36 protein-coding genes and 1 other RNA gene (1 of these 37 running past the window's edge) are annotated in these 52,933 nt (G+C 60.4%); 17 read left to right on the forward strand and 20 right to left on the reverse strand.

The genetic code is table 11. From position 1 onward, the window contains the following. On the forward strand, positions 1-427 hold the 3' portion of the coding sequence (locus tag AC0IXA_RS24965) for a sulfite exporter TauE/SafE family protein (protein ID WP_041479091.1). Its footprint begins 257 nt before the window's first position; the window shows 427 of its 684 coding nt (coding positions 258-684); its start codon lies off the left edge, out of view; it ends in the stop codon at positions 425-427. 197 nt (positions 428-624) lie between these two features. Beyond that, the gene (hemN, locus tag AC0IXA_RS24970; protein ID WP_341637978.1) at positions 625-2,007 is read left to right on the forward strand and encodes an oxygen-independent coproporphyrinogen III oxidase; all 1,383 of its coding nucleotides are present in this window, start codon (positions 625-627) and stop codon (positions 2,005-2,007) included. Here hemN and AC0IXA_RS24975 read toward each other — a convergent pair. Continuing rightward, complete coding sequence (locus AC0IXA_RS24975) at positions 2,004-2,486, reverse strand: hypothetical protein (RefSeq protein WP_016773866.1); 483 nt, start codon at positions 2,484-2,486, stop codon at positions 2,004-2,006. The genes hemN and AC0IXA_RS24975 overlap by 4 nt on opposite strands. Before the next feature lie 154 nt (positions 2,487-2,640). Here AC0IXA_RS24975 and fnr point away from each other — a divergent pair, with 154 nt between their 5' ends. Then, positions 2,641-3,375 (forward strand): fumarate/nitrate reduction transcriptional regulator Fnr, encoded by a 735-nt coding sequence (gene fnr, locus AC0IXA_RS24980; RefSeq protein WP_016773865.1) that lies wholly within the window; start codon positions 2,641-2,643, stop codon positions 3,373-3,375. 75 nt (positions 3,376-3,450) lie between these two features. Then, positions 3,451-3,999 (forward strand): adenine phosphoribosyltransferase, encoded by a 549-nt coding sequence (locus AC0IXA_RS24985; RefSeq protein ID WP_341637980.1) that lies wholly within the window; start codon positions 3,451-3,453, stop codon positions 3,997-3,999. 213 nt (positions 4,000-4,212) lie between these two features. On the opposite strand, the gene AC0IXA_RS24990 is transcribed toward AC0IXA_RS24985, so the two are convergent. The 6 genes from AC0IXA_RS24990 to dnaX form a co-directional block, all read right to left on the reverse strand. Beyond that, positions 4,213-10,263, reverse strand: a complete 6,051-nt coding sequence (locus AC0IXA_RS24990) for an SET domain-containing protein-lysine N-methyltransferase (protein ID WP_341637981.1) — start codon at positions 10,261-10,263, stop codon at positions 4,213-4,215. 20 nt (positions 10,264-10,283) lie between these two features. After that, positions 10,284-11,432 (reverse strand): acyl-CoA dehydrogenase family protein, encoded by a 1,149-nt coding sequence (locus AC0IXA_RS24995; protein ID WP_341637982.1) that lies wholly within the window; start codon positions 11,430-11,432, stop codon positions 10,284-10,286. 150 nt (positions 11,433-11,582) lie between these two features. Further along, complete coding sequence (recR, locus tag AC0IXA_RS25000; protein WP_016773861.1) at positions 11,583-12,185, reverse strand: recombination mediator RecR; 603 nt, start codon at positions 12,183-12,185, stop codon at positions 11,583-11,585. A 66-nt stretch (positions 12,186-12,251) separates the two neighbouring features. Beyond that, positions 12,252-13,286: an NADP-dependent oxidoreductase gene (locus tag AC0IXA_RS25005; protein ID WP_024012324.1), complete on the reverse strand. Its 1,035-nt coding sequence runs from the start codon at positions 13,284-13,286 to the stop codon at positions 12,252-12,254. A 262-nt stretch (positions 13,287-13,548) separates the two neighbouring features. Next, the gene (locus AC0IXA_RS25010; RefSeq protein WP_003223337.1) at positions 13,549-13,887 is read right to left on the reverse strand and encodes a YbaB/EbfC family nucleoid-associated protein; all 339 of its coding nucleotides are present in this window, start codon (positions 13,885-13,887) and stop codon (positions 13,549-13,551) included. Positions 13,888-13,953: 66 nt separating this feature from the next. Continuing rightward, a complete protein-coding gene (dnaX, locus tag AC0IXA_RS25015) occupies positions 13,954-16,038 on the reverse strand; it encodes a DNA polymerase III subunit gamma/tau (RefSeq protein WP_471814696.1) in 2,085 nt (694 codons plus the stop codon). A 145-nt stretch (positions 16,039-16,183) separates the two neighbouring features. On the opposite strand from dnaX, the gene AC0IXA_RS25020 reads away from it, so the two are divergent. Then, positions 16,184-16,933: a substrate-binding periplasmic protein gene (locus AC0IXA_RS25020; RefSeq protein ID WP_471814697.1), complete on the forward strand. Its 750-nt coding sequence runs from the start codon at positions 16,184-16,186 to the stop codon at positions 16,931-16,933. Positions 16,934-17,040: 107 nt separating this feature from the next. On the opposite strand, the gene AC0IXA_RS25025 is transcribed toward AC0IXA_RS25020, so the two are convergent. The 3 genes from AC0IXA_RS25025 to ffs form a co-directional block, all read right to left on the reverse strand. After that, positions 17,041-19,008 carry a hypothetical protein gene (locus tag AC0IXA_RS25025; protein ID WP_471814698.1) on the reverse strand — a complete coding sequence of 656 codons (1,968 nt, stop codon included), beginning with the start codon at positions 19,006-19,008 and terminating at the stop codon, positions 17,041-17,043. A 36-nt stretch (positions 19,009-19,044) separates the two neighbouring features. Further along, on the reverse strand, positions 19,045-19,533 hold the full coding sequence (locus tag AC0IXA_RS25030; protein WP_471814699.1) for a hypothetical protein: 489 nt from the start codon (positions 19,531-19,533) through the stop codon (positions 19,045-19,047). 205 nt (positions 19,534-19,738) lie between these two features. Beyond that, positions 19,739-19,835: signal recognition particle sRNA small type (gene ffs, locus AC0IXA_RS25035), an RNA gene on the reverse strand. A gap of 398 nt (positions 19,836-20,233) precedes the next feature. Between ffs and AC0IXA_RS25040 the strand changes: the two genes are divergently transcribed. After that, on the forward strand, positions 20,234-21,067 hold the full coding sequence (locus tag AC0IXA_RS25040; protein WP_471814700.1) for a hypothetical protein: 834 nt from the start codon (positions 20,234-20,236) through the stop codon (positions 21,065-21,067). A 201-nt stretch (positions 21,068-21,268) separates the two neighbouring features. Here the strand turns inward: AC0IXA_RS25040 and AC0IXA_RS25045 are convergent, their stop codons facing one another. From AC0IXA_RS25045 to AC0IXA_RS25065, 5 genes are all read right to left on the reverse strand, one after another. Further along, positions 21,269-22,432: a zinc-binding metallopeptidase family protein gene (locus AC0IXA_RS25045; RefSeq protein WP_341637988.1), complete on the reverse strand. Its 1,164-nt coding sequence runs from the start codon at positions 22,430-22,432 to the stop codon at positions 21,269-21,271. Positions 22,433-22,707: 275 nt separating this feature from the next. Then, positions 22,708-25,065, reverse strand: a complete 2,358-nt coding sequence (gene ligA, locus AC0IXA_RS25050) for an NAD-dependent DNA ligase LigA (protein ID WP_471814701.1) — start codon at positions 25,063-25,065, stop codon at positions 22,708-22,710. A 162-nt stretch (positions 25,066-25,227) separates the two neighbouring features. After that, positions 25,228-26,091: a cell division protein ZipA gene (zipA, locus tag AC0IXA_RS25055; protein WP_016773851.1), complete on the reverse strand. Its 864-nt coding sequence runs from the start codon at positions 26,089-26,091 to the stop codon at positions 25,228-25,230. Positions 26,092-26,316: 225 nt separating this feature from the next. After that, the gene (smc, locus tag AC0IXA_RS25060) at positions 26,317-29,805 is read right to left on the reverse strand and encodes a chromosome segregation protein SMC (protein ID WP_471814702.1); all 3,489 of its coding nucleotides are present in this window, start codon (positions 29,803-29,805) and stop codon (positions 26,317-26,319) included. 2 nt (positions 29,806-29,807) lie between these two features. After that, positions 29,808-30,467: a GntR family transcriptional regulator gene (locus AC0IXA_RS25065; protein WP_341637991.1), complete on the reverse strand. Its 660-nt coding sequence runs from the start codon at positions 30,465-30,467 to the stop codon at positions 29,808-29,810. Positions 30,468-30,735: 268 nt separating this feature from the next. Between AC0IXA_RS25065 and xdhA the strand changes: the two genes are divergently transcribed. The 4 genes from xdhA to guaD all read left to right on the forward strand — a co-directional run bounded on the left by xdhA (position 30,736) and on the right by guaD (position 36,876). Next, complete coding sequence (xdhA, locus tag AC0IXA_RS25070) at positions 30,736-32,190, forward strand: xanthine dehydrogenase small subunit (protein WP_341637992.1); 1,455 nt, start codon at positions 30,736-30,738, stop codon at positions 32,188-32,190. Further along, positions 32,183-34,582: a xanthine dehydrogenase molybdopterin binding subunit gene (gene xdhB, locus AC0IXA_RS25075; RefSeq protein ID WP_122692165.1), complete on the forward strand. Its 2,400-nt coding sequence runs from the start codon at positions 32,183-32,185 to the stop codon at positions 34,580-34,582. Before xdhA ends, xdhB begins: the two co-directional genes overlap by 8 nt. 118 nt (positions 34,583-34,700) lie before the next feature. Then, positions 34,701-35,558, forward strand: coding sequence for a xanthine dehydrogenase accessory protein XdhC (gene xdhC / locus AC0IXA_RS25080; RefSeq protein ID WP_073473987.1), 858 nt, complete (start codon positions 34,701-34,703; stop codon positions 35,556-35,558). 13 nt (positions 35,559-35,571) lie between these two features. After that, positions 35,572-36,876, forward strand: a complete 1,305-nt coding sequence (gene guaD / locus AC0IXA_RS25085; protein ID WP_016773846.1) for a guanine deaminase — start codon at positions 35,572-35,574, stop codon at positions 36,874-36,876. Between the two features lie 247 nt (positions 36,877-37,123). Here guaD and AC0IXA_RS25090 read toward each other — a convergent pair whose 3' ends face one another. After that, positions 37,124-37,888 carry a GntR family transcriptional regulator gene (locus AC0IXA_RS25090; RefSeq protein WP_007918375.1) on the reverse strand — a complete coding sequence of 255 codons (765 nt, stop codon included), beginning with the start codon at positions 37,886-37,888 and terminating at the stop codon, positions 37,124-37,126. Between the two features lie 359 nt (positions 37,889-38,247). Here AC0IXA_RS25090 and AC0IXA_RS25095 point away from each other — a divergent pair, with 359 nt between their 5' ends. After that, positions 38,248-39,438, forward strand: coding sequence for a benzoate/H(+) symporter BenE family transporter (locus tag AC0IXA_RS25095; RefSeq protein ID WP_471814703.1), 1,191 nt, complete (start codon positions 38,248-38,250; stop codon positions 39,436-39,438). Positions 39,439-39,601: 163 nt separating this feature from the next. Here AC0IXA_RS25095 and AC0IXA_RS25100 read toward each other — a convergent pair whose 3' ends face one another. Then, positions 39,602-39,946 (reverse strand): YggL family protein, encoded by a 345-nt coding sequence (locus AC0IXA_RS25100; protein ID WP_016773843.1) that lies wholly within the window; start codon positions 39,944-39,946, stop codon positions 39,602-39,604. Positions 39,947-40,180: 234 nt separating this feature from the next. On the opposite strand from AC0IXA_RS25100, the gene dacB reads away from it, so the two are divergent. After that, positions 40,181-41,641, forward strand: coding sequence for a D-alanyl-D-alanine carboxypeptidase/D-alanyl-D-alanine endopeptidase (gene dacB, locus AC0IXA_RS25105; RefSeq protein ID WP_341637996.1), 1,461 nt, complete (start codon positions 40,181-40,183; stop codon positions 41,639-41,641). 159 nt (positions 41,642-41,800) lie between these two features. On the opposite strand, the gene AC0IXA_RS25110 is transcribed toward dacB, so the two are convergent. Continuing rightward, positions 41,801-44,185: a sensor domain-containing diguanylate cyclase gene (locus AC0IXA_RS25110; RefSeq protein WP_471814704.1), complete on the reverse strand. Its 2,385-nt coding sequence runs from the start codon at positions 44,183-44,185 to the stop codon at positions 41,801-41,803. A gap of 144 nt (positions 44,186-44,329) precedes the next feature. After that, complete coding sequence (gene rlmKL / locus AC0IXA_RS25115) at positions 44,330-46,600, reverse strand: bifunctional 23S rRNA (guanine(2069)-N(7))-methyltransferase RlmK/23S rRNA (guanine(2445)-N(2))-methyltransferase RlmL (RefSeq protein WP_471814705.1); 2,271 nt, start codon at positions 46,598-46,600, stop codon at positions 44,330-44,332. Positions 46,601-47,130: 530 nt separating this feature from the next. Between rlmKL and rmf the strand changes: the two genes are divergently transcribed. Then, entirely contained in the window at positions 47,131-47,346 is a 216-nt protein-coding gene (gene rmf / locus AC0IXA_RS25120) for a ribosome modulation factor (RefSeq protein ID WP_003223300.1), read from the forward strand. Between the two features lie 299 nt (positions 47,347-47,645). On the opposite strand, the gene AC0IXA_RS25125 is transcribed toward rmf, so the two are convergent. Then, positions 47,646-48,665, reverse strand: a complete 1,020-nt coding sequence (locus AC0IXA_RS25125; RefSeq protein WP_471814706.1) for a quinone-dependent dihydroorotate dehydrogenase — start codon at positions 48,663-48,665, stop codon at positions 47,646-47,648. 218 nt (positions 48,666-48,883) lie between these two features. Here AC0IXA_RS25125 and AC0IXA_RS25130 point away from each other — a divergent pair, with 218 nt between their 5' ends. The 4 genes from AC0IXA_RS25130 to AC0IXA_RS25145 all read left to right on the forward strand — a co-directional run. Further along, complete coding sequence (locus tag AC0IXA_RS25130) at positions 48,884-50,095, forward strand: CmpA/NrtA family ABC transporter substrate-binding protein (RefSeq protein ID WP_471814707.1); 1,212 nt, start codon at positions 48,884-48,886, stop codon at positions 50,093-50,095. A 15-nt stretch (positions 50,096-50,110) separates the two neighbouring features. Next, the gene (locus tag AC0IXA_RS25135) at positions 50,111-50,686 is read left to right on the forward strand and encodes an ANTAR domain-containing response regulator (protein WP_460154261.1); all 576 of its coding nucleotides are present in this window, start codon (positions 50,111-50,113) and stop codon (positions 50,684-50,686) included. Between the two features lie 431 nt (positions 50,687-51,117). Beyond that, the gene (locus AC0IXA_RS25140) at positions 51,118-52,329 is read left to right on the forward strand and encodes a nitrate/nitrite transporter (RefSeq protein ID WP_016773839.1); all 1,212 of its coding nucleotides are present in this window, start codon (positions 51,118-51,120) and stop codon (positions 52,327-52,329) included. A gap of 7 nt (positions 52,330-52,336) precedes the next feature. Further along, positions 52,337-52,933, forward strand: a 597-nt coding sequence (locus tag AC0IXA_RS25145) for a PP2C family protein-serine/threonine phosphatase (protein ID WP_471814708.1), incomplete at its 3' end; no start/stop codon positions are given.

Here is a 52,933-nt window from a genome sequence, read left to right on the forward strand (position 1 = left end):
GGCCGGGTTGCTGCTGATTGCCATGGGCTTGTACCTGGCCGGTTGGTGGAGCGGGTTGACGCGTATCGAAGCGCTCGGGCGTGGTTTGTGGCGCTTTATTCAACCGGTGGCGAATCGCTTGCTGCCGGTTTCCAGCCTGCCACGTGCCTTGCTGCTCGGTGCGCTGTGGGGATGGCTGCCGTGCGGGCTGGTTTACAGCACCTTGCTGTGGAGCGCGAGTCAGGGCAATGCGCTGGACAGTGCGTTGCTGATGCTCGCTTTCGGCCTCGGCACCTGGCCGGTGCTGCTCGCCACCGGGCTGGCGGCTGAACGGGTGACCGCGATCTTGCGCAAACGCAGCGTGCGCATGGCGGGCGGGTTGTTGGTGATTCTGTTCGGCTTATGGACCCTTCCCGGCCCGCATCAGCATTGGCTTATGGGCCATTAAGTGTGTGGCGCGGCCTTCGCGAGCAGGCTCGCTCCCACAGGTCTTGAGTACGCTGCAAATCCAATGTGGGAGCGAGCCTGCTCGCGAAGACGCCCGCACGAACAACACAAATCCTCGCCGTTGATGCAAATCAAGATGCCCTGTAACGCCCTCCCCTAGACTCGCCACACTGCCAGCCTATCCGGGGGAATGCCCGCATGCTCGACGCCATTCGTTGGGACTCTGATCTGATCCGCCGCTACGATCTGGCGGGGCCACGCTACACCTCGTACCCGACCGCCGTGCAATTTCACGGTCAGGTCGGCACTTTCGACCTGTTCCACGCCCTGCGCGACAGCCGCAAGGCGCAGCGGCCGCTGTCGCTGTACGTGCATGTGCCGTTCTGCGCGAACATTTGCTACTACTGCGCCTGCAACAAGGTCATCACCAAGGATCGCGGCCGTGCGCAGCCGTATCTGCAACGGCTCGAGCAGGAAATCCAGTTGATTGCCTGTCACCTCGACTCGGCGCAAACCGTCGAGCAACTGCATTTCGGTGGCGGCACACCGACCTTTCTCAGCCACGACGAGTTGCGTCAGTTGATGGCGCACCTGCGCAAGCATTTCAATCTGCTCAACGATGACTCGGGCGATTACGGCATTGAAATCGACCCGCGCGAAGCCGACTGGTCGACCATGGGCCTGCTGCGCGAACTGGGTTTCAACCGGGTCAGCATTGGCCTGCAGGATCTTGACCCGGCGGTGCAGCGTGCGGTCAATCGCCTGCAAAGTCTGGAAGAAACCCGCGCGGTGATCGATGCGGCGCGAACCCTGCAATTTCGCTCGATCAACATTGATCTGATCTACGGCCTGCCAAAGCAGACACCGGACAATTTCGCCCGCACCGTCGAGGAAGTGATCAGTCTGCAACCGGATCGCCTCTCGGTATTCAACTACGCGCACCTGCCGGAACGCTTCATGCCGCAACGGCGGATCAACAGCAGCGACTTGCCGAGCCCGGCGCACAAGCTGGAAATGCTCCAGCGCACCATTGAGCAACTGACCGCTGCCGGCTACCGCTACATCGGCATGGACCACTTCGCCTTGCCTGATGACGAACTGGCCATCGCTCAGGAAGAGCAGACCCTGCAACGCAATTTCCAGGGTTACACCACCCACGGCCATTGCGACCTGATTGGTCTGGGCGTGTCGGCGATCAGCCAGATTGGTGATTTGTACTGCCAGAACAGCAGCGACCTCAACGCGTATCAGAACAGCCTGGCCAGCGCGCAGCTGGCGACCAGTCGCGGCCTGGTGTGCAACGCCGACGACCGCTTGCGCCGTGCAGTCATTCAGCAGCTGATCTGCAATTTCAAACTTGAGTTCGCCGAGATCGAGCAGCAGTTCAACATCGATTTTCAAGGCTACTTCGGCGCGCTGTGGCCGCAGTTGCAAGGTATGGCCGAGGATGGCCTGATCAGGCTCGAGCGCGAGCGCATCGAGGTGCTGCCGGCTGGCCGATTGCTGGTGCGCTCGGTGTGCATGGTTTTCGATGCGTACCTGGAGCAGCAGAACCGCCAGCGTTTCTCGCGAGTGATTTAAGGCTTGGTCAGCAACGAGCCGACCTTGAGGTTCTGATCAGGGTTGAGCGCCGACTGGTTCATGACTTTCGACAAGGAAAGGTTGGCGGTGATCAGGCCGCTGTTGAGGGCGGCGATGGCGCCACGTAATGCGGCGAGCTTGTTGATCTTTTCCTCGTTGGAGAGGGTTCTGTCTGACATGACCGCCGCCATGCGGGCTTTTTTCTCGATGATTTCTTTTTGGATCTTGCGAATCATCTTCAGCAACTGCTGGATGTTCTCCGGCAAGCCACTGTTGTCGATGTCACTGTTTTCGCCGCCGACAGCGGCGGATTTGGCGATGGCCGCGCCGGACAGCGACACTTTGACGCCCTCGACCAAAGTCGGGGTTGCCGTATTCGACAAGGCGTCGTCGCGGTCGATTGCAGCGTCGGGACCGGTTACCTCCGGCGAAGCAGCAATACCGCTGCTACCGGGGCTTAGCGTGCCAATGGCGGTCATCTGGGCCTTCCTTGGATGAGTACTGATAGTGGGTTATCGGCCGCAGCTGCTGCGGCTTTATGTCTGTAGGACAACGCCGCCGCGTGCTGGCCTGAATGTCCTTCCGTGGGTTACCCTTACGGCTTATGTGTGTTTTCCCACAAGGATTGAAGAAATGTCCGAGCCAGTCAAACTGCGCGCTCACAACCAGGCCCACTGCAAGGATTGCAGCCTGGCCCCGCTCTGCCTGCCACTTTCTCTGAATCTGGAAGACATGGATGCGCTCGACGAAATCGTTAAACGCGGCCGCCCGCTGAAGAAGGGCGAGTTCCTGTTCCGCCAGGGCGACACCTTTGATTCCGTTTATGCAGTCCGCTCCGGCGCGCTGAAAACCTTCAGCCTGAGCGATGCCGGCGAAGAACAGCTGACCGGCTTCCACCTGCCGAGCGAACTGGTTGGCCTGTCGGGCATGGACACCGAAAAACACCCGGTCTCGGCCCAGGCGCTGGAAACCACTTCGGTCTGCGAAATTCCCTTCGAACGCCTCGACGAACTCGCGCTGCAATTACCACAACTGCGCCGCCAGTTGATGCGGGTGATGAGCCGCGAGATTCGCGACGATCAGCAAATGATGCTGCTGCTGTCGAAGAAGACCGCCGACGAGCGCATCGCTACTTTTCTGGTCAACCTGTCAGCCCGCTTCCGCGCTCGCGGCTTCTCGGCCAACCAGTTCCGCCTGAGCATGTCGCGCAATGAAATCGGCAATTACCTGGGCCTGGCGGTGGAAACCGTGTCGCGGGTGTTCACCCGTTTCCAGCAGAACGAGCTGATTGCCGCCGAGGGCAAAGAGATTCACATCCTCGACCCGATCCAGCTGTGTGCGCTGGCCGGCGGCTCGATCGAAGGCTGATCACGACCCGCGGTTGAGCGAATCGTTTCAGCCGCGGGTATACTGCGCCGTTTGCAGCCCTGCCAGGACACCCCGATGGTCTTCGACTCCTTCGACATCAAATCCCTGATCCGCCCCGTGATCGACTTTCCGAAACCGGGCGTGATCTTTCGCGACATCACCCCATTGTTCCAGTCGCCGACGGCCCTGCGCCTGGTGATGGACAGCTTCGTCCACCGCTACGTCGAAGCCGACTTCACCCACATTGGCGCCATGGATGCCCGTGGCTTCCTGATCGGTTCGGTACTGGCCTATCAGTTGAACAAGCCGCTAGTGCTGTTCCGCAAGCAAGGCAAACTGCCGGCGGACGTGCTCGCCGAAGGTTATGCGACCGAGTACGGCGAAGCGTTTCTGGAAGTGCACGCCGACAGCCTGTGTGAAGGCGATTCGGTGGTGATGTTCGATGACCTGATCGCTACCGGCGGCACGCTGATCGCAGCAGCCAACCTGATTCGCCGCATGGGCGCGCGGGTGCATGAAGCGGCGGCGATCATTGACCTGCCAGAGCTGCAAGGTTCGCAGCGCTTGCAGGACATGGGCATCCCGACGTTTTGCCTGACGCAGTTTGCTTTGACCGATAAATAAGCAGCGTCTGACAGGCCGCTTTCGCGAGCAGGCTCGCTCCCACAGGGGAATGCATTTCAACTGTGGGAGCGAGCCTGCTCGCGAAGAGGCCTTCAACTCCACTGCAAAATCGAAAGCCCTATCTGCGTTCTGATGATCTCGTCCACCACTTCCCTGTCCCGCCGCGTCTTCTTTGATTGCCGGTGCTGACGATCAAACCTGCGAAACTTCAACTCAGCGACCCGGATCCGGCTTGATCGCGATATCAGGCACCGGCTGATAGAACGGCCCATAGTCCAACAACAATTCATCTCCCTTCTTGATATCCGAAAGCGCCACATAGAACGTCAGGTTTTTCCCGACCGAGATGGAGGTGACATTGTTCGACTTCCACACAGGTCCGTTTTTCAGTTGCGAAGTGTTGATCAGGCTCAAGGTATTGCCAGTGTGCAGCCCGCTCACCGTACGCCTCCCCGAACGTGTGCCGAAAATATACGTCAGCACGGCCTCTGAACCTTGCTTGCGTTGCTCTTGAAACAATGACGCCTCTGATGGATGGTATTTGCCCGCATAAGGTCCGAGCACTTCAAATTGGGGAATATCGCGCCGCGCGCAAACGCAAGCGCCGCGGGCCGGCCCATCATCATCCATTGCAGCGACCACTTTCAGGCATTCATCAAATCGGGACTGGTGTTGCCCCTCGGTACGCAGCCAGTCTTTGATCGACGCCTTGATCTGGGTCGACACCCGCTCTTTCGTTGCACTATCGAGGCCGTCAAGCAGACCATTCCAGTAGGCGATACGGATCTCATCAATGGGCCCTTCAAGTGACCGGGTCAAGCTGAGTCTCGGGTTCGCCGGATCCTGCAGAATCGGCAGCGTATTGTCGATCTGGTGGCGACGTAACGGTCGAGAACCTCCGGGCACGATTTCGACCACGTCGGGCTCGACTGCCGAGGACGGGCCGGGGATTTCTGCGTCCTGTGGCGGATCTTCGAATCTGCTCCGCCTGGCAGATTTCAGCGGAGGGTCGAGAGGGTCGGACGCCGGTCGTTTTCGTGTCGTATCCGCCTGCTCAGCGGCAGCGTGCTGTGCACGATCGAGGCGGCTCACAGCCGCCTCTTTCAGGGAACCGTCACCGTCGACAAACCGCCCCCAACTGACCGGATTGAACTGGTGTTGACGCATGAACTGCGCGGAAGTTACCGAGTTATCGGCCTTCCCGAGCTGCGTGCGCCATTGGCGTAAATGGTCATCGGTGATCAAGTTATAGGTGCGACCAGCCAGCCGGTTCAGCAGCGCCTCGCCGTCGGGTCCCAAGCTGCCATTTCGCCGCACATACGATCGGAATGTTCCGGGATTGAGATGGTGAAGACCGGCGTAACCTTGCAGGGTCATTGCATCACGAGCCTGCTGCGTCATGCCTTGCCAGCGACGAATGTTGACTTCGCTCACCTCATTGAAAGGCAAAGCAGCGAGACGATCACGCACAATCACGCCAGCAGCGCTCAACTGACCTTCGGGCTGCACGTAATACTCAAAGGTTTTGGGCGCGAGATTATGCCTGTGGGCAAATCCCTTGCGGGTAATTTCCAACTGTTCCTCGGGCGGTAACGCCTCCCAGGCCCGCAGGTGCTCAGCCGTGATGGTCTGTTTTTTCGCTCCCGCATCCGTTTCTGTTCCAACTGAAGGTGACGTGGTGTTTGCACCTGCCCGATCCAGACGTCGCCGCGTTTTATCTTTTAATGAACCATTGGCCTTGACGTAATTTGTCCAGTTTAGCGGGTTGAGTCTGTTGCGACTGACGAACTGCTCTGCTGTAACGGAGTTGTCCGCACTGGCAAACAGCGTGCTCCATTGACGTAGATGCTCATCAGTAATCGGGTTGTAGGTGCCTCCTCCTGCCTTGAACAGCAGAGCTTCACCCATTGATGTCACGCGCCCATCCGTCTGCAGGTAATTTTTAAGTGTGCTCGGATGGAGATGGTACTGACCGGCGAATCCCTCCAGGGTCGTTACGTCTCGCATTTGCGCCGTCATGCCTCGCCAGGTCTGGATGTGCATGGCGGTGACCTTATTGAAAGGCGTGCTCGCTGGGCGGTCACGCACAAGAACACCAGTGGTGCTTAGCTGGCCGTCAGGTTGTACGTAGTAGTCAAAGGTTTTCAGGCTGAGGTGGTGCTGTTGGGCAAAGCCCTGCGGGCCGAGTTTGCGCTGTTCCTCGGGCGCCAAGGCCTCCCAGGCGCGCAAATGCTCGCCAGTGATCACGTTCCTGCGTACACCGGGCGCCTGAACGGGAGGCAGCTGGTGGGAGGGCTGCGCACGTTGCAGACGTTGCGCGGTCGCCTCCCTCAAGGAACCATCGGGTTTGACCTGAAATTTCCACAGATTGGGATTCAGCCCGTGCTGACGCAGGAACGCCTCTTGAGTGACCGAGCCATCCGCTTGCGCCAGGAGCCTGCTCCACTGGCGTATATGCTCATCGGTAATCGTGTTGTAGGAACCTCCAGCGAATCTGAATAATAGGGATTCGCCGCTGGGCGTCAAAACACCGTTGGGCCGTATGTAAGTTCTGAACGTATTGAGATTGACATGGTGATGCGCGGCAAATCCGTCTGTGGTCATTGCATCCCGCGCCTGCTGAGTCATGTTTTGCCAGCTGCGGATGTGCACTTCGTTGATCTCATTGAAGGGGGCGTCAGCCGGACGATCACGCACCAGCACACCTGTAGCGCTCAACTGGCCGTCAGGCTGCACACAGTGCTCGAAGGTTTTTACGGACAAATGATGCTCCCGGGCAAATCCCTTTCGGGTCAGCCGCAGCTGTTCCTCGGATGACAAGGCCTGCCAGGTTTGCAGATCGGCAGCGGAAATTCTCTGTATGTTGCCTTGTCCCGTGCGGGCAGCTGCCGGGCTGGCCCGTGCGAGACGTCGCACGGCCGCCTCCTTCAACGAGCCATTGTGGTTGACGTATTTTGCCCAATGTCGTGGATCGAGCCTGTGCTGCATCTGGAACTGATTTGCCGTGAGTGAGTTGGCCGGTTGCTCGAGCATCACTTTCCACTGAACCAGATGAGCATCGGTAATTTTGTCATACGTGCCACCACCCGCCCGGAACATCAGCGATTCGCCCATAGGCCCGAGGCTGCCATCCAAACGGACATAACTTCTGAACGAACGCGGATTAAGGTGGTGATAAGCGGCAAACCCGTCCATGGTCATGGCATCACGCGCCAGCTGTGTCATGTTCTGCCAACTCTGGATCCGCGTTGCAGTGATCTCATTGAAAGGTGTTCCGGCGGCGCGGTCACGCAGGAGCACGCCGGTTTCACTCAGTTGGCCATCAGCGTTCACGTAATGTTCAAAGGTTTTTACGGAGAGGCGATTCTGCCGTGCGAAGCCCTGCCGGGTAAGTCTCGACTGCTCCTCGACTGGTAATGCCTCCCAGGTGCGCAAATGTTCGGCGGTTATTTCCCCCCCACCGGGCACACCCAGGCGTTGCCATTGGTCGCCCTGAAGATGCTGCACGAGCAGCTCGGTTTGCCGGTTTTCGTGATAGACCCGCGCCTGAAGAAAACCGTCTTCCGTACGCGCGATCTGCCGCACCTCGTAAACAGCGGCTCTCCCGCGGTGATCTGTATGACGAATGTGGGACAGGTGCCCGTCGGCTGCAACATACACACCTTGAGTGTTACGCGTGAGTCCGGCGATGCGTGACTCGGGAACGGCGAAACGACCGTAGCGCTTATGGCTCAGCGCCTGCGCCTGGCCGATGTGCGCAGTCGACACATGACCTGCAACAGCCTGAGTCGCGACGTTGAATTGGTCCAGCGCACTGCCGAAAGGCCTCATGGAATCGGCGTCAAAGGCATACCAATGTCCGCCCCTTAGGACCGCAGCGACCTCCAACTTCTGTCCCGCTACATTCAACCCCCCGATCGCCGCAGCGTCGTACTGTTTGCTCACCGCTTTCAAGACATCGTAACTGGCGGCCGCCCCCCTGAGTCTGTTGATCGCTCTGGCGCCTTTGGACACTACGTACAAGCCGCCAACGCCGACAAGTCTGGCCAAATCTCCCAATCCACTGACGGGATTGAGCATTTCTATGGCCGACACACCGATGACGTTGACCGACCTCAGTACCCTGGCTCCGGCAGAAACGGCAGTACGTCCGATCTTGAGAAGTTTTCCGGCAGTTGCAGCGCCAGCAGTGAGAAATCCGAATACGTCCACCAGCAGATCAAATGCTGCCTCGCCATAACTGCCGGCCTTAAGATTGACTATCGCAGAACGGAAAGGAATCAGGTTCAGCAGAAAATCGTTCAAGGGCCTGGGAGCGAAATACGCATCTAACGGGGTTTGCCCGCGTGCCAATTGTTTTATTGCAGGATCATCGAGATCAAGGTGCTGGAGAAATACATCGGCAATGCAACGGGCCCGAGCGCTGTGGAAGCTGTTCAACAGCGAGTCGTTCGAAGATCGCTCGTGATCGAGATCATTTCCGGTGTCTCTTGGTTTAAGCTCTTTGGTCGCAAAGTATTTGTTGGCATCTCTTGATTGCCTGCTCTTCGCTCTGTACAGGTTCGCCTGTGCAATCGTACCTTTCTCGAAATTGATCTCGTACGCTTGAAAGTTTCCGCGCAACTCGGTTCTGAGGAGCAGCCAAGGCTCTTTTTGTTCCGGACTATTATTGAAAAAACCGTCGGATGTATACGAAGTTTCCTGGAAGAAGGTGAGTTTTGCGAATTGCAGAGTCTTCCTGTCTGCCAATGGAAGCTGCGCGATCATGTGCCTGATCGTTGTAGCGACGGCAGATTTTTTTTCTCTGATTGCAGTGGCGAACTGCTCTTCGAAAACCGCCAGTACGCCAAATGTCGGATTATCGTTTACAGCGTCTAGCGGGAGGCGAGCGTCGCTTGACGTGAGGGGCCGCAGATTGGGCAGGTCCATCATCGCGTAATCTAGAAGCGAATGAGTCCCGGCGAATCCTCTTTGGCCGCTCTCCCCTCGATAGATATCTGTACTGAGCGCCTTCACTTCAAACAGCGCGCCTAGATCACCGAATCGGTTCTTCAGGATTGTCAGTGCGATTTCTCTGCGCGTTGGTAGCTCCCGGGTCAGTATGCTGGAGGCAGTAAGCCGCTCATCAAGTTGTGCGTTGAATGCGTTTCTCGCCGCTTCAAGCGTCGCGACCGTGTACGTATCATCGTTGGTTTTTTTTATCACTCCGTTGGCTATTGCCCAATCCAGTACCGAAACTGTCTGGGTGCGTTGAGTGGCGGCGGTATCGATCTCGCGAAATTGATCAGCATCACTCATGACCTGAGCGAACGTCATGTCGAGAACCTTGCCCGGGTGCAAAGCCTCTATCGTCATTGCCGCGATCGTCACGTTGGCCCAGGCCTGACTGCCGATGGTTACATTAGGAGGAATCTTCTGAATCAACAGAGACGGGGCAATTCTGGCAATCAGGATGCGGGCACCGACTTGTGCCATTGCGGCGCTGGTGCGACCTGTCGATCTCAAGTGCTCAGCAAGACCATCCACGACCGCGCGAGGAGCCTCTCCCCAATACTGTTCACTGGCCAGATCAAAACCAGCGATTTTATTGCGATCGGGGGCGAAGATTGATTCAGGATCCATCTGCAGAGCAATTCCGGCCAGCAGGTAATCCGTGACGCTGCTATCGCTTTCCATGCCCTGCATTTTATGTTGCAGCGCTTTGCCCATCAGCTGCCCTTGTGGAGAACCGACCAACGCTTCCAGCATCTTCGCCGGCTCATGCTGCGCCATTATGGGGATGGGGTCGAAATAGTTCAGGAACTCCAGTACACCGCCTTTGGTTTGCATGACCAGCGGCTGATCGCCCAAATGGTGTTGATGGCTCATTGTGACAAGACGCAAGCGGCGCTGCTCGTCCGTGCTCAAGGGAATCGACCATGACAACGCTCCTCCGAGATTGCCCAAGGGGCGCAACTCGGCGCTGGCGGTTTTGGCGAGGTCGGGAGGTAACGCAATATCCCCACTTGATCCCTCAAGGGTGGTCAATGACTCGACTTTGTCGGCTGGTGGGTGCGCGTGGTTATCAGATGTACTGGCCACAAACGGAAGATGTGTGGGCGCTGGGGTAATGCCGGTCATGAAAAATACCTGTCCTTGGTAAAAAGTCATCCTGCTGTACTGCTCTTGGGGAATGTAACTGCCGGTCCGTGATGCAGTCACCCCGCCTTCGCGGCGAATTTGATTCAAATTATCTTCGCAGTCCCTCCGGGCGAGCTTGCTCACAAGCAGCCCTCACGCTTTGATCAAAGCCCCATCTGCTTGCTGATGATTTCATTCATCACTTCCCGCGTTCCGCCGCCAATCGACAGAATGCGGTTATCCCGATACAGCCGCTCCACCAGGCTTTCACGCATGTAACCGAGCCCGCCAAGAATCTGCACCGCTTCGGTGGTGATCCGGTCCGAGGTGTCGGTGGCGAAGTTCTTCGCCATGGAAATCTCCTTGATCACGCTCTGCCCCGCCGCCATTTTCGCCGCTTGCCGGTAAGTGAACTCGCGCGACACTTCCAGCGCCGTGGCCATTTCGGCGAGGCGATGTTTGATCACCTGAAACTTGCCGATGGGCTTGCCGAACGCCTCACGCTCGCGCGCCCACTTCAGGCTCTCCTCCAGCGCCAATTGCGCAGTCATGTTGGCCATCAATGCCAGCGCCAGGCGTTCGCTCTGGAAATTGCCCATGATGCAGGCGAAGCCCATGTTCTCTCCGCCAATGAGGTTTCCTACAGGCACGCGGCAATCGTCAAAGAACAATTCAGCGGTGTCCGACGCCCACCAGCCCATTTTCTTCAGTTGCCGACCGACACTGAAACCCGGCGTGCCCTTCTCGATCAGCAACAGACTGATACCGCCGAACCCCGGCGCACCGGTACGCACCGCGACGGTGTAGAAATCCGCGCGCACACCGCTGGTGATAAAGGTCTTGCTGCCGCTGACCCGGAAGCAGTCGCCTTCACGCACGGCGCGGGTTTGCAGGTTGGCCACGTCGGAACCGCCACCGGGCTCGGTCACCGCCAGGGCGCTGATCTTTTCGCCGCTGAGCACTTGGGGGACGACCCGCTCTCGCACTTCAGGCCGCGCCCATTTGACGATCGGCGGCAAACCGATATCCAGCGAACCCAGCCCTGCCACCAGGCCACCAGAGCCACAGCGCATCAGCTCTTCACTGGCGGCGACCTTGGCGAACAGATCGCCCTCATGGCTGCCGCCAAGCGCTTCGGGATAACCGATACCGAGAATGCCCGCCGCACCGGCCTTGAGGTACAGCTCTCGGGGAAAGCTTTCGGCTTCTTCCCACTGATTGATGTCCGGCAGGATCTCGCGTTCGACGAAACGTCTGACGCTGTCGCGGACCAATTGATGACTGGGGTCGAAGTATTCCTGAAAGGCAGGCATGGGCGAGCTCCACGGAAGGGTTCGCCGAACTTAACCGAGCGCTTGCTTGGTATTCAAGATGCAGAAGATCAAAAGATCGCAGCCTTCGGCAGCTCCTACATTGAAATGCGTTCCCTGTAGGAGCTGCCGAAGGCTGCGATCTTTTGATTTTTAGAGGGAAATCGGTTTACGCCCGGCAAACGAATGCGCCAGCGTGCCGCCGTCGACCAGCTCCAGCTCACCGCCCAGCGGCACGCCGTGGGCAATCCGCGAGGCGACCAGGCCTTTGTTGTTGAGCAACTGCGCGATGTAGTGCGCCGTCGCCTCGCCTTCCACTGTCGGGTTGGTGGCGAGGATGACTTCGGTAAAGGTCCCCGCCTCTTCTATCCGCGCCATCAGTTGCGGAATACCGATCGCTTCCGGCCCCAGGCCATCCAGCGGCGACAAGTGCCCCTTGAGCACGAAATAGCGGCCACGGAAGCCGGTCTGCTCCACCGCATAAACGTCCATCGGCCCTTCGACCACGCAAAGCAGCGTGTCATCGCGGCGCGGGTCGGCGCATTGCGGGCACAGATCGTCTTCGGTCAGCGTGCGGCACTGGCGGCAATGGCCGACGCCTTCCATGGCCTGGCTCAAGGCCTGGGCCAGACGCGTACCGCCGCTGCGATCACGTTCGAGCAACTGCAACGCCATGCGCTGAGCGGTTTTCTGACCCACGCCTGGCAAGGTGCGCAGAGCGTCGATCAGTTGGCGAATCAAAGGGCTGAAGCTCATGGGTAAACAGTCCGACTAAACAACGAGACGCGGTTTATACCCGCGCCTCTGGCCAGCGTCAAATCCTCAGTCCTGGGCGACCCGGACCACCAGTTTGCCGAAGTTGCGCCCTTCCAGCAGACCGATGAACGCCTCGGGCGCCTGCTCCAGGCCTTCGACCACGTCCTCGCGGAATTTCACCTTGCCGTCGCGTACCCACGGCACCATGTGGCTGATGAATTCCGGCTGACGATCACCGTAATCGTCGAAGACGATGAAGCCCTGAATACGCACACGCTTGGTGAGCAAAGTGCGTTGCAGCATCGGCAGGCGATCCGGGCCGGTCGGCGCCTCGGCGGCGTTGTAGCCGGCGATCAGGCCGCACAACGGGATGCGCGCCTTGGGGTTGAGCAACGGCAAGACTGCGTCGAAGACATGGCCGCCGACGTTCTCATAATAAATGTCGATGCCGTTTGGACAGGCTTTGGCCAGCTGTTCGGCGAAGTCGTCGGCCTTGTGGTCGATGCAGGCATCAAAACCCAGCTCTTCGACCACGTATTTGCACTTCTCGGCCCCACCGGCCACACCGACCGCGCGCAGACCTTTGATCTTCGCCACTTGCCCGACCACCGAGCCGACGGCGCCGGACGCCGCAGCCACCACCAGGGTTTCGCCTTCTTTCGGCTGGCCGATGTCCATCAGGCCCATGTACGCGGTCATGCCCGGCATGCCCAGGACGCCGAGGGCCATCGACGGGCTCGGCAGGCCGGCCGGGATCGGCATGATGTTGCGACCGTCGCTGATGCTGTGGCTCTGCCAACCGGTGGCGCCAACCACCAGATCACCGGTGTGGAATTTCGGGTGATTGGACTGCTCGACCCGGCTGACCGCGCCGCCGGTCATGACTTCGCCGATTTGCACTGGCGCAGCGTAGGACGGAGCGTCGCTCATACGTCCGCGCATGTACGGGTCGAGCGACAGGTATAGGGTTTTCAGCAATACCTGGCCGTCCTGCAGATCCGGCAGCGCCTCGCGCTCCAGACGAAAGTTCTCCGGGGTCGGCGCGCCGGTCGGGCGCGAGGCGAGGACGAAGCGTTGATTGAGGGTGAGAGGGTCGGACATGTCAGCGTCTCCTGTGAATGGGGAATTCGGTGTATAGGGAGCAGACCTTGGTAGCGGTGGTGTGTTCGATGTTTCTTCAGTTGTGCCGAGGTGACTTCATTCGCGAGCAGGCTCGCTCCCACAGGGGAATGCATTCCAAATGTGGGAGCGAGCCTGCTCGCGAAGGCGTCAGTCCAGCCGGCATATGTCCATCAGGCAGAAACAAAAATGCCAGGCGCAATGCCTGGCATTTTGTGTAGCTCATCTGCCGCCCAAAGGCGAATCAGAACGGCAGTTTCATACCCGCTGGCAGGTTCATGCCGGCGGTCATGCTACCCATTTTTTCCTGGCTGTTGGCTTCGATCTTGCGCACGGCGTCGTTGACGGCGGCAGCGACCACGGCTTCCAGCATTTCTTTGTCGTCTTCGCTCAGGCCTTCGACCAGGCTTGGGTCGATGCTCACGCTTTTAACGTCGTGACGACCGGTCATCACCACGGTGACCATGTCGCCGCCGGCCTTGCCGGTGACTTCGGCGTTGGCCAGTTCTTCCTGCATCTTGGCCATTTTTTCCTGCATCTGCTGCGCCTGCTTCATCAGGCCGGCCATGCCACCTTTCATCATGGGAATCACCTCAAACGTACTTGGATAAAACAGCGCCCGGCCATCTTGGCCGAGCACCTTCAGTTATTAGCCTTGGGTGACCAAGGCGTCGACAGGTTCAATAGTATCGCTTCGCACCACCGCGCCGAACTGCTGAACCATCTGCTGGATGAACGGATCACCGTGGATCGATTCCTCCGCCTCACGCTGGCGATTGGCGCGGCGGCGCGAGGCGGCCTGGGCCGGGGTTTCCTGCTCGGGCTTGATCAGCTCGATGGTCAGGGTCAGCGTGCGCCCGTGGAATTGGTTCAACGCGTCGTTGAGACGACGCTGTTGCGTGGCGTTGAACAGGGCGCTGTGGGCCGGGTCAAGGTGCATCAGCCAGTGGTCGCCGTCGACCGCAATCAACGTGCAGTTGGCGGCGATGCTGCCGGTCATGCCGGAAATCGGCAGCTTCGGGAACAGCTCCAGCCATTGCAGGGCCAGGCCGGTGGCCGGTGCGGCGGCAGGTTCCGGCTCGGGCTCAGGCTCGGGATCGGCGGCGTGTTCGCTGGCCAGTTCGTCGAGATAGCTGTAGGCCGAATCCATGTCCGGCTCGATGTAGTCTTCATCCAGCGGCGGTTCGTCGTCCATGTCCATGCCCGGCGTAGCGGCATCAACCTCGGCGACGGACGGCTCGGGAATTGGCGCAGCGGCCCACTCCGGCGCATCCGGCACCACGCTGTCCGGGGTCGGCAGCGGCATCGGCGGCAGCTCGGGCTGCTCGCCAGCGGTTTCCAGCACTGGTTCGACGGCGGGTTGCTGAACGGGCGCAGGCTCGGCCTCGGCTTCCACCGGGTCGTTCCACGGCAGATCGACCACGGCTTCGACGGCGACTGGCTCAGGCTGCGGTTGTGCTTCGACAACCGGCGCCACAGGTTCTGGCTCGGCAACCGGCGCCGCTACCGGTGCGGGCGCAGGTGTGGGCGCAACAGCCGCAGCGACCACCGGCGCAGGCTTCGGCGCGGCAGCCACTGAGTTTGCGGAATCAACTGTGGCCTGGCTGATCCCCACTGGCTTTAGCGGTTGCCTCGGCGCATCCGCCGTATCCGCCGGGCGGAACGCGAGCATCCGCAGCAAGACCATTTCGAAGCCGCCGCGCGGATCCGGCGCCAGCGGCAAATCGCGGCGACCGATCAGGCCCATCTGGTAATAGAACTGCACATCTTCGGCCGGCAGTGCCTGGGCCAGGGCCAATACCCGATCACGGTCGCCGTGGCCATTGTCGACCCCTTCCGGCAGCGCCTGAGCGATGGCCACGCGGTGCAGCACGTTAAGAATTTCCGAGAGCACGCCGTTCCAGTCCGGGCCTTGCTCGGCCAGATGCCGCACGGCTTCGAGCAGCGCCTTGGCATCGCCTTCGATCAGCGCATGCAGCACGTCATAGACCTGACCGTGATCCAGCGTGCCGAGCATCGCGCGCACGTCGGTGGCGAGCACCTTGCCTTCACCGAACGCGATGGCCTGATCAGTCAGGCTCATGGCGTCACGCATCGAGCCGTCAGCAGCGCGGCCGAGCAGCCACAGTGCGTCGTCTTCGAACGGTACGTTTTCTGCGGTCAGCACGTGGGTCAAATGCTCGACCACACGCTCCGGCGTCATGTTTTTCAGGGAGAACTGCAGGCAGCGCGAAAGAATGGTTGCCGGAAGTTTCTGCGGATCGGTGGTCGCCAGGATGAACTTGACGTAGGGCGGCGGCTCTTCGAGGGTTTTCAGCAGCGCATTGAAGGAATGGCTGGACAGCATGTGCACTTCGTCGATCAGGTAGACCTTGAAGCGCCCACGGCTTGGCGCGTACTGCACGTTATCGAGCAGTTCGCGGGTGTCTTCGACCTTGGTGCGGCTGGCGGCGTCGATCTCGATCAGGTCGACAAAACGCCCTTCATCGATCTCGCGGCACACCGAACATTCGCCGCAGGGGCTGGAAGTGATACCTGTCTCGCAGTTCAGGCACTTGGCAATGATCCGCGCGATGGTGGTCTTGCCGACCCCGCGCGTCCCGGTGAACAGGTAGGCGTGGTGCAGCCGTTGGCTGTCCAAGGCATTGATCAGAGCCTTGAGCACATGGGTCTGGCCGACCATTTCGCGGAACGAGCGTGGACGCCATTTACGTGCAAGAACCTGATAACTCATCGAAAACCGTCGCAGCGAAGGAAGCAGAAGCGGCTAATGCTAGCGGAGCAAGGGCAAAATTGCATCCGGTGTCCTCGTCTAATATGGCTAAGCTGCATCAGCAGAGGCTTTTATCAGCTCGGGATGGGGAATTACCGGAGCGTCTATGCGGTGGGCCGTGGCGGCATTGCTGGGTATCAGCCTCAACGCGATGGCAGCGCAAGCGCCATTGCGCTTCGCCGTGCCGGACAGTTGGGCGATGCCGATGGTGCAACTGCAAGGCGGCAGACCGACCCAGGGCATCCTGCACGACGTCTTGCTCAGCTTGGCGACCCAGGTCGGCGCGCCGGCGCAATTCGTCGTCCTCCCGCGCGCGCGGGTACAGAGCGCCATGGAGCACGGCGACATCGACGTGCGCTGCTATGCCGCACAGTCGTGGCTGCCGAATCAGTCCGGCGATTACATCTGGAGCGTGCCGCTGTGGTTTCAGCGCGACCTGCTGATCAGCCGCAAGGAACAACCGGCGCAGATCAATCCCGCCCAGTTGCCGCGCCAGGCCATCGGCACCGTCCTCGGCTACAGCTACCCTACCCTGCAACCGCTGTTCGACGCCGACCAGTTGCAACGCGAAGATGCGCGCAATCAGGAACAGGTACTGGAAAAGCTCCTCGCCGGACGCTATCGCTATGCGGTGAGCAATCAGTGGACGCTGGACTGGATCAATCAGCGCCTCTTGCCGGAGCAGCAGCTGCAAGGGGTCGCGGTGCTGCAGGAACAGAATATCGGCTGCTATGTGAGGAACGACCCGAAGGTGCCGGTGCAGCGGATCCTGCGCACGTTGCTGCGGATGAAAATGTCCGGCGAGATCGACGACATTATCCGGTTGTACACCGGCGCCTCTTCAACCACACCCTAACCGCCTGTGGGAGCGAGCCTGCTCGCGAAAGCGGTATGTCAGGCGACACAGTTGTTGAACACGCCAACGCCTTCGCGAGCAGGCTCGCTCCCACAGGGTTGGCCGGGTCAATAACCGTGCGATTCGCGGAATTTCGGCTCGCGGCTGTGGTGATAATCGATCCACTCGACCACGTCGTAAGGCAGATAGAGCTGCTGCCGGGCACGGGACACGGCGATGTACACCGCGCAGATGCGCTGATCGAACTCGTAGGCATCCTTGAATTTCTCGTTACTGAGCAACGTCCGGGTCAACAGCACGCGCCTGAACTCCATGCCGCCAGCCCGCTCGGCCATCATCAACAGACAGGCTTTGCCCGGCTCGATGATCTTTTGGCTCAGTCGCGTCAGGTCGGCAATCATGAAGCCGTTCTGCAGTTGCGCTTCGATCCACAAAAACGCCTCGTCGAAACGGTTGGCCTCTCGCACCTGCTGCCAATCAGCCATGTCGCTGAAATACGGGTGCGGTCCTTTCCCGCTGGACCCGGCATTGTAGAAATCGCGCCGGAACAGCTCGATGGCGGTGGTCATGAAATGCTTGATGTCGTCCTGCGCTTCCCGGTCGGGGAAACTGAAAGCGCAATTGCAATCGTGCAGGTGGATAGCCCACATCATCGTGTCCCACGGTGAAGCGGTCAGCACCACGCAACCTTCGGGCGGCACGAAGGCTTGCGGGTAGTACTCGATATCGACATCGGCGTGACGAGCGCCTTCGAACGGCACTTTGCTCTTGTGCGTGTGGCGCGAGATCAGCGGATTGACCAGGCGCTCGACATTGCGCCCCGAGCGCACCGAATAGCAGATATCGCTCTGACGAACTTCACGCTTGCGCTTGGGCGCCTCGCCCGTGGCCTGCTGATACTCATCGCCGAGGGTGATCAGCACCTGCTGCCCGCGCTCGATGATTTGCAGCAGCGACGCCGGCACGTCCTGGCTTTCGTCGATGATCACATGGGTGTAGCGCGGCGGGACGCGGCAACCGGCGAGACTGGCGCGCTTGATCATGAGCAACGTCGGAAAACCGCTCTGGCTGGCCCAGGCCGGGTTGGCCTCCAGATACACCCACAGGCGACTGGAGTATTCCAGCAGCGCTTGCGAGTCTGCGCCGGTCAAGGGCTGCTGGAAGTGCGGCAAGTGTCTGGCGGACAGCGTGTGATCTCTTGAGGCGCAGTACAGCTTGAGCACGCGCAGACAAACTTCGAGGGTGCTCGGCCCGTCGTGGTGGCGAAAGCCGAAGATATTCAGTTCCTGCGCCAGCGCCTGTTTGCTCGGGAGACGCGCGGGCGTCCTGGCCATAGGCAACCGGGGACCAAGCAGCTGAGCCTGGGCGAAATCGAAAAAGGTCTGGCCAATTTCCGTGTCGTGGACCTGCACGATGTGCTTGCGCAGCGTCGCCAGTTTCGCCGGGGTGCGCGCCAGCACCAGAGTGCGTTTCGAGCGCAGGCATTCGATCAGCGCGCTGAGCATGTAGCTCTTGCCGATGCCCGCATAACCCTGCACGTGCAGGTCTTCGTCGAAGTTGGCACGGAAGGTTCGCAGCAGTTTGTCCTGCGCTGCGCTTAACCAGTGCTCGCGCTCACGTGGCGTGACCATTTGCTGGCGAAACGGGTTGTTCTGTTGCTGATGGCGGATCTTGTAGTCCACATCCCATTGCCCGCCGGGCAACAGAAATGCCTGCGCGGCGACTTCATCGGCCATGAGAAAGCGCAAGTTCAGGCCTTTGAGCGCATTGAGGCCGAAATACAATTTGCGCGAATCGAACAGACGCCGCGCCTCTGCAAGCAGTCCCGCCGATCCGGTGCGCCGAGAGGTGACAGACCAGTCAATGAGTCTGGCGAGAATCTTCTCCGCTGCGCTGGCGCTCAAATCCTGTTCCGTAGCCTGGGCGAGGTTCTGAATGACCAGCACTGCCGCCAGTTCCGGGTCGCTCAGGCGGGCCAGTGTCGCGTCACCCTCGGGCTGCAACAGCGCCGTACACGCATCATGGGTGATGGGCAGAAATACCGGGGTGGCCAAATCAAAATGTTCCGGGTGCATACAACCTCGCCGCCTGGGCTTTAATACAACACCAGATCAGTCCTGGTCATTCTCGTCGTGCATTTCCTGGGATTGCGGCAAGTTTCTCTCACTGCCGGACTCGGGGCTGATCCGCAGTTCGAAGGAGTAGCCGCCGAGCGTGCCGGACATGCCGCGTCGTTCAGTGCCGCTGGCCACCGCCCCCGCATCGATCTGCGCCTGCACTTCGTAGAGCGCCATTTCCAGCAGTTTGCGCAGGTGTTCAGGGTTTTGCGCGCTGGCATGCAGTTGCAGGTCGTACTGGCCGGCCACCGATTCAGTGATGACGGGCTGGCCCTGCACCGCGACCGGCTGCGCAGTTTCTTCAGCCGCATTGAACACGGTCGAAGCCGCCAGAATCGCGGCGTGCTCCTCATCCATCAGGTCGAGCACTCGCGACAGTTCCAGCGTGCGCTCGGGCTGATCCTCCATCTGCGCTTTGACTTCCAGACGCCGCATCTGCCATTCGCGCAGTTTTTCCCGGGTCAGATCGTCGATTTCACCCACTTGCCTTACCTCTCAATGCCAGGCGAGGGAGTATGCCACTGTTCGCTGCCGACAGCCGCACGGGCACCGGGATGCTGCGCGGCTGAGCCGCGCGTTTCTGATGGCGGATCAACGCCACTAGCCAAATCGCAGGCATAAAAAAACCGCAGTGGGCGAAACCCATGCAGTTCTGTCTGAAGCCTTCGGTGGTTCGTTAAGGTGGTGCCCCCACCAGCCACACCCCGGCACACAATGTTCCCGCTGTGGCTGCTTCCTTCCGGATCTGACCAGGTTCACGGGTAATCGTTGCGGGGGGACCGATGGGGTCACCATAACGATGCTTGCCTGTCGGCGAGCCGCGCCATTGTACCTGTCTGAGATGAAGTTACAACCGTTGGTTGCAGATAAATCATGAACAGGTTCAATGACATGCAAAACGAAAGGGCTTGGTAGTCGTGGGGCATCAGGCTCGACTCAATAAAACGGTCGCAACATGCAAACAGTCTGCAAGACCGACAGGACGTGCTCAAAACTGAGACTCTCTGATAAACCTCCGTCGGATGTCGACATCTGTCAACCGCTAATCGAACTAATACCTACCGCTCATCGGGACTGTCAGATATGACAGTAGATTCTCGATTTCGAGCGGTCTAGCTTGGATTTGCAAACAGCGACGCGCTTGTGCGAATCAGCAAACCATATCTTCTTTCAGGAAAATCCAATGAGCAACCAAGTGACCGCATCAAATAAACTTCCCTTCGCTTTACTAAGCATGGAGACCCTCGCTTTAGAGCCCGAACTATGGACGCGCACCAGCATTACAGATCCCACATGGAAAGAGGTCAGCTCATGGCAAGGTGGAAGCATGGGAACTCCCACCACGACAGAACTCAAAACAAACAATTACAACATGGAAAGCCCGTACATTTCAGATTCTACCAGCCTGATGTTGACAGGTGCCGACACGAACATAGTCGAAATCAAAAAAGATGCCAGCGCAGTGACCTACTCCTCAACAAGCCCGAAGATATTGATTGAGGAAAATTGGGGTTGGGACATTATGGCGTACGTCTCCCTTAGATTCGACGGGCAAAAGAACAAGGGCGAACCGAGAAAGAATGGAGAACACGGCGTCATTTATCTGACCGGCGCAGGAGAGGCATCTAGATCGAAGTCTGCTTTCGGCACAGACTTCTTCGAGATGCCAAACGACCGCTATTTCACGTTCGCAACCAACACCAGTATGTATTTCTCGTTTGAAGACAATCCAACCGCCGCAATTTATATGCTGCAAAACGACATACCCTTCAAAGTAGAAAACCGTATTTTAACGGGTTTCGCTTCACAGGGTGGCCGCTATGCACTTACCAACAACCAGAACACTCTTTACCCAGTAGGAATCACTACATTACTAATCCATGACGGATTCAAAGAGAACTTCGCCAGAATTCAGTTTGATCATGATATTTTAACAAAAAAAGTTAGGATCTCCATCACCAAACACACCGCCAAACTATGTGAATTGAGAGGACCAGAAATTGCATTTGCGATATAACTCAATCGGGCACAAACCTATCTACACCAATGCTTTAATAATAAGAAAAATTAACTAATTCAAACGTACTACAGGTAGTAAAGTTATTTCCAGGAAAATTTTGGCCCGGCCGTAGGGAAAACACGCTTCGTGAACGATGAAGTCTTCCTTCGGGCCTGATCAACCACCAAGAACGCAACCCGTGCCGCGATCTTCCCGCACTTATAGGGCCAGCACCTCATCCGCCCTGCCGCCGGCCTGCTGGATCACCAGATGAATGAAGTGCAACTTGGCGATCGCCGCCGCCGGCAGTACGAACGGGTAGAAATCCGGCTGGCCCATGCTGCGCGACAGTTCGTTGAGCATGCCGGCCAGTTCGATCCACGCATTGACGAACGACAGGAATGCCGTGCCGCCGGGGTGCTCCGGGTCGTACAGGGTGCTGGTGGGAAACGGCTGATAATCGAAGTCCATTTCCCGCGCGCTCATGCCGAAGCCCAGCGCCGTGTCGACCGCATCCATCATGTGCAGGTAATGCGCCCAGGTTTCCGCCCAGTCTTCCCACGGGTGCATGGTCGCGTAGGCACTGACGTAGTGCTGCGGCCAGTCCAGCGGTGCGCCTTGCTGGTAATGCCGGTCCAGCGCCTCGGCGTAACTGGCGCGTTCGTCGCCGAACAGGTTACGGAACGCGCCCAGCCAAGGGCCGTTGGCGATAAGGCGATCCCAGTAGTAGTGGCCGACCTCATGGCGAAAATGCCCGAGCAGCGTGCGGTAAGGTTCGTGCATCGCCGCCCTGACCTGCTCACGGTGAGCGTCGTCGGCCTCTTTGATGTCGAGGGTGATCAGGCCATTGGCGTGGCCGGTCATCGGCGCGTTGCCTTCCAGGTCGACACCGATGAAGTCGAACGCCAGCCCGATTTCTTCATCCGTGGTTTTCGGGATGACCGGCAAGCCGAGGGTGATCAGTTGCGCGACCAGTCGACGCTTGGCGATTTCGACCTTGCGCCAGCGTTCGGGATTTTCCGCGACGGAAAGGTCGGGAATGGTGCGGTTGAGGCTGCAAGCGATGCACAAGGTGTCGTGATCGTTGGCCGGCAGCAGCCAGTTGCACGCGGCGGGCATGTCGAGGTTGGCGCAGCGGCGGAACAGTCCGGCGTCGGGATCGGCGTCGAGCGTCCAGGTGCCCTCTTCCGGCCCCGGCTGCAGCGAGGTCAGGCGACTTTCTTCAGGTTGATAGCCAAGCAAGGCGTTACAGGCCAGGCACTGACTGTTGCGAAAGAACAGCGACTGGCCGCAACGGCACGGCCAGACTTTGCTGTTGCGCGAGGATCCGGCCACGAACGGCGCGATGATGCGGGAACTGAGCTGCTCGAAAAAGCGGTGCATGGCGATCTCTCCCTGGGACTGGCCAAGACTAGATCATCCTGAAGACAACATCGTTCCCACCCATAACCGCGGAGTCGGGTGATAGCACTATTGTGGTGAGGGGATTTATCCCCGCTCGACTGCGCAGCAGTCGCAAAAAACCGTACACGCGATACAGATGAAATGATCGGTCGCAGGGTTTTGGGGTCGCTGCGCAACCCAGCGGGGATAAATCCCCTCGCCACAGGTGTCCATCCGGAGAGGGGTAAATCCCCTCACCACAGGGGTTCATCCGGTCAGACAGGGATGCCGTGGGTTTTGAGGAAGGCGATAAACGCTTCCTCGTCCATGACCTTCACCCCCAGCTCATTGGCCTTGGTCAGTTTCGAGCCGGCACCCGGGCCTGCGACCACGCAATGGGTTTTCGCCGACACCGAACCGGCGACCTTGGCACCCAGGCTTTCCAGATGATCCTTGGCCACATCCCGGCTCATCAACTCGACCTTGCCGGTCAGCACCCAGGTTTCGCCGGACAGCGGCAGACCTTCGACGACTTTTTTCTCGCTCTGCCAATGCATGCCGAAATCGCGCAGCTGCTGCTCGGCCCGCTCGGCCAGTTGCCGATGCTCAGGCGAGGCGAAGAACTCGCGCACCGAGTTGGCCTGCTTCTCCGGCAATGCCTGGCGCATGTCCAGCCAGTCAGCGTTCATCACCGCTTCCAGCGAACCGAAGCGGTCGGCAAGTTTCTGCGCACCACCGGGGCCGACGAAGGGAATGTGCAGTTTGTCGAGCAGGCCGCCCAGGGTGGTACTGGCGGCGAATTCGGCGCCCAACTCGCCTTGATCCTGAATCTGCAAACCATGGCCGAGCAATTCGCTGATGACCTGCTGGTTGTGCGCGTCCTCAAAGAAACTGTGGATCTCGTGTGCCACTTCCAGGCCGACGTCCGGCAGGTAGGTCAGCACATGCGGCAAGGCCTGTTGCACGCGCTCCAGCGAACCCAGCGAACGCGCCAGCACCTTGGCCGTCTCTTCGCCGACATCGGGAATGCCGAGGGCGTAGATGAAACGTGCCAGGCTCGGTTGCTTGCTGTCTTCAATGGCTTTGAGAAGCTTGTTGCTCGATACCTCGGCAAAGCCTTCCAGATCGACGATGTCATCGAACTTCAGCGCATACAGATCGGCCGGCGAACTGACCAGACCTTCGTCGACCAGTTGCTCGACGCTCTTGTCGCCCAAGCCTTCGATGTCCATGGCCCGGCGCGAGACGAAGTGGATGATCGCCTGCTTCAATTGCGCACCACAGGCCAGTCGGCCGACGCAGCGATACACCGCGCCTTCGCTGAAGGTTTCCTTGCCCTTGCTGCGCTTGACCAGTTGCGTGCGTTCAACGTGGGAGCCGCACACCGGGCAGCTTTGAGGAATGGCGACCGGGCGCGCGTCATCGGGGCGACGCTCGGTGATCACTTGCACCACTTGCGGAATCACATCGCCGGCGCGGCGAATGATCACCGTGTCGCCGATCATCAGGCCCAGCCGCGCGACTTCGTCCATGTTGTGCAATGTGGCGTTGGCCACGGTGACGCCGGCGACCTTCACCGGTTTCAAACGCGCCACCGGAGTCACCGCACCGGTGCGGCCGACCTGGAATTCCACGTCGAGCAGCTCGGTAAGTTCTTCCATCGCCGGGAATTTGTGCGCGATCGCCCAGCGCGGCTCGCGGGCGCGGAAGCCCAGTTCACGCTGGTCGGCGATGCTGTTGACCTTGAACACCACACCATCGATTTCATAGGCCAGCGAGTTACGGCGCTCGCCGATGTCGCGGTAATACTCCAGGCACTCATCAATCCCCTTGGCCAGCCTCAGTTCGTGACTGATCGGCATGCCCCACTTCTGCAACTGCTGGAGGTTACCGATGTGGGTGTCGGAAATGTCATGGGAAACCTGACCGATGCCATAGCAGCAGAATTCCAGCGGACGATTGGCGGTGATCTTCGAATCGAGCTGGCGCAGGCTGCCTGCTGCCGCGTTGCGCGGGTTGGCGAAGGTCTTGCCGCCGATTTCCAGTTGCGAAGCATTGAGGCGCTCGAAACCGGCCTTGGACATGAACACTTCACCGCGCACTTCCAGCGTCGCCGGCCAGCCTTCGCCGTGCAACTTCAGCGGAATATTGCGCACGGTGCGCACGTTGACGCTGATGTCCTCGCCGGTGGTGCCATCGCCACGCGTGGCGCCGCGCACCAGCAGACCATCCTGATACAGCAGGCTGACCGCCAGGCCATCGAGCTTCGGCTCGCAGCTGTATTCCACCGCCGCGCCGCCACCGAACAGATCGCCGGCCGGCACGTCGAGGCCTTCGTTGACGCGGCGATCGAACTCGCGCATGTCGGATTCTTCAAAGGCGTTGCCGAGGCTGAGCATCGGGATTTCGTGGCGCACCTGAGTGAACGCAGTCAACGCCATGCTGCCGACGCGCTGGGTCGGCGAATCGCTTGTGATCAGTTCCGGGTTGGCCGCTTCCAGCGCCTTGAGCTCGTGGAACAAGCGGTCGTACTCGGCATCGGGAATGCTCGGCTCGTCGAGAACGTGATAGCGATAGTTGTGCTGATCCAGCTCAGCGCGCAGCTCTAGAATGCGGGTTTTGGCGGCGGTCATGGGTGTTCTCTCATAAAGCAAAAGAGCAGCCGAGGCTGCTCCAGTTTTATTCCATTATCGGCGGCCGTGCCAGAAGATCGCAGCCTCGTTGCACTCGTCAGCTCCTACAGTATCGCGATTCTCTGTAGGAGCTGCCGAAGGCTGCGATCTTTTGATTTGGCCTTAGCGCTTCTGGGTCAGGGCGCGGCGTTCGAATTCGACGATGCGCTGACGGTAATGCTCGATGGTCTGCGCAGTCAGTACGCTGCGCTGATCGTCTTTCAGTTCGCCGTTCAGTTCCTGGGACAGCTTGCGGGCTGCCGCGACCATCACGTCGAAAGCCTGCTTCGGATGACGCGGGCCTGGCAGACCGAGGAAGAAGCTCACCGCCGGAGTGCTGAAGTGGTCGATGTCATCCAGATCAAAGATGCCCGGCTTGACCGCATTGGCCATGGAAAACAGCACTTCGCCGTTGCCGGCCATGCTTTCGTGACGGTGGAAGATGTCCATCTCGCCGAAACGCAGGCCACTTTCGAGAATGTTCTGCAGCAGCGCAGGGCCTTTGAAGCCGGCCGGGTCGCGGCAGATCACGCTGATCACCAGGACTTCTTCGGCTTGCGGCTGATCTTTTTCCGCCACGGCCGCTGCAGGCTTGCTGTCTTCGGCGAAATCGTCATCGCGGCTGCTGAAGCTCGGGCCGCCGTCCAGATCGAGGTCGAGGTTCAAGTCGCCCTGCGCCGGACCGTTGCTGCCGCGCTTGCCACGTTTCGAACCGGATTCACGCGGCTCGCGGGCTTCGCGGTTGGGCATGCTCACCGACGGCAGATCGTGCTCGTCCAATTGCGGCTCTTTGTGCGTATCCAGGACGCGGGCCGGGCCCAACAGCTCGGCGCTGGTGTCCTCGTCCGGCAGATTGGACAGGCTCCGGTCGAGACGGAATTTCAGCTTTCCCTTGCCGCCGCGCATACGGCGCCAGCCATCGAAAAGAATACCGGCTATCACAATGATGCCGATGACGATCAGCCACTCGCGCAGACCGATTTCCATGTAATCCCGTGCCTCTATAAAAAATGCTGAAAAATAAGGGGTTTACACTGCGTAAACCGCTTTAAAACGTGGCGCCAACTCTATGTTCTGACAGGCGTTTTGCCCACGTATACGAAAAATTGACATTAAACTAGCACGATCAAAGGCTTCGCAGCTACAAGCTTTAAGCTCCAAGCCACAAGCCGTCCACTTGCAGCCTGGAGCTTGTAACCTGCTGCTGCGCCGCTAGGCGTCCACCATCGCCATCGCCTCCTCGACATCCACCGCCACCAGTCGCGAACAGCCCGGTTCATGCATCGTCACACCCATCAACTGCTCGGCCATTTCCATGGCGATCTTGTTGTGGGTGATGTAGATGAACTGCACGGTCTGCGACATCTCTTTGACCAAGCGTGCGTAGCGTCCAACGTTAGCGTCATCCAGCGGCGCGTCAACCTCATCGAGCATGCAGAACGGCGCCGGATTCAACTTGAAGATGGCAAAAACCAGGGCCAGTGCAGTCAGGGCTTTTTCGCCGCCGGAGAGCAAATGGATGGTGCTGTTCTTCTTCCCGGGCGGCTGCGCCATGATCGTCACCCCTGTATCGAGTAGATCTTCGCCCGTCAGTTCCAAATACGCGCGCCCGCCACCGAAAACTTTCGGGAAAAGTGCCTGCAAACCACCGTTGATCTGATCAAAGGTATCTTTGAAACGGTTGCGGGTTTCCTTATCGATTTTGCGGATGACGTTTTCCAGGGTCTCCAGCGCCTCGACCAGATCGGCGTCCTGCGCATCCAGATAACGTTTACGCTCCGATTGTTGCGTGTATTCATCGATGGCCGCGAGGTTGATCGCACCCAGGCGCTGAATTCGCGCGTTGATGCGTTCGAGTTCTTCTTCGGCCTCGCGTTCACTGGCTTGTGCGGTCAATGTGGCGAGCACGCCGTTGAGATCGTAGCCGTCCTCAAGCAATTGATCCTGCAACGCCTTGCGCCGTACGGTCAGCGCCTGCCATTCCATGCGTTGCTGTTCGAGCTGGCCGCGAATCAACTGCGATTGCTGCTCGGCCTGGGTGCGGCGTTTTTCCGCGTCGCGCAATTCACGATCGGCGTCTTCCAGGGCGATCTGCGCGGTCTTGAGTTCTTCATCGACGGTCATGCGCTTGTCGAGCAGTTCTTCGAGTTTCAGACGCAGCTCTTCCAGCGGCGCCTCACCCTCCTCCAGATTCAGACTCAACTGTTCGCGCTTTTCAGTCAGGCGCTCGGCCTGCATCTCCAGACGCTCCAGCGCCTGTCGCGTGGAGTCATGCTGGGCGCGCAACGAGCCGAGACGCACGGCCAGTTGATGGGCGTGATCCTTGTGCTGCCGGGCTTCCTGACGCACGCGATCAAGGCGCTCGCGCAGGCTGTCGCGCTGGGCCAGCAGCAACTCGCGCTGCTCGGTGTCGAGCGCCATGGCGTCCAGCGCTTCCTGCAATTGCATGCGCGCTTCGCCGACCTGCTCGTGCTCAAGCTCGCGCTGTTCGGCGAGTTCGACCAGTTCTTCATCGAGACGGGTGCGGCGCAATGTCAGCTGTTCGGCTTTGGCCTTGCCGGCGGACAACTGCGCTTTCAGTTCGCCTTGCTGGCGCGCTTCGTCCTGCAGCAAGCGGCGCAAGTGCTCACGGCCGTTTTCCTGCTGGCGCTGTTGCGCGCGCAGGGTTTGCAGGCGGGTCTCCATGGCCTCGACCGTGGCTTCGCGCTCTTCGCGCTCCAGTTGCAGGTCTTCGATTTCCTGGCCACGGGCGAGCATGCCGCTTTCCGCTTCGCTGGCGCGACGTACACGCAAGAAGTGCCGACCGACCCAATAGCCATCGCGACTGATCAGGCTCTGCCCGGCGCTCAACTGGCCGCGCAAGGCCAGCGCCTGTTCAAGGCTGTCGACCGGTTTGACTTGACCAAGCCACGGCGACAGATCGATCTGCGCCTCGACTTTGTCCAGCAGACTGCCGGCCACCCGCACGCCATCGCTGGCCGGGCTGAGCAGGCGCAAATCGCCTTGAGTGAAACCGGACAGATCAAAACCGCTGAAATCGTCGACCAGCACCGCTTGCAGGTCGGCGCCGAGCACGGTTTCCACCGCCAGTTCCCAACCTGCCTCGACCTTCAGGCCTTCGGCCAGACGCGGACGCTCGGCGAGGTTGTGTTCCTTTAACCATTCGGCGGTGCCGGTGCCCGGATCGAGCGCGGCTTGCTGCAAGGCTTCCAGCGACGCCAGACGACCGTTGAGCCGCTGCAGATCGCCCTGCGCCTGCTGCTGTGCGGTCAACGCTTGCTGTAATTCCTGACGCAGTTGTTCAAGCTTTTCGACTTGCGCTTCTTCGCTGGTCTGTAAATCTTCGAGGGTCGCTTCGGACTCGGCGAGCTGCTCGTTGAGCGCCATGATCGCAGCGTCTTCCGGGTCGGCGGACAGCAACGCGCGCTCTTCAGCGAGACGTTTCTGCCGGTCGGCCAAGCGCTCCATGCTGCTTTCCAGCTGCTGGATCCGCGACTGCTGGACTTCAGCCTGACGGCGTGGTTCGGCAGCGGTCAGGTTGAAAGCATCCCACTGCTCCTGCCAGCCGTGCATGGTGGTTTCGGCTTCTTCGAGGGCCGCAGCGGCTTCCTCGGCGGCGGCGCTGGTGACTTCCTGCTCGGGGGTGAGCATGTCCAGTTCTTCGCCGAGGGTCAGCAGCAACGTGCGGTCGTGGCCCAGGTGCGACTCGGTTTCCAGACGCGCGCGTTCGGCTTCTTTCAGATCGTCCTGCAACTGGCGTAACCGCTGCTGGCCATGCTGAATGCTCTGCTCGACCCGGGCGATGTCGCCGCCGACCGAATAGAAGCGGCCCTGCACCAGATTGAAGCGCTCGGACAGGTCGTGGTGACCGTCGCGCAGGCGTTCGATGGCCGCATCAGCGTTACGCTGTTCAGCAACCAACGCTTCGAAGCTGACTTCCTGGTTGCCGATGATCGACTCGCGCTGGCCGACCTGATCGTTGAGATCCTGCCAGCGCAGCGCCGACAGTTGCGCCTTGAGCTGACGCTCTTCGGCCTTGAGTTCCTGATACTTTTTCGCCGCCTCGGCCTGACGGTGCAGACGTTCGAGCTGGCGCTCCAGCTCTTCGCGCAGGTCGGTCAGGCGGGCGAGGTTCTCGTGAGTGCGGCGGATGCGGTTTTCAGTCTCGCGGCGGCGCTCTTTATATTTCGAGATGCCGGCGGCTTCTTCGATGAAGTTACGCAAGTCTTCGGGCTTGGATTCGATCAGCTTGGAGATCATCCCCTGTTCGATGATCGAGTAGCTGCGCGGGCCGAGGCCGGTGCCGAGGAAGATATCGGTGATGTCGCGCCGACGGCATTTGGTGCCGTTGAGGTAATAAGTGGTCTGGCTGTCGCGGGTGACTTTGCGGCGAATGGAAATTTCCGCGTAGGCAGCGTATTCGCCGAGCAGCGTGCCGTCGGAGTTGTCGAACACCAGTTCGATACTGGCCTGGCTCACCGGTTTACGGCTGGTCGAACCGTTGAAGATGACGTCGGTCATCGACTCGCCACGGAGGTTCTTCGCCGAACTTTCGCCCATCACCCAGCGCACGGCGTCGATGATGTTCGACTTGCCGCAACCGTTCGGCCCGACGACCGCCGCCATGTTACTGGGGAAGTTCACCGTGGTCGGGTCGACGAAGGATTTGAACCCCGCCAGTTTGATGCACTTCAGCCGCACGCTCAGGCAACCGTCAGCGCAGACACCACCAGATCGCAGCTGCGCTGGGCATACGCCGTGAGCACGATGCGGATCTGCGGCAAATCACGGGCAAGTACGGCGGCGAGCAAGCGTTCGAACAGTTCGAGGAATTCGCTCATTTCCGCCTTGCGCTGTTCGAGGGCGAGGAAATACGCGCGGCTCATCGCCGGCTGGAGGTTCTCGACGGTTTCTTGCAGGTACGGATTGTTGGCAAACGGATAGGCGGCGCGCATCACCGCAAAGCTGTCATCGACGAAGCTGCGGATATCGCCGCGTTCGTAATTGGCGGTCAGGCGCTGCTGGATCTGCACGAACGGCGCCATGTCCGACTGCACTTGCCAGCCATTGGCCACCGAATTGCCAAGCAGGATGTACAGCTCGCTCATCAGCGCGCACAGGCTCTGCACCTTGTGCGGCGTCAGCTCGGTAACGTGGGCGCCACGACGCGGCAGGATCGCGATCAGGTGACGGCGCTCGAGGATCAGCAAGGCTTCGCGGACCGAACCGCGGCTGACGTTGAGCGCCAGCGTGACCTTCTGTTCCTGGATGCGCTCTCCTGGCTTCATTTCGCCACGAATGATGCGTTCGGCGAGGTGGTGAGCGATTTGCTCGGCGAGGCTGTCCGGCGCCTTGAACGTCATGGTTGTCCTTCAAACTCTATCGATCTGCACAAGCGGCGCAGTGTAGCGCAAATGCACGGTCATGGCGGAGTGCCCACTCAGCGGTTTTTGGCACGAATCCCGCAAAAAAGCGCAGTGACCGATGAAGGTCAATACTGAATAGACACGCTGTTGATCGACGAAACGGATTTTCCTGACCTTTAAGTCAGAAAACCATTGACCGAAAAGTCAGACCTGCTAAATTCGGTTCACGTCGGTTAACAACAATAATGAGTCTGCGAGGCCTTCCGTGATCCAGTTTTTACTTAACCAGGAACTCCGTAGCGAGCACGCCCTGGACCCGAATCTGACTGTGCTCAATTACCTGCGTGAACACGTAGGCAAGCCCGGCACCAAAGAAGGTTGCGCCAGTGGCGACTGCGGCGCCTGCACCGTGGTGGTTGGGGAGTTGCAGACCGATGACAGCGGGCGTGAGCATATTCGCTATCGCAGCCTCAACTCGTGCCTGACTTTCGTTTCGTCATTGCACGGCAAGCAACTGATCAGCGTTGAAGACCTCAAGCACAAGGGCGAACTGCACAGCGTGCAGAAAGCCATGGTCGAGTGCCACGGTTCTCAGTGCGGCTTCTGCACCCCCGGTTTCGTCATGTCGTTGTTCGCCCTGCAAAAGAACAGCGACGCGCCGGATCAGGCCAAGGCTCACGAAGCGCTGGCCGGCAACCTCTGCCGCTGCACTGGCTACCGGCCGATTCTCGCCGCTGCCGAACAATCCTGCTGCGCCAAGCCAGCGGATCAGTTCGACGCCCGCGAAGCCGAAACCATTGCCCGCCTCAAGGCCATCGCGCCGACCGATATCGGCGAACTCAACAGCGGCGACAAGCGCTGCCTGGTGCCGCTGACCGTAGCCGATCTGGCCGACCTCTACGACGCTTATCCCCAAGCCCGCCTGCTCGCCGGCGGCACCGATCTGGCGCTGGAAGTCACCCAGTTCCACCGCACCCTGCCGGTGATGATCTACGTCGGCAACGTCGCCGAAATGAAGCGCATCGAAACCTTCGCCGACCGCATCGAGATCGGCGCCGCCACCGCCCTCTCCGACTGCTACGAAGCGTTGAATGCCGAGTACCCGGACTTCGGCGAACTGCTGCACCGCTTCGCCTCGTTGCAGATCCGCAATCAGGGCACCCTCGGCGGCAACATCGGCAACGCCTCGCCGATCGGTGACTCGCCACCGCTGCTGATCGCCCTCGGCGCGCAGATCGTGCTGTGCAAAGGCGAGACCCGCCGCACGCTGAACCTGGAAGATTACTTCATCGACTATCGCGTGACCGCGCGCCAGGAAAGCGAATTCATCGAGAAAATTATCGTTCCGCGTGCCAGCGCCGAGCAGTTGTTCCGCGCCTATAAAGTGTCGAAGCGTCTGGACGATGACATCTCCGCCGTCTGCGCTGCGTTCAATCTGCGCGTGGAAAACGGCGTGATCAGCGACGCTCGGGTGGCCTTCGGCGGCATGGCGGCGATTCCGAAACGCGCCGCGCACTGCGAAGCCGTGCTGCTTGGTCAGCCGTTCAATAACGCCGTGATCGAACGTGCGTGCGCCGCGCTGGCTGAAGACTTCACGCCACTCTCGGACTTCCGCGCCAGCAAGGAATATCGCCTGCTCAGCGCGCAGAACCTGCTGCGCAAATACTTCATCGAACTGCAAACACCGCACATCGAGACTCGGGTGACCGCTTATGTCTAACCATCACGCCGTAGAGAAGACCCAGGCTGAATTGGCCGAACTGTTCGCCAAGGATCTGACCACCGGTGTCGGCCGCAGCGTCAAGCACGACAGCGCCGCCAAGCATGTCTCCGGTGAAGCGCAGTACATCGATGATCGCCTGGAATTCCCCAACCAATTGCACCTGTATGCGCGCCTGTCGGACCGCGCCCACGCGAAAATCCTCAGCATCGACACGTCGCCGTGCTACGCCTTCGAAGGCGTGCGTATCGTCATCACCCACGAAGACGTGCCGGGCCTGAAAGACATCGGCCCGCTGATGCCGGGCGACCCACTGCTGGCCATCGATGACGTGCAGTTCGTCGGCCAGCCAGTGCTGGCGGTAGCGGCGAAAGATCTGGAAACCGCGCGCAAAGCGGCGATGGCGGCGATCATCGAATACGAGGATCTGGAACCGGTGCTCGACGTCGTCGAAGCCCTGCGCAAGCGCCATTTCGTGCTCGACAGCCACACTCACCAGCGCGGCGATTCGGCTTCGGCACTGGCCACGGCGGAACACCGTATTCAGGGCACGCTGCACATCGGCGGTCAGGAGCACTTCTATCTGGAGACACAAATCTCCTCGGTGATGCCTACCGAAGATGGCGGAATGATCGTCTACTGCTCGACGCAGAACCCGACCGAAGTGCAGAAACTGGTCGCCGAAGTGCTCGACGTGTCGATGAACAAGATCGTCGTCGACATGCGCCGCATGGGCGGTGGTTTCGGTGGCAAGGAAACCCAGGCCGCGAGCCCGGCGTGCCTGTGCGCGGTGGTCGCGCACCTCACCGGCCAACCGACCAAGATGCGCCTGCCGCGCGTCGAAGACATGCTGATGACCGGCAAGCGCCACCCGTTCTACGTTGAATACGACGTCGGCTTCGACAGCAGCGGCCGTCTGCACGGGATCAACATGGAGCTGGCCGGCAACTGCGGCTGCTCGCCGGACTTGTCTGCTTCGATCGTTGACCGGGCGATGTTCCACTCGGACAACTCCTACTACCTCGGCGATGCGACCATCAACGGTCACCGCTGCAAGACCAATACCGCCTCGAACACCGCTTATCGTGGTTTCGGTGGCCCGCAAGGCATGGTCGCCATCGAGGAAGTGATGGACGCGATTGCCCGGCACCTGAAGCTCGACCCGCTGGCGGTGCGCAAGGCCAACTACTACGGCAAGACCGAGCGCAACGTCACCCACTACTACCAGACCGTCGAGCACAACATGCTCGAAGAGATGACCGCCGAACTGGAAGAAAGCAGCCAGTACGCCGAGCGCCGCGAAGCGATCCGTCGCTACAACGCCAACAGCCCGATCCTCAAAAAAGGCCTGGCACTGACTCCGGTGAAATTCGGTATTTCCTTCACCGCCAGTTTCCTCAATCAGGCCGGTGCGCTGATCCACATCTACACCGACGGCAGCATCCACTTGAACCACGGCGGTACGGAAATGGGTCAGGGCCTGAATACCAAAGTCGCCCAGGTCGTGGCGGAAGTGTTCCAGGTCGAAATCGATCGTGTGCAGATCACTGCGACCAACACCGACAAAGTGCCGAACACCTCTCCGACCGCTGCTTCCAGCGGCGCCGACCTGAACGGCAAAGCCGCGCAGAACGCAGCACAGACCATCAAGCAACGCCTGGTCGAATTCGCCGCGCGGCACTACAAAGTCAGCGAAGAAGACGTCGAATTCCGCAACGGCCACGTGCGCGTGCGCGAGCAGATCCTGACCTTCGAAGCGCTGATCCAGCAGGCGTATTTCAATCAGGTCTCGCTGTCGAGCACTGGCTTCTACAAGACCCCGAAAATCTATTACGACCGCAGTCAGGCCCGTGGGCGTCCGTTCTATTACTTCGCCTTTGGCGCAGCCTGCTGCGAAGTGATCGTCGACACCCTGACCGGCGAGTACAAGATGCTGCGCACCGACATCCTGCACGACGTCGGCGCCTCGCTGAACCCGTCGATCGACATCGGTCAGGTCGAGGGCGGTTTCGTCCAGGGCATGGGCTGGCTGACCATGGAAGAGCTGGTCTGGAACAACAAAGGCAAGCTGATGACCAACGGCCCGGCCAGCTACAAGATTCCGGCGGTGGCGGACATGCCGCTGGATCTGCGGGTGAAGCTGGTGGAAAACCGCAAGAACCCGGAAGACACGGTGTTCCATTCCAAAGCCGTCGGTGAACCGCCGTTCATGCTCGGCATCGCCGCGTGGTGCGCAATCAAGGACGCGGTGGCGAGCCTCGGCGATTATCAGCATCAGCCGAAGATCGATGCGCCGGCCACGCCGGAGCGGGTGTTGTGGGGCTGCGAGCAGATGCGCCAGCTCAAAGCGGTGAAGGCTGTCGAAGCTGAAACCGAGCTGGCTCCGCTCTAGGACCGAGGCGCAGCCATTCGCGAGCAGGCTCGCTCCCACATTTGGAATGCATTGCCAATGTGGGAGCGAGCCTGCTCGCGAAGAGGCCGGCACAGACAACGAAGATGTCGAGGTGAACATGTACAACTGGATCGACGCCCTCGCCGACCTGCAGAATCAGGGCGAGCCCTGTGTGCTGGTGACGATCATCGAAGAACTTGGCTCGACGCCACGCAACGCCGGCTCGAAAATGGTCGTCAGTGCCGACCGCCTGTTCGACACCATTGGTGGCGGGCATCTGGAATTCAAAGCCATGCAGATCGCCCGCGAGATGCTCGCCAGCGGTAAGCAGGACACCCATCTGGAGCGCTTCAGCCTCGGCGCCAGCCTCGGCCAATGCTGCGGTGGCGCTACGGTGTTGCTGTTCGAACCGATGGGCCAGGTGCAGGCGCAGATTGCCGTATTCGGTGCCGGCCATGTCGGTCGCGCCCTCGTGCCGCTGCTGGCCAGCCTGCCCTGCCGGGTGCGCTGGATCGATTCGCGCGAGGCCGAGTTCCCTGAACACATCCCTCACGGCGTGCGTAAAATCGTCAGCGAAGAGCCGGTGGACGAAGTCGATGATCTGCCCGCCGGCAGCTACTGCATCGTCATGACCCACAACCATCAGCTCGATCTGGAGCTGACCGCGGCGATTCTCAAGCGTAACGATTTCACTTGGTTCGGCCTGATCGGCTCGAAAACCAAACGCGCCAAATTCGAACACCGTCTGCGTGATCGTGGTTTCGACCCGAGCGTGGTGCAGCGCATGCGCTGCCCGATGGGCATCGGCGAAGTCAAAGGCAAATTGCCTGTGGAAATCGCCATCTCCATCGCCGGCGAAATCATCGCCACTTACAACGCCAATTTCGGCCAGCACAGCGCCCGCGCCGAACCGATTGCCCGATTGCTGCCCGCCTCGCGCCGCAGCCAGTCCGCCAAACTCAAAGCCTCAAACTGATTAGAGAACCCTCATGCCTCTGACTCGCAAAGCCTACCGCGCCGCCATCCTGCACAGCATCGCCGACCCTGCCGAAGTCGGCATCGAAGCCTCCTATGAATATTTCGAGGATGGCCTGCTGGTGGTCGACGACGGCAAGATCAGCGCCCTCGGCCACGCCAGCGAACTGCTGCCGACACTGCCGGCGGATATCGAGATCAACCATTATCAGGATGCGCTGATCACCCCCGGCTTTATCGACACACACATTCACCTGCCGCAGACCGGCATGGTCGGCTCCTACGGCGAGCAATTGCTCGACTGGCTGAACACCTACACCTTTCCCTGCGAAAGCCAGTTTGGTGATAAGGCTCACGCCGACGAAGTGGCCGATATTTTCATCAAGGAACTGCTGCGCAACGGCACCACCACGGCGCTGGTGTTCGGCAGCGTGCACCCGCAATCGGTGAATTCGTTTTTCGAAGCGGCGGAAAAGCTTGATCTGCGCATGATCGCCGGCAAGGTGATGATGGACCGCAATGCCCCGGATTATCTGGTCGATACCGCCGAATCCAGCTACGTCGACAGCAAGGCGCTGATCGAGCGCTGGCACGGCAAGGGTCGCTTGCACTATGCGGTGACGCCGCGCTTCGCCCCCACCAGCACCCCGGAACAACTGACCTTGGCCGGGCAATTGCTGACGGAATATCCGGATCTGTACATGCAGACCCACATCAGCGAAAACCTCAAGGAAATCGAGTGGGTCAAGGAGCTGTTCCCGGAGCGCAAGGGTTACCTCGACGTCTACGATCACTACCAGTTGCTTGGCGAACGCTCGGTATTCGCCCACGGCGTGCATTTGTGTGACGAAGAATGCGCGCGACTGGCGGAAACCGGCTCGGCGATCTCGTTCTGCCCGACCTCGAACCTGTTCCTCGGCAGCGGCCTGTTCAACCTGCCGATGGCGGAAAAGCACAAGCTCAATGTCGGCCTCGGCACCGACGTCGGCGGCGGTACCAGTTTCTCGCTGCTGCAGACGCTGAACGAAGCGTACAAGGTGATGCAACTGCAAGGCGCGCGCCTGAGTCCGTTCAAATCGTTGTATCTGGCGACGTTGGGTGGTGCGCGGGCGCTGCGCCTGGAAGACAAGATCGGCAACCTGCAACCGGGCAGTGATGCCGACTTCCTGGTACTGGATTACAACGCCACGCCGCTGCTGAGCTACCGCTTGAAGCAGTCCAATAACATTGCCGAGACGTTATTTGTGTTGATGACCTTGGGCGATGACCGGACGGTACAGCAGACTTACGCTGCGGGGGCGCTGGTGCATCAGCGCTAACCTCTTCGCACTGATCGTTCCCACGCTCTGCGTGGGAATGCAGCCCGTGACGCTCCGCGTCACTGGACGCGGAGCGTCCCTAGAGGCATTCCCACGCGGAGCGTGGGAACGATCATCCCCGGTGGTGTTTACCCGTGGGATTTTTGTTGCCGGTCAGATTGTCTTCGCGAGCAGGCTCGCTCCCACCTTTGAAATGCATTCTCTTGTGGGAGCGAGCCTGCTCGCGAAAGCCGCGACTCGGTGTCATTTAGAGCTTGGCCGCTGGACGCCCCGGCTTTTTGGTCTGCAACAAATGCGAGAACACCGCATGCAGATCATCCGACGCGCCTTCCTCGTCGAGGTTGAGCTTGCTGTCGATGTGATCCATGTGATGCATCATCAGGTTCACCGCCAGTTCGCCGTCGCGCTTTTCAATGGCGTCGATCAACTGGGTGTGTTCGTCGTACGAGCAATGCGAGCGGTTGCCGCTTTCGTACTGGGCGATGATCAAAGAAGTCTGCGACACCAGGCTGCGCTGGAAGCTGATCAACGGTGCGTTCATTGCCGCTTCCGCCAGCTTCAGGTGGAATTCACCCGACAGACGAATACCGGCACCACGATCGCCACGGGAGAAGCTGTCGCGCTCGTCGTTGACCATCTGCCGCAGTTCGGCGATCTGCTCGGCAGTGGCGTGCTGAACCGCCAGTTCAGTGATCGCCCGCTCGACCAGACGCCGGGCGAGAAACACCTGACGCGCCTCTTCAACGCTCGGGCTGGCGACCACGGCGCCACGGTTCGGCCGCAACAGCACCACGCCTTCATGGGCCAGACGCGACAGCGCGCGGCGAATGATGGTGCGGCTGACCCCGAAGATTTCCCCCAGCGCTTCTTCGCTCAACTTGGTGCCGGGCGCCAGACGCTGTTCGAGGATGGCCTCGAAGATATGCGCGTAGACAATATCGTCCTGGGTTCCGCTGCGGCCGGCTTTGCCTGCTCGCGGTTGTTTCTTGAGGGGTTGCAACTGTTCGTTCATGGGCACTCGAGTCGGGAAAACTGCGGCGAATAGACCGTGACTGTAATACGGCACAGTAGGTCGCTGGCAAGTATCGCGTAAAAAACAGCGCGATTGTACACAATGAATGGTGGCAACACGACTGTACGGCTGTTTGCGCCTGCGGCTGTATTGCAACGCTGGGTTACGTTTGAGTTTAGGCTTGATCGCAGAATCCGCTGCATGACCGCAATCCTCCCGTGGGAGCGAGCCTGCTCGCGAAAGCCATTCCACATTCATTATGAATGTTGACTGACCTACCGCTTTCGCGAGCAGGCTCGCTCCCACAGAGGTGATGTGTTGTGGCGGACATCTCCATTGCTATAAGGAACACCGCCGTCATGACCGACGCCACCCACGCCCGCCTGCGCCCTCTGGCCGACACTTCGCCTTCCGCCATCGTCGCCGGTTTCATCGCGATGATGACCGGTTACACCAGTTCGCTGGTGCTGATGTTCCAGGCCGGGCAAGCCGCCGGCCTGAGCAGCGGGCAGATTTCCTCGTGGATCTGGGCGATTTCTATCGGCATGGCGGTGTGTTCGATTGGCCTGTCGCTGCGCTATCGCACACCGATCACCATCGCCTGGTCGACACCCGGCGCGGCATTGCTGATCACCAGCCTGGGCGGCGTCAGTTACGGCGAGGCGATCGGCGCCTACATCACGTGCGCGGTGCTGGTGACGATCTGCGGCCTGACCGGCAGCTTCGAACGGCTGGTGAAAAAGATCCCGGCCTCTCTGGCGGCGGCCTTACTGGCAGGGATCCTGTTCAAGATCGGCAGCGAAATCTTCGTCGCCGCGCAACACCGTACGGGGCTGGTGCTGGGGATGTTCTTCACTTATCTGCTGGTCAAGCGCCTGTCACCACGCTATGCGGTGCTCGCGGCGCTGCTGATCGGCACCGCGCTGTCGGGCTTCATGGGGCTGCTGGATTTCAGCGGCTTTCACCTGGAAGTGGCCACTCCGGTCTGGACCACGCCGCACTTCTCCCTGGCCGCTACCATCAGCATCGGCATTCCGCTGTTCGTGGTGGCGATGACCTCGCAGAACATGCCCGGCATCGCCGTGCTGCGTGCCGATGGCTATAACGTCCCGGCCTCGCCACTGATCACCACCACCGGCATTGCCTCACTGCTGCTGGCGCCGTTCGGCTCCCACGGCATCAACCTCGCAGCAATCAGCGCGGCAATCTGCACCGGCCCGCATGCCCATGAAGATCGCAAAAAGCGCTACACCGCAGCGGTCTGGTGCGGGGTGTTCTACGGGATTGCCGGGGTGTTCGGCGCGACGTTGGCGGCATTGTTTGCGGCGTTGCCGAAAGAACTGGTGCTGTCGATTGCCGCGCTGGCGCTGTTCGGCTCGATCATCAATGGCTTGAGCATCGCCATGAACGAGGTGAAGGAACGGGAAGCGGCGTTGATCACGTTTATGGTCACGGCGTCGGGGCTGACGTTGTTTTCCATTGGTTCGGCGTTCTGGGGGATTGTCGCGGGGGTTTTGACGCTGGTGATTTTGAACTGGAACAAGCGTTGACGGTATAAAAGCTTCGCGAGCAGGCTCGCTCCCACAGGTAAGTCGAGTCGCTCAGGTGAATCGTGTGGGAGCGAGCCTGCTCGCGAATGCGTCCTGCAGGACGACAACCCTGGCAGGCAGGCATAAAAAAACGGCGACCCTCAGGTCGCCGTTTTTTTCAGTATCACTTAGCCGCGTTGATCGGCTTTTCCGGATACCACACGTCCAGCAGCGGGCTGACTTCGTACTTGGTCAGCTCGGAGCGGTTTTTCAGCCAGGCTTCAACGGCAGCGCGCTGCTCTTCGTTGACCGAGCCACGCTTCTGCAGGCACACCAGACCGAAGTCGTCGCCGCCAACATAACCCAGACCGTTGGCTTCCATGGCTTCTTTGATGAATGCTTCGAGGAAAGCGTCAATGGCTTCTTCGGACAAGTCTTCTTTGAAGTCCAGGTTCAGTTCGAAACCCAGCTCTTGAAATTCATCAACGCACAGTTTTTTGCGCAGACGCTGGGAACGGTTAGTCGCCATTGGAACAATCCTCTTAAGTAATAACGGCCGGCACTTTATCAGTTTAAGCCGGCGATTGCCCGACTCTCTGGTCGCTGCGGCCGACCGCCTGTAAAAAAATAAGCGATTGGCCGGGCCTGACACGGCACAAGCTGTTACAGCTTGGGGCATAATGCCGACACTTTCATGACCACTGAGGGCCTTTTCATCCATGTCCTCGTCTTTTTTCCCCTCTTTTGCAGGGTTTTATTGCATATGATCAAATCGTTGCGTCCACTGTTTCTCGCCGGCCTTCTTCTGCCCCTGGCCCTGCCTGTCTCCGCTGCCACCATCAACACTTCCCTCACCCCGAACGTCGAAAAAGCCCTCAAGGCCAGCAAGTTGCAGCCCACTGCGCTGTCGCTGGTGATGGTGCCGCTCGACGGTCCGGGCACGCCGACCGTGTTCAACGCCGACGTCTCGGTCAATCCGGCCTCGACAATGAAACTGGTCACCACTTACGCGGCGCTGGAAATGCTCGGCCCCAACCATCAGTGGAAAACCGAGTTCTACACCGACGGCGACCTGAACGGCGGCATTCTCAACGGCAACCTCTACCTCAAGGGTGGCGGTGACCCGAAGCTGAACATGGAAAAACTCTGGTTGCTGATGCGTGACCTGCGCGCCAACGGCGTGACCCAGATCACCGGCGACCTGATCCTCGACCGCAACTTCTTCGTGCAGCCGCAATTGCCGGAATTCAACGATGACGGCAACGACGACAACAAGCCGTTCCTGGTCAAACCCGACTCATTGCTGGTCAACCTCAAGGCCCTGCGCTTTGTTGCGCGCAATGACGGTGGCCGCGTACTGATTTCGGTTGAGCCGCCGATTGCCAGCATCCGCATCGAAAACACCGTCAAGGCGCTGCCGTCCAAGCAATGCACCGGCGGCGTGCGCTACAACCCGGTGCCGCAAGCCGATGGCAGCGTGACCGTAACCGTCGGCGGCCAGTTGGGCGAAGGCTGCAGCTCGCAGACTTACCTGTCGCTGCTCGACCACGCGACCTACACCGCCGGCGCCGTCCGCGCGATCTGGAAGGAACTGGGTGGCAGCATCCAGGGCAAGGATCGTCTGGCACCGACGCCGAGCAGCGCCAAACTGCTCGCCCGCGCGTACTCGCCAGATCTGGCCGAGATCATCCGCGACATCAACAAATACAGTAACAACACCATGGCCCAGCAGCTGTTCCTCAGCCTTGGCCAGCGTTTCCGCAACGATGCCGACGGTGATGACGCCCGGGCTGCGCAGCGCGTGGTGCGTCAGTGGCTGGCGAAGAAAGGCATCACCGCGCCGCATCTGGTGATGGAAAACGGCTCTGGTCTGTCGCGGGCCGAGCGGGTCAGCGCGCGTGAGATGGCCAACATGCTGCAGGCCGCCTGGCATAGCCCGTACGCCGCCGAGTACATCAGCTCGCTGCCGATTGCCGGCACCGACGGCACCATGCGCAAACGTCTGAAAACCACGGCGATGCGCGGCGAAGCCCACGTCAAGACCGGTACCCTGAACACCGTGCGCGCGATTGCCGGTTTCAGCCGTGATGTGAATGGCAATACCTGGGCGGTGGTAGCGATCCTCAACGACAAGGCCCCGTTCGGCGCCTCGTCGGTGCTCGATCAGGTGCTGCTGGATCTGTACAAACAGCCGAAACTGCCGCAGACCGCTTCGGTGCTGTAAGCGCAGCAGATGCAATTGTGGGAGCGAGCCTGCTCGCGAAGGCGTCGGTTCAGTCAGCTTGTTCAGTGACTGTCACACCGCTTTCGCGAGCAGGCTCGCTCCCACAGAAAGTCAGCGCCAGGTCCCCTCTGCCCCACAGGGTCAGGTGTCAGGTTCGAATCAGCTCATCTCCCGCTCAACCCGATCCCGGCCATTCTGCTTCGCTGCATAAACCCCTGAATCAGCGCGCAGCAACAGCGCATCCGCGCCCTCCCCCGGGCGCCAGCTGGCGATGCCGAAACTCGCGGTGACCAAGCCGACCACGTCCACTGGCGCGCTGCGCAAACCTTCCCACAACTCCATCGCCAGCATATAGGCGTGTTCACCGTCGATGTCCGGGCACAGCACCATGAACTCTTCACCGCCCAAACGGCAGAACACGTCGGTGCGGCGCAGGCGATGGCCGATCCGCTCGCAGACTGCCTGCAGCACGCGGTCGCCGACGGCGTGGCCGAACTGATCGTTGATGCGTTTGAAGTGGTCGATGTCGAGCATGATCACCGACAACTCACCGCCGCCACGCTCGACCCGGGCCATTTCGGTGGTCAGGCGTTCCTGGAAATAGCGGCGGTTGTGAATGCCGGTCAGCGAGTCGGTGATCGACAACGCGCGCAATTCTTCTTCCACGCGCTTGAGGTCAGAAATATCCGAGATATAACCGTGCCACAGCACCCCGCCGCCGGGCAGCTCCTCCGGTGTCGCCTCGCCACGCACCCAGCGCAGGCCACGCTCGGGCAGTTGCACGCGGTACTCCTCGCGCCATGGGCTAAGATTTTCCGCCGATTCGCGGATCGAGCTGCGCACGCGAATCGCATCCTGCGGGTGGATACGACTGAAGATCGCCTCGGAGTCGAGCAGCAGCACATCCGGCTCCAGCTCGTAGATTTCGCGGATGCCATCGCTGGCGTAGATCACGCTGAAGCGTCCGTCGAATTCCATCTTGAATTGGTAGATGCCACCGGGAACATGGGCGCTGAGCTTCTTCAGCAATGTGTCGCGTGCTGCCAGCACCTCGTGCACGCGCTTGCGTTCGGTGATGTCGATGCAGATCGCCAGATGACCGACCCACAGGCCTTGCTCGTCAAGCACCGGGGTGGCGAGCATGTTCACCGGCAGATGACTGCCGTCGCTGCGCACCAGGGTCCATTCGCGTGCCTCGTGGCCGCCGACTTCGCCGCCCTCGACCAGCATCGCGTGGCAAGTCGGAATGCTTTTGCCGTAGCGCGCACTCAACTCGGCCGAACGCGCCGCCAGTTCCCGTGGCAAATGCAGGTTCTCCAGGGTCATGCGCCCAACGACTTCGGCGCTGCTGTAGCCGAGCATTTGCTCGGCGCCGGGGTTGAAGGTGTTGATCACCCCGCGCAGGTCGGTGGCAATGATCGCGACCTGAGTGGCGGCATTCAGCACGCCGCGCAACTGACCGTGGGTGCCGCGCAGTTCCTGCTCGCGCTCGTGCAATTCCTGGGTGCGCACCTCGACCAGCCGCACCGCGCGCTGGCGCTGGCTGACCAGCACGTAAAGCAAGGCGCTGAGCAGTGCGCTGAGCAAGCCGCCCAGAATGATCACGCTGCCCACCGACGAATGGTTGGCTTGCATGAACGCTTCGCTCGGCAGGATATCGACCTGATAGTCGTGATCGGCCATGCGCAGCAAGCGCGTCGCTGCCAAATCGCCGGGCACCGCCTCGTTGCTCGATTCGAACAGCGCTTCGTGCTGATCCTGGGTCGACAGGTCGAGAATGCGCACCGACAGATAATCGTGCAGGGCATCGGGCAATCCGTCGGCAAGCAACTGGCGCATGCTGATCACCGCCATCACATAGCCGAATGGCCGTGATTCTCCGGCGCGACTGACCGGCGCCAGCAGCAACACCCCGCGCGCATACGACGGCTCGATCCCGACCAGATGCATCGGTTGCGACACCGCCATCCTGCCGAGCTGGTCGGCGCGTTGCAGGGTTTCGCGGCGCAAGGGTTGGGCGAGCAAGTCGTAGCCCAGCGGTGGCGCCAGTCGGCTTTGGGTTTGCGTGTAGAGCACCGGCACGTATTCCTCGCGCGGCACCGCCAGTTGCAGCTCGCCCTTGGCGTCCAGTTCGCGAATGGTGAAATTGCTCAGGCCTTCGTCACGCACCTGCTGTTCGAACGCGGCCCGTTCGGCACCGCTGACTCGCGGCGCGTAAGTGTAGGCTTGGGTGCGCAGCAATAAGGGTCGGGAGTACCCGTCGAATTCGGCGCGGGACACTGATTCGGAGTTGGCGAAGAACCGCCGCAGACCATCGAGACGTTGCTCCTGATCCTGAAAACGTTCGGCGATGCGGCTGTAGCGTTCATTGGCCAGCAGTTGAAAGCGCTGACGCGATTGTTGCTGAAACTGGTTGAAGGTGCCCCATGCGAGCAGCCCGGTGAGAATCCCGCCGGCCAGCAACACCAGCAAAGCGACCAGCCAGGCTGAAACGTCTTCACTGATGAAACCGAGGATTTTCGGGCGCACGGGGTGCAACGGCATAAGCACGACTCACTCCGCCAGATTTGCGGGAAAACCCCATTGGCGGTGTGTGAGTTATAGCTATTAGCCACTAATTTAGCCAGCACCGCTGGATCCACCGAGCCGTTAAAAATCAACGCTCTGTGGATCCAACCAGTGAAAGCGTCAACGAGCCGTGATTTTCCAGGCGCGGTGGATCTTGGTATTGCGGGCGAAATCCGGATCAATGGTCTGCGCACTGATTTCCTCGACCGCATAACGCTCGGCGAGGTTTTCCTCCAACTGGAACTTGCGGAAGTTGTTGGAGAAATACAGCACGCCACCCGGTGCCAGCCGCGCCATCGCCAGATCGATCAACTGCACCTGGTCGCGCTGTACGTCGAAAATGCCTTCCATGCGCTTGGAGTTGGAGAACGTCGGCGGGTCGATGAAGATCAGGTCGTATTCGTCGCGGCTGCTTTCCAGCCACGCCATCACATCGCCCTGCTCCAGACGGTTCTTGTCCGAGAAACCGTTCAACGACAGGTTGCGCCGCGCCCAGTCCAGATAGGTTTTCGACAGGTCGACGCTGGTGGTGCTGCGCGCGCCGCCCTTGGCCGCGTGCACGCTGGCGGTCGCGGTGTAGCAGAACAGATTGAGGAAGCGTTTGCCGGCCGCCTCTTTCTGAATGCGCATGCGCATCGGCCGGTGATCGAGGAACAGGCCGGTATCGAGGTAGTCGGTGAGGTTGACCAGCAACTTCACGCCACCTTCATTGACCTCGACGAACTTGCCCTGCGCAGCCTGACGCTCGTACTGCTTGGTGCCGCTCTGCCGCTCGCGGCGCTTGACCACCACGCGGTTCTTGTCGACGTTCAACGCTTGCGGAATGGCCGCCAGCGCATCGAACATGCGCGCCGAGGCTTTTTCCGGGTCGATGGATTTCGGCGCGGCGTATTCCTGAACGTGCACCCAGTCGTGGTACAGGTCGATGGCCATCGCGTATTCCGGCATGTCGGCATCATAGACGCGGTAGCAATCGATGCCTTCGCGCTTGACCCACTTGCCCATCGCCTTGAGATTTTTCTGCAAGCGATTGGCAAACATCTGCCCGCCTTCACTCAAGCGCGGCTGCTCGATCACCGACGCCGGGGCTGGCGTCGGCTTGATCGGGTTGCCGTTCTTGTTGAACTTGCGCTCTTGCGGCTCGTCCGGGGTCTGATCGTAAGCCGCTTGCTCGCGCTCGGCCTGACGCTGTTCCGGGGTGCGGCGCTCGCCAGTGACGAACTGATCCGGAAGAACCTTGATCAGCAGCAGTTTGCACGGCAGCGCGCCGTTCCAGAACGAATACTGCTTATGGCTGCGAATGCCCATGCGCTTGCCCAGATCCGGGGCACCGGTGAACACCGCCGCTTCCCAGTTCAGGCAGGCCTGACGCAGACGCTCGCCGAGGTTCTGATAGAGATACAGCAGGCTGGCTTCGTCGCCGAGACGCTCGCCGTACGGCGGGTTGCAGATCACCAGGCCTTTCTGGTTCTGGTCCGGGCGCGGCTCGAAGGTCGCCACTTCGCCCTGGTAGATCTTGATCCACTCGCTGAGGCCGGCACGTTCAACGTTGTTGCGGCCTGGCTGAATCAATCGTGGGTCGGCTTCGTAACCACGAATCCACAGCGGCGGTTTGGCCAGACCGGCGGCGGCACGCTCGACGGCTTCTTCGTGCAATTTTTTCCACAGCGCCGGCACGTGACCGAGCCACGCGGTAAAACCCCACTGCTCGCGACGCAGGTTCGGCGCCATGTCGGCGGCAATCATCCCGGCTTCGACGAGGAACGTACCGACACCGCACATCGGGTCAGCCAGTGCGCCGCCTTCGGCAGCAATACGCGGCCAGCCGGAACGGATGAGGATGGCGGCGGCGAGGTTTTCCTTCAGCGGCGCCGCGCCCTGCTGCAAGCGATAGCCGCGCTGGTGCAGGCTGTGGCCGGACAGGTCGAGGGACAGAATCGCTTCGCCGCGATCCAGACGCAGGTGAATGCGCAGGTCCGGGTTGAGTTTGTCGATGGATGGACGATCGCCCTGCGGCGTGCGCAGTTTGTCGACGATGGCGTCTTTGACTTTCAGCGCGCCGAAGTGAGTGTTGTCGATGCCCGAGCCGTGGCCGCTGAATTCAACGGCCAGGGTGCCGTCGCTGAGCATGTGATCCTGCCAGTCGATGTCGAGCACGCCGTGGTAGAGGTCTTCGGCGTCCTTCATCGGGAAACGCTTGAGCACCAGCAACACACGGTTGGCCAGACGCGACCAGAGGCACAGGCGATAGGCGGTTTCCATGGTCGCCATGCCACGCACGGCGGAAGTGTGCTCGCGCGCTTCTTCAAGGCCAAGCCCGACGGCTTCCTCGATGAGCAGGCCTTCAAGGCCTTTGGGGCAAGTGAGGAAGAGTTCGAAACGATCGGACATGGTAATTCCAGAGCCTTTGGCTAGTGGGCAGGCAACGCATTGCCGACCCGGTTTTCAATCAGGCGCTTTTCTGAAAGAGCGCCCGCGTGGCACGAAGGTGTGCCGTTCCATCCCCGCTGCTCGGGTTAAAAGAGCTTAGATGCCGGGACAGATAAAAAAGTTGGTGCAACAAAAAGACTGAAAACGACCCTTCGTCGAATATTACCCAAGCGCAAACGTGGGTCATTCTCACTAAAGGATTAACCCCCTGAGTCAGCGGGGCGCCGATCATACCGGGGTTTGCGCATTGAACGTTGAACAAATACGCGGTTACTTATCGCCATAGCATCCTTAACGTTACGTGCTTATGACAAAACGATCATTCCCTCGATGTGACTCATTGGTTAGAACTGAGCACAGGTTGACGTCGCAACGGCGTCAACACCTTGGCTCGCCACGCCGGCAGCGAGCCGCACGATGGCAGGTTTTTTCTGCCAGACCTCAATTGAGGTCAACGCGACACTACAGTCAACAAGTGAGGGAAACACCCTATGAGAAGACTTAAGCGTGATCCGTTGGAAAGAGCATTTTTGCGCGGATATCAATATGGCGTTGGTGGCAAATCCCGTGAGCTTTGCCCATTTACTCTACCGTCGGTACGTCAAGCCTGGATCAACGGCTGGCGAGAAGGACGCGGCGACAACTGGGACGGTATGACCGGCACTGCGGGAATCCACAGACTCAACGAACTTCACGCCGTCGGCTGACACAGGGCATTTATTCCGACACGACAATCTGAATTTGCAATGAATTAACCACGCACGTCCTTCCCGGACGGCGGGCTACGGCCCAGGGGCTCCTTCGAGGAGCCCTTTTTAATGCCTGCAGAAAGGGTTAACCGGGTTCCACGTGGCGAGGGGATTTATCCCCACTCGGCTGCGCAGCAGTCGCGAAATCGGGATTTCAATTTAACTGGCATATCAATGTGCAAGGTTTGGGGCTGCTGGGCAGCCCAGCGGGGATAAATCCCCTCGCCACAAAGGCTCCCACAAGGCCTCCGCAATCCTCAGCGCAACGCGGCGATCGCATCCACCGATTCACGAATCAGCGCCGGGCCTTTGTAGATGAAGCCCGAATAGATCTGCACCAGGCTTGCACCGGCCATGATCTTCTCCGCCGCATGTTTACCTTCGGTAATCCCGCCCGCAGCAATGATCGGCAAACGCCCGGCCAACTCACCCGCCAGCACTTTCACGGTGTGGGTGCTCTTTTCACGCACCGGCGCGCCGGACAGACCGCCCGCCTCGTCGCCATGTTCCATGCCTTCGACGCCGACACGGCTGAGCGTGGTGTTGGTGGCGATGACCGCATCCATGCCGGTTTCGATCAACGCCTGGGCAACCTGCGCGGTTTCTTCGTCGGTCATGTCCGGCGCAATCTTGATCGCCAGCGGCACATGTTTGCCGTGACGCAGGGCCAGTTCGGCGCGGCGCGTGGCCAGATCCGCGAGCAATTGCTTGAGCGAGTCACCGAACTGCAGGCTGCGCAAGCCCGGGGTGTTTGGCGAGCTGACGTTGACGGTGACGTAGCTGGCGTGGGCGTAAACCTTGTCCAGGCAGATCAGGTAATCGTCGACCGCACGCTCGACCGGGGTGTCGAAGTTCTTGCCGATATTGATGCCCAGCACGCCCTGGTATTTCGCCGCAGCGACCCGCGCCAGCAGGTTATCCACGCCGAGGTTGTTGAAGCCCATACGGTTGATGATCGCCTCGGCTTCCGGCAGGCGGAAGATCCGTGGTTTCGGGTTACCCGGCTGTGGGCGCGGGGTCACGGTGCCGATTTCGACAAAACCGAAACCCAGTTGCGCAAAGCCATCGATGGCCGCGCCGTTTTTGTCCAGACCTGCCGCCAGCCCCACCGGGTTCGGGAACTCGAGCCCCATGACGGTCACCGGCATTTTCGCCGGCGCCTTGCACAGCAAGCCGTTGAGACCCAAACGTCCACCCGCGCCGATCAGATCCAGCGACAGATCGTGGGAGGTTTCCGGGGAAAGTTTGAACAACAGCTGACGGGCCAGGGTGTACATGGGCGGCAATGACTCGGGCGGCGAAAAGAGGCGGCGATTATAGCCGGGCATCGTCCCCCGGCGCGAGGCGCCTGCGCGAATCAGGCCACTGGCATATGCCTTGCACCACCCCGCTCATCAGTCTGCCGACCAATGACGGCGCGCAGGCCAGGACAATGGCGTCGTCCCCGGGTTTTGCCTGCGCAGAATCCGGGACGACGTTTTTTTTGAGGTAGCGTATGAACGAAACGTCCTTGGGGCCTCTGGCCTGGGTCAATGGCAGCGATGCGCCGGAAAAGAGCGCGATCGATCTAGGCTTCATGGCGCTGAGCGACTGCGCCTCGGTGGTGGTCGCCGCCACCCAGGGCTTCGCCCAGCCCTACGGCCTGACCCTGAACCTCAAGCGTCAGGCCTCATGGGCCAACTTGCGCGACAAACTGGTCAGCGGCGAACTGGATGCCGCACACAGTCTGTACGGGCTGATTTATGCGGTGCACCTGGGCATCGGCGGCGTCGCCCCGACCGACATGGCGGTGCTGATGGGCCTGAACCAGAATGGCCAGAGCCTGAACCTGTCCCATGGTTTGCAACAGGCTGGCGTGAACAGTCCTGAAGCGCTCGATCGGCACGTGCACCAAAGCCGCGCAAAACTGACCTTCGCCCAGACCTTTCCCACCGGCACCCATGCGATGTGGCTTTATTACTGGCTGGCGAGCCAGGGCATTCATCCGTTGCAGGACGTCGACAGCGTGGTGGTGCCGCCGCCGCAAATGGTTGCGCACCTGCAAGCCGGGCGCATCGACGGCTTTTGCGTCGGCGAGCCGTGGGCAGCCAGCGCCGTGCAGCAGGATCTCGGCTTCACCCTGGCGACCAGCCAGAGCATCTGGCCCGACCATCCGGAAAAAGTCCTCGGCTGCACCCGGGAATTTGCCGAGCAATACCCCAACACCGCGCGGGCGCTGGTCATGGCCATTCTTGAGGCCAGCCGTTTCATCGAAGAAAGCCCGGAAAACCGCCGCAGTACCGCGCAATTACTCAGCGCCACCGAATACCTCGACACCCCCGCCGCGTGCATCGAGCCGCGTTTTATGGGTGACTACGCCGATGGCCTCGGTAATCGCTGGCAGGATCCGCATGCGCTGCGTTTTCATGGCGATGGCGAGGTCAATCTGCCATACCTTTCCGACGGCATGTGGTTCATGACCCAGTTCCGTCGCTGGGGTCTGTTGCGCGAGGACCCGGATTATCTGGCAGTCGCCCGCCAGGTTCAGCGCCTGGATCTGTACCGCGAGGCAGCGAGCGCTGTTGGCGTCGCGACTTCCTGCGCAGACGTGCGCAGCAGCCAGTTGCTCGACGGCAAGGTCTGGGACGGCAGCGATCCGGCGGGCTATGCGCGCAGTTTCAAACTGCACGCGCTGAACGACGATGCCCCCCTTCTCGCCCGCCGCTGACAGGAGACCGCGAACATGTTGCGCATTCTGCTGATCAACGACACCGCGAAAAAAGTCGGACGCCTGAAAGCGGCGCTGACCGAGGCCGGCTTCGAGGTAATCGACGAGTCCGGCCTGACCATCGACCTGCCGGCGCGCGTCGAAACGGTGCGCCCGGACGTAATCCTGATCGATACCGAGTCACCGAGCCGCGATGTCATGGAGCAAGTGGTACTGGTCAGCCGCGACCAGCCCCGGCCGATCGTAATGTTTACCGACGAACATGACCCGGGGGTGATGCGTCAGGCGATCAAGTCCGGGGTCAGTGCCTATATCGTCGAAGGCATTCACGCAAAACGGTTGCAGCCGATTCTCGACGTGGCGATGGCGCGCTTCGAGAGTGACCAGGCCCTGCGCGCGCAATTGCAGGCCCGTGACCAGCAACTGGCCGAGCGCAAGCGCATCGAACTGGCCAAGGGTTTGCTGATGAAGATGAAGGACTGCAACGAGGAAGAGGCCTATACGCTGATGCGCCGCCAGGCCATGAGCCGCCAGCAGAAGCTGATTCAAGTGGCGGAGCAGATCATTGCCATGAGCGAGTTGCTGGGCTGAGATTTTCGCTGCAAATCAAGAGCCCCTCACCCTAGCCCTCTCCCTGAGGGAGAGGGGACCGACCGCGTTGTCTTGCGCTGTCCGCCGACCTCAACGACCGAGTCGATTATGGATTCACTCGAAATCGTTCAGATCGGCAAATGATTCGGCCATCCCCCGCTCGGTTCCCTCTCCCTCTGGGAGAGGGCTAGGGTGAGGGGCTTTCGCTTTTCAGCTGTTGGCACAAATCTCGCTAAGTAAACCGCACAGGTAACCAACGGCGGTTGCCCCACCTACGACAAAGACGTCGCTCCCCCCGTTCGCCCCCCGGCGAATCAGGTAGCGGCGTTTTTGCGTTTTGGCCCCACAGAGCGGGGCCGGTGGTGCGGCCGTGAGGCGCTCCACCTGCTGTGCATGACTCCTTTCGAGACTCTTTTCAGCCGAGGTGCGCGATGAATTCAAGCTTCTGGAAATCCGGCCATACCCCGACCCTGTTCGCGGCCTTCCTGTATTTCGACCTGAGCTTCATGGTCTGGTACCTGCTCGGCCCGCTGGCGGTGCAGATTGCCGCCGACCTGCACCTGACCACCCAGCAACGCGGCCTCGTCGTCGCCACGCCGATTCTCGCCGGCGCGGTGTTGCGCTTCGCCATGGGCATGCTCGCTGATCGCTTGTCGCCCAAGACCGCCGGACTGATCGGCCAGGTCATCGTCATCTGCGCGCTGTTCGGTGCCTGGAAACTCGGCATCCACAGTTATGAACAGGCGCTGATCCTCGGTCTGTTTCTCGGTATGGCCGGCGCCTCGTTCGCCGTAGCCCTGCCGCTGGCCTCGCAGTGGTACCCGCCAGAGCATCAGGGCAAAGCCATGGGCATCGCCGGCGCGGGCAACTCCGGCACCGTGTTCGCCGCGCTGCTGGCGCCAGTGATTGCCGCCGCGTTCGGCTGGAGCAATGTCTTCGGTTTCGCCCTGATCCCGCTGGTTTTGACTTTAGTGCTGTTCGCCCTGCTGGCAAAAAACGCCCCGCAGCGGCCAAAACCGAAAGCCATGGCCGACTACTTCAAGGCCCTCGGTGATCGCGACAGCTGGTGGTTCATGTTTTTCTACAGCGTCACCTTCGGCGGCTTCATCGGCCTGGCCAGTGCCCTGCCCGGTTACTTCAACGATCAATACGGTCTGAGCCCGGTGACCGCCGGCTACTACACCGCTGCCTGCGTGTTCGGCGGCAGCCTGATGCGGCCGTTGGGTGGCGCGCTGGCCGATCGCTTCGGTGGCATCCGCACTTTGCTGGCGATGTACACCGTCGCTGCCATCTGCATCGCAGCGGTGGGCTTCAATCTGCCAAGTTCCTACGCGGCGCTGGCGCTTTTCGTCTGCACCATGCTCGGCTTGGGTGCGGGCAACGGCGCGGTTTTCCAATTGGTGCCGCAGCGTTTTCGTCTGGAAATCGGCGTGATGACCGGGCTTATCGGCATGGCCGGCGGTATCGGCGGCTTCGCCCTCGCGGCCGGCATGGGCGCGATCAAGCAAAGCACCGGCAGTTATCAACTGGCGCTGTGGTTGTTCGCCAGCCTCGGTGTGCTGGCGTGGTTTGGCCTGCACGGCGTCAAGCGTCGCTGGAGAACCACCTGGGGTTCGGCGGCGGTGACGGCGGCGCGGGTCTGAGGCCTCAATGGCTCTGCAACTGAGCTTCGCCGAAGCCAGCGCCACCGGCCCGCGCGCGGAGAATCAGGACGCCCTGCGCTCGGTGACACCGGCGCCGGCACTGGCGGTGAGCAAGGGTTATCTGTTCGCCATCGCCGACGGCGTCAGCCAATGCGCCGATGGCGGCCTCGCCGCGCGTTCGACCTTGCAGGCGCTGGCGCTGGACTACTACGCGACGCCGGAAACCTGGAGCGTGGCCCAGGCGCTGGATCGCCTGCTGCTCGCGCAAAATCGCTGGCTGCAGGCCAACGGCGGCGGGCAACCGTTGCTGACCACAGTCAGCGCGCTGGTGATGCGCGGTCGACGCTTCACCCTCGCCCACGTCGGCGATTGCCGGGTCTATCGCTGGCACGCCGAGCGCTTGCAGCGCATCAGCGAGGATCACGTCTGGGAGCAACCGGGCATGCAACACGTGCTCAAGCGTGCGCTCGGGCTCGATCAGCATCTGGTCCTGGATTTCCTCGACGGCGAACTGCGTGAGGGCGAAAGCTTCGTACTGCTCAGCGACGGCGTCTGGTCGACCTTGGGCGATACCGCGATCGCGGCAATTCTGCGCGATCAAGCG

The sequence above is a fragment of the Pseudomonas sp. AC083 genome, from assembly GCF_979253165.1.

What these genes read in the sequence shown, in the direction of transcription:
- AC0IXA_RS25020 (WP_471814697.1), top strand. Translation starts at nt 16,184, where the DNA reads ATGCGGTGGGCCGTGGCGGCATTGCTGGGTATCAGCCTCAACGCGATG.
- dacB (WP_341637996.1), top strand. Translation starts at nt 40,181, where the DNA reads ATGATCAAATCGTTGCGTCCACTGTTTCTCGCCGGCCTTCTTCTGCCC.
- AC0IXA_RS25010 (WP_003223337.1), bottom strand. Translation starts at nt 13,887, where the DNA reads ATGATGAAAGGTGGCATGGCCGGCCTGATGAAGCAGGCGCAGCAGATG.
- AC0IXA_RS25125 (WP_471814706.1), bottom strand. Translation starts at nt 48,665, where the DNA reads ATGTACACCCTGGCCCGTCAGCTGTTGTTCAAACTTTCCCCGGAAACC.
- guaD (WP_016773846.1), top strand. Translation starts at nt 35,572, where the DNA reads ATGCCTCTGACTCGCAAAGCCTACCGCGCCGCCATCCTGCACAGCATC.
- xdhC (WP_073473987.1), top strand. Translation starts at nt 34,701, where the DNA reads ATGTACAACTGGATCGACGCCCTCGCCGACCTGCAGAATCAGGGCGAG.
- fnr (WP_016773865.1), top strand. Translation starts at nt 2,641, where the DNA reads ATGTCCGAGCCAGTCAAACTGCGCGCTCACAACCAGGCCCACTGCAAG.
- AC0IXA_RS25110 (WP_471814704.1), bottom strand. Translation starts at nt 44,185, where the DNA reads ATGCCGTTGCACCCCGTGCGCCCGAAAATCCTCGGTTTCATCAGTGAA.
- AC0IXA_RS24975 (WP_016773866.1), bottom strand. Translation starts at nt 2,486, where the DNA reads ATGACCGCCATTGGCACGCTAAGCCCCGGTAGCAGCGGTATTGCTGCT.
- hemN (WP_341637978.1), top strand. Translation starts at nt 625, where the DNA reads ATGCTCGACGCCATTCGTTGGGACTCTGATCTGATCCGCCGCTACGAT.
- AC0IXA_RS25025 (WP_471814698.1), bottom strand. Translation starts at nt 19,008, where the DNA reads ATGCACCCGGAACATTTTGATTTGGCCACCCCGGTATTTCTGCCCATC.
- AC0IXA_RS25100 (WP_016773843.1), bottom strand. Translation starts at nt 39,946, where the DNA reads ATGGCGACTAACCGTTCCCAGCGTCTGCGCAAAAAACTGTGCGTTGAT.
- AC0IXA_RS25140 (WP_016773839.1), top strand. Translation starts at nt 51,118, where the DNA reads ATGAATTCAAGCTTCTGGAAATCCGGCCATACCCCGACCCTGTTCGCG.
- AC0IXA_RS25135 (WP_460154261.1), top strand. Translation starts at nt 50,111, where the DNA reads ATGTTGCGCATTCTGCTGATCAACGACACCGCGAAAAAAGTCGGACGC.
- AC0IXA_RS24985 (WP_341637980.1), top strand. Translation starts at nt 3,451, where the DNA reads ATGGTCTTCGACTCCTTCGACATCAAATCCCTGATCCGCCCCGTGATC.
- ligA (WP_471814701.1), bottom strand. Translation starts at nt 25,065, where the DNA reads ATGACCGCCGCCAAAACCCGCATTCTAGAGCTGCGCGCTGAGCTGGAT.
- AC0IXA_RS25040 (WP_471814700.1), top strand. Translation starts at nt 20,234, where the DNA reads ATGAGCAACCAAGTGACCGCATCAAATAAACTTCCCTTCGCTTTACTA.
- zipA (WP_016773851.1), bottom strand. Translation starts at nt 26,091, where the DNA reads ATGGAAATCGGTCTGCGCGAGTGGCTGATCGTCATCGGCATCATTGTG.
- rlmKL (WP_471814705.1), bottom strand. Translation starts at nt 46,600, where the DNA reads ATGTCCGATCGTTTCGAACTCTTCCTCACTTGCCCCAAAGGCCTTGAA.
- AC0IXA_RS25045 (WP_341637988.1), bottom strand. Translation starts at nt 22,432, where the DNA reads ATGCACCGCTTTTTCGAGCAGCTCAGTTCCCGCATCATCGCGCCGTTC.
- AC0IXA_RS25005 (WP_024012324.1), bottom strand. Translation starts at nt 13,286, where the DNA reads ATGTCCGACCCTCTCACCCTCAATCAACGCTTCGTCCTCGCCTCGCGC.
- dnaX (WP_471814696.1), bottom strand. Translation starts at nt 16,038, where the DNA reads ATGAGTTATCAGGTTCTTGCACGTAAATGGCGTCCACGCTCGTTCCGC.
- AC0IXA_RS25130 (WP_471814707.1), top strand. Translation starts at nt 48,884, where the DNA reads ATGAACGAAACGTCCTTGGGGCCTCTGGCCTGGGTCAATGGCAGCGAT.
- AC0IXA_RS25090 (WP_007918375.1), bottom strand. Translation starts at nt 37,888, where the DNA reads ATGAACGAACAGTTGCAACCCCTCAAGAAACAACCGCGAGCAGGCAAA.
- AC0IXA_RS25065 (WP_341637991.1), bottom strand. Translation starts at nt 30,467, where the DNA reads ATGACGTTCAAGGCGCCGGACAGCCTCGCCGAGCAAATCGCTCACCAC.
- recR (WP_016773861.1), bottom strand. Translation starts at nt 12,185, where the DNA reads ATGAGCTTCAGCCCTTTGATTCGCCAACTGATCGACGCTCTGCGCACC.
- AC0IXA_RS24995 (WP_341637982.1), bottom strand. Translation starts at nt 11,432, where the DNA reads ATGCCTGCCTTTCAGGAATACTTCGACCCCAGTCATCAATTGGTCCGC.
- xdhB (WP_122692165.1), top strand. Translation starts at nt 32,183, where the DNA reads ATGTCTAACCATCACGCCGTAGAGAAGACCCAGGCTGAATTGGCCGAA.
- AC0IXA_RS25095 (WP_471814703.1), top strand. Translation starts at nt 38,248, where the DNA reads ATGACCGACGCCACCCACGCCCGCCTGCGCCCTCTGGCCGACACTTCG.
- rmf (WP_003223300.1), top strand. Translation starts at nt 47,131, where the DNA reads ATGAGAAGACTTAAGCGTGATCCGTTGGAAAGAGCATTTTTGCGCGGA.